This window comes from Parabacteroides sp. AM58-2XD (genome assembly GCF_003463685.1).
In the GTDB taxonomy this organism is placed as follows: Bacteria; Bacteroidota; Bacteroidia; order Bacteroidales; family Tannerellaceae; genus Parabacteroides; species Parabacteroides segnis.
In genome coordinates this window covers 1-57,671 of the sequence record NZ_QSDP01000032.1, presented here as the reverse complement: position 1 = coordinate 57,671, position 57,671 = coordinate 1, and the positions used below count along the sequence as shown (strand labels likewise).

Annotated in this window: 56 protein-coding genes and 2 pseudogenes (1 of these 58 running past the window's edge); 44 read left to right on the top strand and 14 right to left on the bottom strand. The window is 50.2% G+C overall.

What is annotated here, in order from left to right; genetic code table 11:
* The 4 genes in view from DXA15_RS27950 to DXA15_RS10000 are tightly spaced (at most 17 nt apart) and all read right to left on the bottom strand, a layout consistent with a single transcriptional unit that may run on beyond the window.
* Nucleotides 1-146, bottom strand: the beginning of a protein-coding gene (locus DXA15_RS27950) for a hypothetical protein (RefSeq protein ID WP_128133931.1). It extends 511 nt beyond the left edge of the window; only the first 146 of its 657 coding nucleotides appear in the window; it begins with the start codon at nucleotides 144-146; its stop codon lies beyond the left edge, outside the window.
* 4 nt (nucleotides 147-150) lie between these two features.
* Nucleotides 151-393, bottom strand: coding sequence for a hypothetical protein (locus tag DXA15_RS10010; RefSeq protein ID WP_122351051.1), 243 nt, complete (start codon nucleotides 391-393; stop codon nucleotides 151-153).
* 17 nt (nucleotides 394-410) lie between these two features.
* Nucleotides 411-860, bottom strand: coding sequence for a DUF3408 domain-containing protein (locus tag DXA15_RS10005; protein ID WP_122351053.1), 450 nt, complete (start codon nucleotides 858-860; stop codon nucleotides 411-413).
* A 10-nt stretch (nucleotides 861-870) separates the two neighbouring features.
* The gene (locus DXA15_RS10000; protein WP_122351050.1) at nucleotides 871-1,650 is read right to left on the bottom strand and encodes a ParA family protein; all 780 of its coding nucleotides are present in this window, start codon (nucleotides 1,648-1,650) and stop codon (nucleotides 871-873) included.
* A 123-nt stretch (nucleotides 1,651-1,773) separates the two neighbouring features.
* Here DXA15_RS10000 and DXA15_RS25515 point away from each other — a divergent pair, with 123 nt between their 5' ends.
* On the top strand, nucleotides 1,774-1,953 hold the full coding sequence (locus tag DXA15_RS25515; protein ID WP_199676278.1) for a hypothetical protein: 180 nt from the start codon (nucleotides 1,774-1,776) through the stop codon (nucleotides 1,951-1,953).
* On the opposite strand, the gene DXA15_RS25510 is transcribed toward DXA15_RS25515, so the two are convergent.
* Both DXA15_RS25510 and DXA15_RS09990 read right to left on the bottom strand, forming a co-directional pair.
* Nucleotides 1,938-2,171 (bottom strand): hypothetical protein, encoded by a 234-nt coding sequence (locus DXA15_RS25510; RefSeq protein ID WP_199676276.1) that lies wholly within the window; start codon nucleotides 2,169-2,171, stop codon nucleotides 1,938-1,940. The genes DXA15_RS25515 and DXA15_RS25510 overlap by 16 nt on opposite strands.
* Complete coding sequence (locus DXA15_RS09990) at nucleotides 2,168-3,097, bottom strand: amidoligase family protein (protein ID WP_128133930.1); 930 nt, start codon at nucleotides 3,095-3,097, stop codon at nucleotides 2,168-2,170. Before DXA15_RS09990 ends, DXA15_RS25510 begins: the two co-directional genes overlap by 4 nt.
* Nucleotides 3,098-4,358: 1,261 nt before the next feature.
* Between DXA15_RS09990 and DXA15_RS09985 the strand changes: the two genes are divergently transcribed.
* The 29 genes and pseudogenes from DXA15_RS09985 to DXA15_RS25500 all read left to right on the top strand — a co-directional run bounded on the left by DXA15_RS09985 (nucleotide 4,359) and on the right by DXA15_RS25500 (nucleotide 36,451).
* On the top strand, nucleotides 4,359-5,657 hold the full coding sequence (locus DXA15_RS09985) for an ATP/GTP-binding protein (RefSeq protein WP_118049844.1): 1,299 nt from the start codon (nucleotides 4,359-4,361) through the stop codon (nucleotides 5,655-5,657).
* A 4-nt stretch (nucleotides 5,658-5,661) separates the two neighbouring features.
* A complete protein-coding gene (locus tag DXA15_RS09980) occupies nucleotides 5,662-6,264 on the top strand; it encodes an RloB family protein (RefSeq protein WP_118049858.1) in 603 nt (200 codons plus the stop codon).
* A gap of 20 nt (nucleotides 6,265-6,284) precedes the next feature.
* Nucleotides 6,285-7,226, top strand: a complete 942-nt coding sequence (locus DXA15_RS09975; RefSeq protein WP_055170320.1) for a hypothetical protein — start codon at nucleotides 6,285-6,287, stop codon at nucleotides 7,224-7,226.
* A gap of 9 nt (nucleotides 7,227-7,235) precedes the next feature.
* Nucleotides 7,236-8,891, top strand: a complete 1,656-nt coding sequence (locus DXA15_RS09970; protein ID WP_182009271.1) for a ThiF family adenylyltransferase — start codon at nucleotides 7,236-7,238, stop codon at nucleotides 8,889-8,891.
* Nucleotides 8,888-10,147 (top strand): DUF6602 domain-containing protein, encoded by a 1,260-nt coding sequence (locus tag DXA15_RS09965; protein WP_055170324.1) that lies wholly within the window; start codon nucleotides 8,888-8,890, stop codon nucleotides 10,145-10,147. The genes DXA15_RS09970 and DXA15_RS09965 overlap by 4 nt, the downstream gene beginning before the upstream one ends.
* Nucleotides 10,148-10,484: 337 nt before the next feature.
* Entirely contained in the window at nucleotides 10,485-11,729 is a 1,245-nt protein-coding gene (locus tag DXA15_RS09960; RefSeq protein ID WP_128133929.1) for a tyrosine-type recombinase/integrase, read from the top strand.
* Nucleotides 11,730-12,020: 291 nt separating this feature from the next.
* A complete protein-coding gene (locus DXA15_RS27945) occupies nucleotides 12,021-12,455 on the top strand; it encodes an Rrf2 family transcriptional regulator (protein WP_369683058.1) in 435 nt (144 codons plus the stop codon).
* Nucleotides 12,456-12,516: 61 nt separating this feature from the next.
* Nucleotides 12,517-13,836, top strand: a complete 1,320-nt coding sequence (locus tag DXA15_RS09950; protein ID WP_128133927.1) for a DUF3575 domain-containing protein — start codon at nucleotides 12,517-12,519, stop codon at nucleotides 13,834-13,836.
* Nucleotides 13,833-14,549, top strand: coding sequence for a DUF5119 domain-containing protein (locus DXA15_RS09945; RefSeq protein WP_233567103.1), 717 nt, complete (start codon nucleotides 13,833-13,835; stop codon nucleotides 14,547-14,549). The genes DXA15_RS09950 and DXA15_RS09945 overlap by 4 nt, the downstream gene beginning before the upstream one ends.
* An 8-nt stretch (nucleotides 14,550-14,557) precedes the next feature.
* Complete coding sequence (locus DXA15_RS26235; RefSeq protein WP_233567101.1) at nucleotides 14,558-14,812, top strand: hypothetical protein; 255 nt, start codon at nucleotides 14,558-14,560, stop codon at nucleotides 14,810-14,812.
* 50 nt (nucleotides 14,813-14,862) lie between these two features.
* Nucleotides 14,863-16,041 carry a fimbrillin family protein gene (locus tag DXA15_RS09940; protein ID WP_128133926.1) on the top strand — a complete coding sequence of 393 codons (1,179 nt, stop codon included), beginning with the start codon at nucleotides 14,863-14,865 and terminating at the stop codon, nucleotides 16,039-16,041.
* Nucleotides 16,042-16,148: 107 nt separating this feature from the next.
* Nucleotides 16,149-17,240: a fimbrillin family protein gene (locus DXA15_RS09935; RefSeq protein ID WP_128133925.1), complete on the top strand. Its 1,092-nt coding sequence runs from the start codon at nucleotides 16,149-16,151 to the stop codon at nucleotides 17,238-17,240.
* A 197-nt stretch (nucleotides 17,241-17,437) separates the two neighbouring features.
* Nucleotides 17,438-18,505, top strand: coding sequence for a fimbrillin family protein (locus DXA15_RS09930; protein ID WP_128133924.1), 1,068 nt, complete (start codon nucleotides 17,438-17,440; stop codon nucleotides 18,503-18,505).
* Between the two features lie 40 nt (nucleotides 18,506-18,545).
* Complete coding sequence (locus DXA15_RS09925) at nucleotides 18,546-20,492, top strand: fimbrillin family protein (RefSeq protein WP_128133923.1); 1,947 nt, start codon at nucleotides 18,546-18,548, stop codon at nucleotides 20,490-20,492.
* A gap of 132 nt (nucleotides 20,493-20,624) precedes the next feature.
* Entirely contained in the window at nucleotides 20,625-23,243 is a 2,619-nt protein-coding gene (locus DXA15_RS09920; protein ID WP_128133922.1) for a fimbrillin family protein, read from the top strand.
* A 188-nt stretch (nucleotides 23,244-23,431) separates the two neighbouring features.
* The gene (locus tag DXA15_RS09915; RefSeq protein ID WP_233567099.1) at nucleotides 23,432-23,764 is read left to right on the top strand and encodes a hypothetical protein; all 333 of its coding nucleotides are present in this window, start codon (nucleotides 23,432-23,434) and stop codon (nucleotides 23,762-23,764) included.
* Between the two features lie 10 nt (nucleotides 23,765-23,774).
* Nucleotides 23,775-24,631: pseudogene (locus tag DXA15_RS09910) on the top strand (RteC domain-containing protein).
* 50 nt (nucleotides 24,632-24,681) lie between these two features.
* Complete coding sequence (locus DXA15_RS09905) at nucleotides 24,682-25,128, top strand: PepSY-like domain-containing protein (RefSeq protein ID WP_077153715.1); 447 nt, start codon at nucleotides 24,682-24,684, stop codon at nucleotides 25,126-25,128.
* Nucleotides 25,129-25,284: 156 nt separating this feature from the next.
* The gene (locus DXA15_RS09900) at nucleotides 25,285-25,575 is read left to right on the top strand and encodes a hypothetical protein (protein WP_233567097.1); all 291 of its coding nucleotides are present in this window, start codon (nucleotides 25,285-25,287) and stop codon (nucleotides 25,573-25,575) included.
* 681 nt (nucleotides 25,576-26,256) lie between these two features.
* Nucleotides 26,257-26,865: a hypothetical protein gene (locus DXA15_RS09895; protein ID WP_128133921.1), complete on the top strand. Its 609-nt coding sequence runs from the start codon at nucleotides 26,257-26,259 to the stop codon at nucleotides 26,863-26,865.
* 186 nt (nucleotides 26,866-27,051) lie between these two features.
* On the top strand, nucleotides 27,052-29,460 hold the full coding sequence (locus DXA15_RS09890) for a hybrid sensor histidine kinase/response regulator (RefSeq protein WP_128133933.1): 2,409 nt from the start codon (nucleotides 27,052-27,054) through the stop codon (nucleotides 29,458-29,460).
* Nucleotides 29,457-30,740, top strand: coding sequence for a sigma-54 dependent transcriptional regulator (locus DXA15_RS09885; protein ID WP_075964298.1), 1,284 nt, complete (start codon nucleotides 29,457-29,459; stop codon nucleotides 30,738-30,740). Before DXA15_RS09890 ends, DXA15_RS09885 begins: the two co-directional genes overlap by 4 nt.
* 292 nt (nucleotides 30,741-31,032) lie before the next feature.
* Nucleotides 31,033-31,662 carry an RteC domain-containing protein gene (locus DXA15_RS09880; protein ID WP_128133920.1) on the top strand — a complete coding sequence of 210 codons (630 nt, stop codon included), beginning with the start codon at nucleotides 31,033-31,035 and terminating at the stop codon, nucleotides 31,660-31,662.
* A gap of 234 nt (nucleotides 31,663-31,896) precedes the next feature.
* On the top strand, nucleotides 31,897-32,244 hold the full coding sequence (locus DXA15_RS25505) for a hypothetical protein (protein ID WP_233567107.1): 348 nt from the start codon (nucleotides 31,897-31,899) through the stop codon (nucleotides 32,242-32,244).
* An 89-nt stretch (nucleotides 32,245-32,333) separates the two neighbouring features.
* On the top strand, nucleotides 32,334-33,461 hold the full coding sequence (mobB, locus tag DXA15_RS09870) for a conjugal transfer protein MobB (RefSeq protein WP_128133918.1): 1,128 nt from the start codon (nucleotides 32,334-32,336) through the stop codon (nucleotides 33,459-33,461).
* A gap of 36 nt (nucleotides 33,462-33,497) precedes the next feature.
* Nucleotides 33,498-35,510 (top strand): annotated as a pseudogene (mobC, locus tag DXA15_RS09860) (conjugal transfer protein MobC).
* A 36-nt stretch (nucleotides 35,511-35,546) separates the two neighbouring features.
* Nucleotides 35,547-35,720, top strand: a complete 174-nt coding sequence (locus DXA15_RS09855; protein ID WP_233567093.1) for a DNA adenine methylase — start codon at nucleotides 35,547-35,549, stop codon at nucleotides 35,718-35,720.
* A gap of 26 nt (nucleotides 35,721-35,746) precedes the next feature.
* Nucleotides 35,747-36,289, top strand: coding sequence for a DNA adenine methylase (locus DXA15_RS09850; protein ID WP_128133915.1), 543 nt, complete (start codon nucleotides 35,747-35,749; stop codon nucleotides 36,287-36,289).
* Nucleotides 36,290-36,451, top strand: a complete 162-nt coding sequence (locus DXA15_RS25500) for a hypothetical protein (RefSeq protein WP_167369816.1) — start codon at nucleotides 36,290-36,292, stop codon at nucleotides 36,449-36,451.
* 158 nt (nucleotides 36,452-36,609) lie between these two features.
* Here DXA15_RS25500 and DXA15_RS09845 read toward each other — a convergent pair whose 3' ends face one another.
* The 3 genes from DXA15_RS09845 to DXA15_RS09840 are packed head-to-tail and all read right to left on the bottom strand — an operon-like array spanning nucleotide 36,610 to nucleotide 37,873.
* Nucleotides 36,610-37,293, bottom strand: coding sequence for a toprim domain-containing protein (locus tag DXA15_RS09845; protein ID WP_075964304.1), 684 nt, complete (start codon nucleotides 37,291-37,293; stop codon nucleotides 36,610-36,612).
* Nucleotides 37,294-37,353: 60 nt separating this feature from the next.
* The gene (locus tag DXA15_RS25495; RefSeq protein WP_167369817.1) at nucleotides 37,354-37,512 is read right to left on the bottom strand and encodes a hypothetical protein; all 159 of its coding nucleotides are present in this window, start codon (nucleotides 37,510-37,512) and stop codon (nucleotides 37,354-37,356) included.
* A gap of 19 nt (nucleotides 37,513-37,531) precedes the next feature.
* A complete protein-coding gene (locus DXA15_RS09840; RefSeq protein ID WP_233567091.1) occupies nucleotides 37,532-37,873 on the bottom strand; it encodes a M23 family metallopeptidase in 342 nt (113 codons plus the stop codon).
* Between the two features lie 315 nt (nucleotides 37,874-38,188).
* Here DXA15_RS09840 and DXA15_RS09835 point away from each other — a divergent pair, with 315 nt between their 5' ends.
* From DXA15_RS09835 to DXA15_RS09795, 9 genes are read left to right on the top strand one after another with little or no spacing between them, the layout of a single operon-like run.
* Nucleotides 38,189-39,277: a DUF4099 domain-containing protein gene (locus DXA15_RS09835; RefSeq protein WP_075964305.1), complete on the top strand. Its 1,089-nt coding sequence runs from the start codon at nucleotides 38,189-38,191 to the stop codon at nucleotides 39,275-39,277.
* Nucleotides 39,278-39,281: 4 nt separating this feature from the next.
* A complete protein-coding gene (locus DXA15_RS09830; protein ID WP_128133914.1) occupies nucleotides 39,282-40,718 on the top strand; it encodes a DUF6047 family protein in 1,437 nt (478 codons plus the stop codon).
* Nucleotides 40,719-40,723: 5 nt separating this feature from the next.
* The gene (locus tag DXA15_RS09825) at nucleotides 40,724-41,536 is read left to right on the top strand and encodes a DUF6047 family protein (protein ID WP_128133913.1); all 813 of its coding nucleotides are present in this window, start codon (nucleotides 40,724-40,726) and stop codon (nucleotides 41,534-41,536) included.
* Nucleotides 41,537-41,548: 12 nt separating this feature from the next.
* A complete protein-coding gene (locus tag DXA15_RS09820; RefSeq protein ID WP_128133912.1) occupies nucleotides 41,549-42,508 on the top strand; it encodes a DUF6047 family protein in 960 nt (319 codons plus the stop codon).
* A gap of 17 nt (nucleotides 42,509-42,525) precedes the next feature.
* A complete protein-coding gene (locus DXA15_RS09815; protein ID WP_121963116.1) occupies nucleotides 42,526-43,623 on the top strand; it encodes a DUF6047 family protein in 1,098 nt (365 codons plus the stop codon).
* A gap of 1 nt (nucleotide 43,624) precedes the next feature.
* Complete coding sequence (locus tag DXA15_RS09810) at nucleotides 43,625-44,836, top strand: DUF6047 family protein (RefSeq protein ID WP_128133911.1); 1,212 nt, start codon at nucleotides 43,625-43,627, stop codon at nucleotides 44,834-44,836.
* Nucleotides 44,837-44,849: 13 nt separating this feature from the next.
* Nucleotides 44,850-45,734 (top strand): hypothetical protein, encoded by an 885-nt coding sequence (locus DXA15_RS09805; RefSeq protein WP_117700417.1) that lies wholly within the window; start codon nucleotides 44,850-44,852, stop codon nucleotides 45,732-45,734.
* Nucleotides 45,735-45,764: 30 nt separating this feature from the next.
* Nucleotides 45,765-45,878, top strand: coding sequence for a DNA topoisomerase III (locus tag DXA15_RS09800; protein ID WP_121963114.1), 114 nt, complete (start codon nucleotides 45,765-45,767; stop codon nucleotides 45,876-45,878).
* 54 nt (nucleotides 45,879-45,932) lie between these two features.
* Nucleotides 45,933-47,840: a DNA topoisomerase gene (locus tag DXA15_RS09795; RefSeq protein ID WP_121963113.1), complete on the top strand. Its 1,908-nt coding sequence runs from the start codon at nucleotides 45,933-45,935 to the stop codon at nucleotides 47,838-47,840.
* A 250-nt stretch (nucleotides 47,841-48,090) separates the two neighbouring features.
* On the opposite strand, the gene DXA15_RS09790 is transcribed toward DXA15_RS09795, so the two are convergent.
* Nucleotides 48,091-48,498 (bottom strand): deaminase, encoded by a 408-nt coding sequence (locus tag DXA15_RS09790; RefSeq protein ID WP_121963112.1) that lies wholly within the window; start codon nucleotides 48,496-48,498, stop codon nucleotides 48,091-48,093.
* Nucleotides 48,499-49,080: 582 nt separating this feature from the next.
* Here DXA15_RS09790 and DXA15_RS25490 point away from each other — a divergent pair.
* Both DXA15_RS25490 and DXA15_RS09780 read left to right on the top strand, forming a co-directional pair.
* Complete coding sequence (locus DXA15_RS25490; RefSeq protein ID WP_048928529.1) at nucleotides 49,081-49,248, top strand: helix-turn-helix domain-containing protein; 168 nt, start codon at nucleotides 49,081-49,083, stop codon at nucleotides 49,246-49,248.
* 3 nt (nucleotides 49,249-49,251) lie between these two features.
* A complete protein-coding gene (locus DXA15_RS09780; protein ID WP_121963110.1) occupies nucleotides 49,252-49,563 on the top strand; it encodes a helix-turn-helix domain-containing protein in 312 nt (103 codons plus the stop codon).
* A gap of 81 nt (nucleotides 49,564-49,644) precedes the next feature.
* On the opposite strand, the gene DXA15_RS09775 is transcribed toward DXA15_RS09780, so the two are convergent.
* The 4 genes from DXA15_RS09775 to DXA15_RS26230 all read right to left on the bottom strand — a co-directional run bounded on the left by DXA15_RS09775 (nucleotide 49,645) and on the right by DXA15_RS26230 (nucleotide 53,714).
* Nucleotides 49,645-50,874, bottom strand: coding sequence for a site-specific integrase (locus DXA15_RS09775; RefSeq protein WP_121963109.1), 1,230 nt, complete (start codon nucleotides 50,872-50,874; stop codon nucleotides 49,645-49,647).
* A 317-nt stretch (nucleotides 50,875-51,191) separates the two neighbouring features.
* Nucleotides 51,192-51,878, bottom strand: coding sequence for a TrkA family potassium uptake protein (locus DXA15_RS09770; RefSeq protein ID WP_007653146.1), 687 nt, complete (start codon nucleotides 51,876-51,878; stop codon nucleotides 51,192-51,194).
* 13 nt (nucleotides 51,879-51,891) lie between these two features.
* Nucleotides 51,892-53,196, bottom strand: a complete 1,305-nt coding sequence (locus DXA15_RS09765) for a potassium transporter TrkG (RefSeq protein WP_233567087.1) — start codon at nucleotides 53,194-53,196, stop codon at nucleotides 51,892-51,894.
* A gap of 38 nt (nucleotides 53,197-53,234) precedes the next feature.
* Nucleotides 53,235-53,714 carry a hypothetical protein gene (locus tag DXA15_RS26230; protein ID WP_233567085.1) on the bottom strand — a complete coding sequence of 160 codons (480 nt, stop codon included), beginning with the start codon at nucleotides 53,712-53,714 and terminating at the stop codon, nucleotides 53,235-53,237.
* Between the two features lie 268 nt (nucleotides 53,715-53,982).
* On the opposite strand from DXA15_RS26230, the gene DXA15_RS09760 reads away from it, so the two are divergent.
* Genes DXA15_RS09760 through xylA form a run of 3 tightly spaced genes read left to right on the top strand, consistent with a single transcriptional unit; the run spans nucleotide 53,983 to nucleotide 57,594 of the window.
* Nucleotides 53,983-54,723 (top strand): NUDIX domain-containing protein, encoded by a 741-nt coding sequence (locus DXA15_RS09760; protein ID WP_128133910.1) that lies wholly within the window; start codon nucleotides 53,983-53,985, stop codon nucleotides 54,721-54,723.
* A gap of 11 nt (nucleotides 54,724-54,734) precedes the next feature.
* Nucleotides 54,735-56,240: a xylulokinase gene (locus DXA15_RS09755; RefSeq protein ID WP_128133909.1), complete on the top strand. Its 1,506-nt coding sequence runs from the start codon at nucleotides 54,735-54,737 to the stop codon at nucleotides 56,238-56,240.
* A 25-nt stretch (nucleotides 56,241-56,265) separates the two neighbouring features.
* The gene (gene xylA / locus DXA15_RS09750; RefSeq protein WP_010803714.1) at nucleotides 56,266-57,594 is read left to right on the top strand and encodes a xylose isomerase; all 1,329 of its coding nucleotides are present in this window, start codon (nucleotides 56,266-56,268) and stop codon (nucleotides 57,592-57,594) included.
* The last annotated feature ends 77 nt before the right edge of the window (nucleotides 57,595-57,671 follow it).

Here is a 57,671-nt window from a genome sequence, read left to right as displayed (position 1 = left end):
CGTGGCTCCGTCGGTTCTTCCTCCACTGGGAGACCGGAGGCAGGACGCTGGCCTCCCCTCCATTTAAGGACACTGCCCGTGTGGACATATTTCTCTATGCTCAGGTAGGAGGCATACAGGAACAGAAGAATGAATGCGTATTCCATATCTCTATTGTACCCCGTTTTTATATGTCGCAGCCACCCCGTCATAAATCCTACTGTCTATAGCAAGAGGGACAGTCATGGGACAGTCATCCTTGCGTCGGCAGGATTCAATGAAACGCTCCGCGTCTTCTTCCGACACAGACCTCAGATATTCCTCACAAACCGTATTTTTCATTGCCACACCGCAACTTGCATTCACCCTTTCAATATTCCCGTATAGGGAACGGATGTTCTTCTTTTTCTTCATTGTCTATTGTTTCTTTTTTAATCCAGTTGTTTCTTGTAGAATTCCTTTATCTTCTCTATCAGGCCACCTTTTTCCTTGAAATGGTCGATAATGATCCTGCTGGCCATGCCCGAGATTGAAAGATCCTTACGACGGACGATCCAGACAAAATCGGCCAGAAGCCTGTACGCTTCGCTGTCGATATGCAGGGGGTTGCGTCCGGAAGATAAGAAATTGTTCAGGTGTGCCCCTATGTATTCCTCAATATCCTGTTCAGTAAACGCTTTCCGGATATCCGGAGCGGAGGTTCTCTCTCTCAGAGGCGGAGGTTCTTCTTCCGGAGACGGGCTCTCCTTTGCCGGAGGTGATAATGCCCCGGAAGAGTCGCGGCTGTGTATTTTAACGGCGGGCATGGCACCCACGGCATCCAGAAAGCTTTTCTCATCAATCCGGAAATGTCCCGCCTTTTCCATTCCGGGCTTTTCCATACTATACATTTTATGGGATTGAATACTTTTCCAATCCGCAGATGCCGCAGATCTCGTCCACCAGTTCCATTAGCCCCGAACCTTTTACCTGCCGGTTATCCGGTGGGAACAGGGTGGAACGGAAAATGCTGTCCTGCATGCAACTCAGTTCCTTGTTGTAACGCTTCGTGTCCGGAACGCGCGTTGTCATCAGATGCTGGTCCGATGCCTGTATGACCTTGTTCCATGCCTCGTAGGCATCCTTGCGCTCCCGTTTGTCGATCATGTTCCAGAAGAGATGGACGCCTTTGAGAGGACAGTTCCCGCGGGCAATCAGTTCCTCCCGGGTTACAGTGGCGAACTGCAGGGAGCTCTGCATCACGACATTGTCCGCTTTGAGCGGAATGAAGATATGGTGCATGGAGGCCACAGTCTGGATCACGCCTATGCTGCGAAGCGTACCGGGAAGATCGAACAGCACGATGTCGAATACCATATCCCGTTCCCTCGCATAATGGTAAAAGTCCTCCACGGCGTGCTCCGGGTCGCTTTTGATGATAGGATAAGCCATTTTTTTGAACTGTTCGTGCTGGCGGTAAAGGGCTACTTTTAAGGAGTCGTTCTCCTTGACGCATTCCATGTCACGGTCTCTCATCAGGCCGATACTGTGTTGGGGTGAGTCGCAATCCACCACGGCGATGTTGTATCCCCGGCGGTAGTGCAGAATGCCAGCCGTGAGTACGGTGAAGGCGGTCTTGCCTACTCCTCCCTTCTGGCTGGCGAATGCGATAAATAAAGGTTCTTTTTCCATTGCATCTTTTTTAAATGGTTATACTTGCAGGGGATTCCTGCCGTTTCATGTCACAAAGGAAATAACAAGCGGAACATCCTCAAATACCCTGTCATGTATTGTCATGGATAGTCAGTTTTTGTCATGGCGGAAGGGGCGGTGAAAAGAAAAAAAGGCTTTCCCGAAGGGAGTCGTGAAGCCAGCCCTCCTCCGGAAAACAAGATACGGCGGACATCCGATGCCGTGAAAAAAGAAAAATCCCCACCGGTCAAAGCTGGTGGGGATCCGATAATAAAGGAGCAGGCTTCTCAGCCCTTGATGTAACCGTATTTTTTCAGGTCCTCCATGAAGTGTTCGGGCGTGTCGGTCCTCACCGTCACCCCGTGCAGTTCCCTGTACCGCCCGGAGAAATTCACCATGTACTCCCCGTCGGTGCACTCGCTGTCAAACCAGCTACCCTCACGCAGGACGCGTACAAATTCGGAAGGGTCGGAAGCGGCAATCCTGCCGCCATCCGCCAAAATATACATATGCTTGTTCATGCCGATAATTTTTTAGTCCTCAGTTTATAATATAGTTTCTGTTCATCGTCCAGAAAGGGGATGTCCCGGAGCGCGGTAGCCGCAGGCACTTGCCCCCTTGTGGCAAAGGTAACCAATTTGTGGAGAAACAGTACCCAATTTCGCATTTTTGTGAAATTGGTCGTTCCCGAATGCTGGCGGAACTCGACCGTCTTGTGCCGTGAATAGGCTTCGAGGTTCACCTTGTGGTAACGGTTGCCGATTCTGCTTTTCAGCTCGTCCACCGTCCGGGCGGAACGTATCATCTCATCAGATACATGACCCAATCCCTTGCAATAGTAGTTATCCCTGCGGGATGCCGGCATAAACTTGTCGATGACCGGTTCCAAATGTTTGTAACTCAGGGCCAGGTTACGCCAGGTCTCCATGCTGAAACCGGCGGCATCGATATGCACGTGAAGCCCGCAGCTCCCGTTCACCTTCACGTCACACAGGTCAAGCACCCAGCAGACCTTCTCCAATTCCCGCAGGCCGGCTTCACCGACCAAGATCGGACTGACCAACTCGAAGGTGTCGTTGCCGTTCAGACTACCGTCCGTCACGAGTTTCCAATGCGGACGGGTGGTATGGTTGTAGCCCTCCACCGTAACCTCGATACCGGCCTCCCTGAGCTCGCGTGCGAGCCGTTCACGGGAGCAGTTGTAAGCCTCGATCTCGATACCGAACTTGCGATTGAAAGTGTAATCCAATGCGGCTGTCGCCGGATGGATATTCAGACCGCCTTCCCGTTCCCTCATCCGGCGCAGGGCGTTCACTACAAAACCGTAATTGCCGTTGGTCACCATCCTCGCGATTTCCGCACGGGGAACTCCCAGAAGGAACAGCTGCCGGATCTTGCTTGTCTTCGTTGTCTCTTGTGCTAAAATGCTTCTAACTTGCTCGTTCATAACTTATTACCTCCTTTATTATTACACTACTAAGATAATGCTTTTATAGGAGAAGTCGTAATTGTAAGAACCTTATTATCATGCTATTAGCTTACTTTATCTTAGGCTAAAAGTCCTTATTTGAGGTCCCCGAATCTTGTCCGCCGCAAGTCCAGGATGACAAAAGGCGGCAATATATCGTAACAGCCGGATAGCAGTATATCATGATATGATAAGCCGCATAGGGCGTGATATAAGAATAGGGATAGACAGAGCTATGCAGATAGCGGTATAACGGGTTAACCGAATAACGATATATCATGATATGGCGAGCCGCATAGGACGTGATATCGGAATAGGGATAGACAAATCTATGCTGATGGCGGTATAACGGGTTAGCCGGATAGCGATATATCATGATATGGCGATCCGCATAGGACGTGATATCGGAATAGGATAAGCGAAGCTACGCCGATAGCGGTATAGCGAATTAAAGACTATGGGCAAGACATTCCCCAAAAAATCGGTGAATAATGCTGCCAATCAATGATATTTCAATCTCCGGTTCTTTTTTATATGGCTATATGTTTATAGCACTATCGCAAATAACCATATAGCTGGCATGAAAATATTTGCCTTCAAAAGACCGGAAATGCGGAAAAGCCGGCAGAAAACGTATGCGTTTTCCCTTTGACAAAAGGCTTTATAGCATTATATGGATATAGCGTGATATTCAAAACGTGGTCCGCCCCTGCGGACAGCAAGTTGTGTTTTCGTTAAACGAAAACCGGACGGTTTAACGGCAATTAAGCCGCTAAACCGTCCGCTTCCTAAGCTCCGAAGTCGCTTGATTTGTCATTACGGGTTATTCAAATAAATATATTAGTTTGTTCTTTTGCTGTCAGGATCGTGGCTAACAAGATACAAAATTTTATAATAAACTGATTTACTATATTTTATAGAGTGTATAAAAGAGTAGTTTTGCAATTTAGTATCATTTTAGCACCACTATTTAGCCATCATAAATAAATCAAGATATGACGCAAATGTCATTGGACAATTAACTTCTCGGGCTGCATAATCCACATTCGTTTACCCCCGTTCTCAAATCGGTCAACACCTTCCAGAGATAATCAGATGGTTAATTTACAGCTCCAACAAATAGTTATTCGTTGATTTTATATTTGTATTGCGTAATTTTCCTACAATAATCGCGTTTATAGTTTGTCGTATGAGATTTTATTTGTACCTTTGCACCGTACAATAGATAAAATCAACGATTATGATAGCAGAGTTCAGCATTGAGAATTTTTTTTCCATTAAATCGGTTCAGAAAATCAGTTTTGAGCCGTCGGTAGATACTTTTATGTCTGATGAATATTCGTATGAAGTTAAGGACGGTGTAAGATTGCTGAAAGTGGGCATCATCTATGGTGCCAACGCTTCCGGTAAAACGAATATATTAAATGCCATTGAATTTTTCAAGATGCTGGTTTTAAGAATGCCTAAAGACAGGACTGAGAAAACCGGGGTTGTTCCTTTCATGTTGGATGACACTTCAAGAAACGAAAAGACAAAGATGTCAATGGTGTTCTATATCAATCAGTCGAAGTACATTCTTAGTTTTGAATTGGATGCAAAGCATATCTATTCCGAGACATTGATTGTTTATGATTCCATTCGCCCGACCAAGCTGTATAACCGAAGTTATGATGCCGCGACAGATTCCTCGACTATCGACTTTGGCGTAAATCTGAAAATGACAAAGAAAAGCCAGGATGTGATTTCCGGCAACACTATCAATAATTGCAGTGTGCTTGCCGCATTTGGCAAAAGCAACGTGGAACGGACAAGGCTGAATGATGTGTACGATTATTTTGCCAAGCAGGTAAAAGATGTACTGGCTCCCGGTATGTTGCTTTCGGGATATGTCAAATCACGATTGGATAAAGACGAGGCAGGAGATTTGAAGAAATTCATTTTGAACTTCCTGAAAGCATCCGATTTCAATATAGAAGATGTGGTATTACATGAAGAGGAAGAGCTGATTACACCTGAATTGGAACAACTGATTCAGAATGCCCCTATTGATAAAGATGCAAAAGCTGAAATGCTTAGAAAGGGGAAAATTACAAATACGGAACTGACCTTTAAGCATAAGGCAGGCGATAAAGTATATGATTTGTCGGAAGAATACGAGTCCAATGGCACCATGAGGTTCTTGGGAATGGCGGTGATACTGAATTTCTTATTAAAGACCAATCGGTTTGTGCCCATTGATGAAGTGGAGACAAGTATTCATTATGAACTGTTGGCTTATTTCCTGAAAGTCTTTCTGGCAAACAGTAACGGAACATCCCAAATGCTCCTGACCACACACGACATCAATCTTCTCAACGAGGATTTCATTCGCCGTGATACGATATGGTTCACCGACAAAGACGAACTTGGCGAAACTAAAATAGTACGCCTGTCTTCTTTGGGACTGCATAAGAATCTTTCCCCATACAATGCTTACAAGCAGGGAAAATTGGTAAAGTTGCCGTTCTTGGGTAGTCAGTATATCAACTTGAATGACTAATGATATGGGACGGACAGTAACAAAAAGTATCGCCATCATAGGCGAAGGAGAAACGGAATGGTTCTATTTCGACTCTCTGAGGATTGCGTGTCGTTATCCTTTCAAGGTCGCTCCGGATTTTCCGCAGCACAGCGACATCAATCATATACTGAAACTGGTAGAATCTTATTTGAACAAGCAATACGACTTTATCGTATGCCTGTTTGATATGGACAGACTATTTCAGTTTCCATCTGAAATGCAGTTGTATCAGCGGGCAAAGAAAGAGTATAGCAAGAAGAAATATGCCGGAAAGGTAATGTTTGTAGAAACGAATCCGTGCACGGAGTTTTGGTTTCTACTCCATTTCTTGCCTAATGTAGTTTGTCGGCGATATGAGAGTTACGAACAACTGCTTCCCGAATTACAGAAATATATGCCGGGGTATGAAAAGACAAAGCGATATTTCATACGCACCAACCTCTATAAATACCTGACAGAGAATGGTGATTTGGAACGAGCTATATCAAACTCAGAAAAGTTATGCCAACTCTGCAAGGAATCGCCAGAGGATTTGAAGGCATATTCGGAGGTACATAAGGTGATAGAGTTATTAATTAATTTATAAAATATACATTGATAGAAAATATGAGTTTCGACAAAAACAAACATTTAGGAGAAGTGTTAGATACACACAAAATGTGCCACGTGCAGGATTTCGTGAATAAAGTAAAAAAGCGTAGAGAGGAGATTAAGGCCAAAATGCACGACCATTATGGTTGCGACAAGTATTCTTCGTTTGGTTCTGGCAGTTTTGCTAAGCATACTGCCACTAATGTGAAATTCGACCTTGATTTGGTGGAACCGTTCAAGTATAATGCTTTTGGAACATTACAAGAGATGTTTGACAGTGTGCACGATTTCCTTGCAGATGAATACAAGAATACTGGTGTGACCATTCGTAAGCAAAAGGTTTCCATTGGTGTTAGTTTTCCTATTGAAGAGGGGGATGAGAAACCGGTTGAGCTTGATGTTGTACCTGGTAGAGAATTAAATAATAACGACTATTCTGATTCGTATAACCTGAACTTGTGCTTTAATGAAGACCATTGGGGATTCAAAAAAGGATCGAGCCAGAAAACGAATATCCAGAAGCAGATTTCGCATATCGAAGGTAAGTCAAGTGAACGTCAAATTATTCGTCTGCTTAAAATATGGAAAAAGCAAAAAGATAAGAAATATAAGTCTTTCGTTATTGAACTGGCCGTAATTAGAGCCTTAGATGGTTATAATGGTGACATGGGTCTTTGGCCAAGATTAAAATACACGATGGAGTATCTACGTGACCACATCGCGGAAAGTAGTTTCCACCTTTTTGACCCAGGTAACACGAACAACGATGTCGTGGGGACTATGCAGGACTACGATAGACAATCGTTTAAATCTGATATGGAAAGCATGCTCAACAACATAGACAGTAATCCTGATTTATATTTGCCCTACTACTTCAAGGTAAACGAAAAATATTGCGGATATAAAGAGAAAGATACAGGTGCTGCTTATCCTACAAGTACAAAACGGTTCGGATAGTAAAATATGATGACTGTAGATAAAATAAAAGAATTGATAGGTCTCATTCACGGCGTTAGTCTTATTGAAGATTTTATCATTGATGAAGCAGGCTCCTTAAAAGGTCGTATTGCCGTGGTTACAGATCAAGAACATGCTGACTTGGAATGGTATGTAGAGATTAGTCCTACTTATCCGTTCAAAACTATGGGCATGGAACCTATCCATTTTCAAAATAAAAATCTGCTGGATTATCCACACATTATGCAGGGCGGCAATCTTTGCATGCACCCTGCGGAATATGATAATGCAGAGAGTCAGTTTGTAAACGACTTGAAACAGTTGAAGGAATGGGTTGAGGAATACTATGTAAGGGGAGAAAAGGATGCTCACTACGAGCATTTGGTAGTGAATCATCATACGATTCGCGGGCAGTATTATACTTTCTGTTTCGCAGAGACTCAAGAGGATTTTACTGAAGGAGACTACGGAATAGTACACTATACGCCATTACCAACAGGTCGTAAAAAAGACACGCCAGTTATCAACTATGTGGTACAAAAGTTTGTGTCGTGCGTACAGGTAAAGAAGACGGAAATGTTCTGTAGGATTAGTAAGTCCTACCAAGAATTAAGGTCGTTTAAGGGAGTATATTGTCTGCTGAACAACATTCCATCGGTATACAACAAGTTTATTGTTGAGAATTACAATTCTATCAGGGGACTATTCTCGCAGAGTCAGAAAAACTATATCCATAGTTTTGTGGTATCGCATAGAGACAAGTATGATTTCTTCCCGTTGTTTTGTGGATATAGAATTCCCGAAGGTGGCGTTCACTGGCAGGCAATGATTCTCTTCATGGATGATCTGCCGATAGAACCTGTGCGGATGGGCACTGGTAAGAATAGGCTTTGGCTAACTGATTTTAGACAAGGGCAAATCCAATGGGCAGAAACTGTGGATATTTCCTATAAGTATTTCTTTGGGCGTGGAGCTATGCCCAAAGAACTGGCTAATAAGAAAATGCTGATTATGGGTGTCGGGGCTATAGGAAGTATTTTGGCAGAAACTCTAACAAGATGTGGTGCGAAAAACCTGACTCTATATGACATAGACAATAAGGAACCTGGTAATGTTTGCCGGTCTGCATATCCTTTTTATACAGGTATAATTGAGAAAACCTTGGATATAACGAGTTTACTGACGCAGATTTCGCCTCATGTTGAATGTACCAGTTTGAAATCTATTGCTGACTTAGTGATAAAAACATATGCGGCAGGGCATGAGGACAAAAGTGCTCTAGCAGAATTCTTTGACGAGTTTGATGTGATATTTGATTGTACAACGGATAATCAACTGATGCGGGTAATGGATTCTATTGGGACGAAAGCCCAATTGGTTAATCTCTCAATAACCAATCACGCACAAGATTTGATATGTGCCTTTTCTCCTAATGTAACAGAGACTGTTTTGTTGGTTTATGGCTTATTTAAACACGATGTGGAAACCGACATGTACAATCCTACGGGTTGTTGGAATCCAACCTTTAAGGCTTCGTATAATGACATAGAATGCAAAGTGCAAGTCGCCGTGAAACATATTATCAAAATGTTGAGCAAGCAGGAACCATTAAGTGATTTTTATATAACAGAAGACGACTTGAATTTAAAGATAAACAAGTTATGAAGTATTATTTGTCAAGTAATGATTTGTATATAGAGATACCAACCTTAGTATTCAACCAAATAAAGTTGCAGGCTGAGGGCGAATACCCCAATGAGAACGGAGGGATGCTCGCTGGACGATATTCTAAAGATAAACATACAGTGTATATAGAAAAAGTTGTGGTGCCTGTGGAAAAATTGACTGGCAGGACAAAGTTTATGCGCATTACCAAGGGTTTGGAAAATGTATGGGAACAATTAGCCAAGGAGGGGTTGCAATATGTGGGCGAATGGCATAGTCATCCAAATGGTTCCACACAATATAGCAGTACAGATTTGGCGGCTATGATAGATATTGAGAAGGAAGTGGCCATTGAGAATCCGTTACTACTGATAGTCAGTGTTAGAAGTAATGGACTTAGTGCTCATAAGTTTTATTGTTATATGAATAATCAATTGTTGGAATACAATAAAATGATAGATTTAAAGGATTTATTTCATGGCTTGCAGAACCAAATGTTGGCTAGCCTGAATGTAAACAGGGAATTTATTGAACATCCCGGCAGCAAAGGTGATGCTACGGAGCAACATTGGATAGAGTTTCTACGCACATACCTTCCTGACAGGTATAAGGTGGATAAGGCTATTGTGATAGATTCGACGGGCAATGTTAGCGAACAGATGGACGTAGTCATTTATGACGCGATTTACACACCCTTCATATTCAAGCAGGATGGTTTTATGTATATACCGGCAGAAAGCGTGTATGCCGTGTTTGAGGTAAAACAGGATGTGGAAGGACATATAGAATATGCAGCCAAGAAAGTTGAGAGCGTGCGTAAACTGAAAAGAACAAGTATTAGTATGGTCTCCTCAGGAAAAACTACGCCTGCCAGAGCATTGACTAAGATAATAGGTGGTATTTTAACTACAACGAGTTCGTACCGTGGGAATGATACGGTAATAAAGCAGTTAGAAAAACTGAAGGGCTTACAGACTTTGGATTTGGGATGCTTCTGTGATGCTGGTAGTTTTTATATTGATTATAAAGAGACTGTACCTGAATATATAGACCCAATCAAGGATAATCGTAAGTATATAGAAAAAGTGTATGAGAGTCGCGAAGTAAACGAGATTGAGTTTAGCAATAAGAATGTGTCTCTCTTCACATTTTTCCTTCAGCTTGTGAGCTATTTGAAGTCCATTGGTACTGTACCCGCAATAGATATTAATGCATATCTAGAGGCTATTAATGCAAAAATTGATGAAGATATTTAAAAGTAAAGGTACGACAGATTTCGTGAGCTTCCACATAACTATATCTCATTTCAGAACATAGATAGAAAGGGTAGAAGATATGCCTACCAAAAGAAGCCCGTAAATACGGTTTGTTCTTATGTATTGCTACCCAAATGCCTCGTGATATACTATCCTGATAGGAAACCGTTAATTTCCTTTAAATGACTTGCCTCCTCCCAATTGCATCACATGAGTGTAAAATCATGGATGCGGCTATCAGCATGTCCATACTGTTAAATGTTAAATATCCCAATTATCCAAAATCCTTTTCCTTCTTTACCATTATAATACAGTAGTAAACTAAAAACAAGGAATAATGATGGATAGGAAAAAGAAAAGGTTGCTTTCTCCATTGTTGGAGCGGACACTGGATGCGTTGAAAGGACAACGTAGCATGCAAACATTAGAGAACTACCATAGTAGTATAAATAAGGTAAAGGAATTTGTGGGTGATGGATGGGAACATCTGACGGTAGAAGACATCACAAGAGGTTGGACGGACAGATTCACCACATGGCTGGAAAGCCACCATGGCGACAAGCCTCAGACCGTAGACTTTTATCTTCGCACGTTCCGGGCTGTGTACGGCCATGCGCTGGCACTTTCTTCCGAGGGCACGGACGGGAAACCTTTCAGCGGACATCACACCGGCGGCAGCTTTCCTGCCAAACGTGCGCTCCGGAAAGAAGAAGTACAGCGTCTGCTCTCGCCCAGCTTGCGGCAGACACTGCCGGAGAACCAGCGTGAGGCGTTGGATGTGTTATTGTTCATCTTCTACGCCCGTGGAATGGTATTCAAGGATGTGTACGGGTTGACCCACCGGATGGTGACGGACCGGCACATCCGTTACCTGCGCAGCAAGACAGGCGTGCCCATTGATGTGGAGGTAGTGCCGGAACTGGAAGAAATCATGAAACGGTACCATCGGGAAGATTCGCCTTTCGTTTTCCCTTTCCTGCACGAGGCAAGGAAAGGATGTCCCGGAAAGGAGCTGCCGGAAGAATCCGCTTTGCGGCGAATCAATCGTACAGCCCGTATGATAGGGCGGAAAGTGGGACTCTCCGTACCTCTTACAACCTACGTGCTGCGCCACACGTGGGCAACATTAATGTTGGAAGACAGCCAGCCTGTGGAACTGATCAGCCAGTGCATGGGGCACACCTCGATACGTACCACGCAGATCTACCTTTCCCGTATCAGTAGCCGGAAGGTTGATACTGCTGTGGACGGCATGTACGACCGTATGCTACGGAAGCCCAAACATAAAAGAAAGGAAAGGGACATCCCGTCCGGTTGCCATCGAAAATCCGAATCCCCTGTATCGCAACCGATGGAAAACGGGAACACACATCCCCATGTTTCCCAAACTCCCGAAAACGAAAAATGTCCCTTTCTTAGCAAGAAAGAGACATTCGTTTCGTGTCACGTGAACACCGTAATATTTTTCGCTGCAAAGGTATATATTTCATACATTTGCAGCAAATTTTCTTCCGCTTTTTTCTCTGTTTCACCTGATATTTCTTCCTGCCTTTCCGCCCTCTATTCTTTCCATGCGATGTGAAACACATTTTCAACCGCCTGTATCACAGAATTATATAAGTTTATTTCCCGTAATGTCTCTTTCTTGCTAAGAAAGGGACGCTCATTAAAGTGCCACCAAGATGTATGGAAAAGCGAAAAAAATAGACAGGAAAGCAAATCCTGTTTCTTTTTCCCATCCAAATACAGTGAACCGTTGTATTTGCCGTACTATTCGCAAATGTACGGCAAATAGGCAAGAAAACATAAGGAGACGATAAAATGAAACAAATGACGAAGGAAAGGGGCGGGTCATGCTGAGTAACCCCACACGATACGGCTAATCGCCTGCCGTTACCTTGTATGGGGCTGGCACAACAATGTTTGGCTCAATGCCCCCGAGATAGCGGCGCGTTACCACATGAACGTGCGTGCCCTCTCGCCGGCGTTGCGACGGTTGGTGATGGCAGGCATCCTGCGCTCACAATGCGGAGGAACAAGACCGGGCTTCATGCTCAGCCGTGCACCGGAGGAGGTGACGATGTTGGAGGTGGTGCGTGCGTTGGAAGGCAACTTCCGCATGGACTGCTGTCGCACGGTTCTCCCCTGCGTCCAGTGCTCGTGCGAGACAGACAGCTGTCGGGTTTGCGGAGTGTTCCGGGATATGCTCGACGAGCTTCGGTCGCGGCTGTCAAGCGTTTCGCTCGAAGACCACGCCGCCACGGAAGAATTTTCGGGGGGGGTAAAACCTTGCAAACCAATAAGATAATAAATCAGCCGAAAAATACCGGGCGATGACACATGAGAATTAATAAATTAAAAAATACGATATGAGAAAAAAAATCATTCCGTCCCTGCTGCTGGCGGCACTGCTCGCCGGAAAGGCGCAAGCGGGTATCGTGTCGGACAGCCTCCGCACCACGATCTACTACCGCACGGCAAACGCACGGCTGGAGCTTCCCTACATGGACAACGACCGGCACCTTGCGGCACTGGGCGACAGCATCCGTTCTCTGGGAGCCGACCCTGCTGTAGTGCTCAGGCGTATCCTCATTCAGGCGTCCGTCTCTCCCGACGGTAACACGAAGTACAACAAGGAACTCGCCCGGAAACGTGGCGAGAATTTGCGGGATTATTTAAAAGACAACCTCTCTCTGCCCGACAGCATCTTCACACTCCAGCCGCAAGGAGAGGGCTGGAGCGAATTGGCTGAAAAGCTTGGACGTACCGATGCCCCTTGGCGCGACAAGGCAATCGCCATCATCCGTGACACACCCGAGTGGGTGGTACGCGAGGGCAAGGTGGTGGACGGTCGCAAACGTCAGCTAATGAACCTTGCCGGCGGACGCGCATGGCAATACATGAAGGAGAACCTCTTTGATAGCTTACGCAGCGGAGCGTTGGTAGTATGCGAGGTGGAACGAATCAAGCGGGTGATGGACCCCGAGCCGGCACAGGCCGAATTGAAACCGGCATCCGACAACGTAATGAACCCCGATGACACGGCGGACACCACCGAGAAGGAGATCGATACGACAGCCACACTTTATAATAAGGAGGACGATACGATTCCGCAGGACAACGCGGACAAGGAAGAAACGGAAAAGAAACCGTTCTTCATGGCGGTAAAGACGAACCTGCTCTACGACGTGGCCCTCGTTCCGAACGTGGGATTGGAGTTCTACCTCGGCCAGGGGTGGAGTATCAGTGGGAACTGGATGTACGCCTGGTGGAAGAACGACACCCGTCACCGCTACTGGCGTATCTACGGCGGCGAGCTTGACATCCGCAAGTACTTCGGACGGAAGGCAGCCGAAAAGCCATTACAGGGACACCACCTCGGCGTGTACGCCCAAGGTTTGACCTTCGACTTCGAGACGGGCGGCAAAGGATATCTGAGCAACTTCAGTTACGGTTTCGGGTTGGAATACGGTTATTCGCTGCCTGTCGCCAAGCGTCTGAACATAGACTTCGGTCTCTGTATCGGCTACGGTGGCGGCAAGTACAAGGTATATGAGCCGGAGGACGATTGCTACGTGTACAAAGAGACAAAACAGCGCCACTGGTTCGGCCCGACCCGGGCTGAAATCTCACTTATTTGGTTGCTGGGAAACGGCAATCAGAATAGCAAGAAAGGAGGAACGAAATGACACATATACGGATATACAAGGAATTGCGCAAGGCAATCGCAGGATGTCTGGCGGTAATGCTGCTTCCCCTGCTCACGGCCTGTGAGCACAAGGACCTGTGCTACGACCATTCCCACACCACGCAATTGGAGGTGGTGTTCGACTGGACGGAAGCTCCCGACGCCGACCCTGCCACGATGAGCCTCTACCTCTACCCGGAGGACGGATCGGAGCCGATGCGCTACGAGTTCACTGACCGAACGGGAGGAACCATCACCGTCCCGATGGGTATGTATGATGCGATTTGTGTGAACAGCGACAAGGAGACGCACCGCCTCCAGAACAAGGAACGGACGGAGACGTTCGAGGTGACGACGGGCAACACCCGTTCGCTGCGTGGGGCGTTGGCCACCCGGTCTGAGACAGCACCGCTGGCACGCGGCGCGGAGGAGGAACGCAGCGTGATGGAACCGGAAGCCCTTTGGAGCGACCACTCCGAACGGCTTGACATCCACCCTGAGACAGGCGTCCAAAAGATAGTGCTGACCCCGAAGTCACGTGTGAACACCTGCACTGTTGAGATTCGCAACGTGGAGAACCTTCGGCACGTGAGTGCCCTCAGCGCGTCCGTGACGGGCATGGCAGGCGGCTGGCTGGCGGGCATTGACTGTTTGACGGACGAGAAGGTTACCATCCGTTCGAGGTACGCGCCAACGAGGATAAGACGACGCTGACTGGGCGTTTGAGCTTCTTCGGCCATTGCCCGAAGGAAGTCGGAGAGCACAAGCTGATGATCTATGCGCAGATGTCGGATGGCAGCAGCTACTACTTCGAGGAGGACGTGACCGACCAGCTGCATGACCCGGCACAAGACCCGACGCACATCGTGATTGAGATAGACAAGTTGCCGCTTCCGAAGCCCATTACAGGCGGTGGTGGTTTGCAGCCGACGGTGAAGGACTGGCAGGAAATCTATATTGATCTGCCAATGAACTGATGCTCGTAAAAAAGGAACGATAAAAAAGGACATAAGTAAAAGACAAGTATATGAACAAAGCGATTTATATATGTGCGGCAGCCGTGTTGGTACTGGCATCCTGCTCCAACGACGAGATCGTCGAACGTGCGAAGGAGAACGCCATCAGCTTCCGAAGCGTGGTGGGAATAAACACACGGGCTACGGAGGTGAACACCGGCTGGTTGCAACAGAACGACAAGCTGTACGTGACGACATTCAAGGAAAATGGAGACCGGCTGTATGATGAGACGGAATACTCATATAATGGTTCCGCATGGATAGCCAGTCCGCCCCAATCGTGGAACGGTAACAGCAAATTGAACTTTTTCCTTGCTTACCCGAAGTTGAGCGAGTGGCAGGCAGGCTTCGAACTGACGAAAGACAAGAAGACGGTACAAGTTTCTGTAGACGAGGATATACCCGACCAAAAGGATTACGTAGTGGCGAATGTGACGGGAAATAAAACCAATTTCAATGATCCCATAAGCGTGGATTTGATCCACGTACTTTCGTCTGTCGAAATCAAGGCGATGAATACCAACGAGGCTTTCAAGTACAAGGTGAAAGGCATCCGTCTTTGTGGTGTGAACAAAGATGTCACTATTGACCTTTCTACAATTAATTCGACACTCAATATCGGTCACAGCACCAACATGAGGAATTACGAGTTGATTTATGATACCCCCGTAGAGTTGGGAAGCAAGGCGGAATCCCTTATGGGAAATGCCAAGATCGCCATCCTGCCCCCGCAAACCGGTGGGGATGCTTTGAAATGGGACGGCTCTAAAACTTCAAATACAGCCGGTGACTATGTGGGGTATTATCTCTCCGTGAAGATTAATGTCACTTCCAAGTATGGATCTTCGGTTTATCCGGCAGGTTCTACTGCTGATGATGCGACTTACGGATGGGCAGCAATCTCGGTTCCGTTTGATTGGGAAAGCGGCAAGAAATACGTCTACACGCTTGACTTTTCCGAAGGTGCCGGACGCGTAGACCCCACAGATCCGGGAGCAGCTGTCACGCCGAATGGTGTGGTAGACCCCGCAAAGGGAATGCCCATTTTGGGCAAGCGGATCAAGTTCGGAATAGCGGTCAGCCCGTGGAAAGATGGCGGAGACCAAGACGCCACGCTGACCGACGGCATCAAGTTCACCGTAGGTGTTGACTCTTGGACGGACAAAGAGAAAGATGCAGAAATAAACTGACAATTAATATATTAATAACAGGTAAACTGACATTCATTTTTTTGATGATCTATCAATAGATAATTATTTAATTATTTATATTAACCAATTAAAAGTTTTAAGTAACAATGAACAAGAAAATTTATTTGTGTGCGGTGGCCGCATTGGCACTGGCATCATGTTCTAATGACGAGACCGTTGAAGTGGCTAAGCAGAGTGCCATCAGTTTCCGTTCAGTGGTAGGATTGAATACCCGTGCAGTAGAAACTACCACCGGAAACTTAGATGCCATCAACGTGACGGCTTACAAGGGCACGGAAGCGTATTTTGGTGTGGCAGATCCTATCAAGTATGAAAAGAACGGCAACTTTTTTGAATCTGCACAGAAATATTACTGGCCAGTCGACGATGCGGAATTGACTTTCATCGCTCTTTCCACAAACTGGACCGGTACACGTGCGTTCACAAGTTCTTCAGACATTAAAATGACGGATGTGACTATTGATAAAAATGTTAAGAACCAAGCAGACATGATTTATGTATCAGGAGCAACCGGCAAGAAAAGTGTTAATGAGGCAAGCGGCTTGGGCTTGGTAATGGATCATGCCCTTTCTCAAATTCAAATCAATGCAAAGAACGGTAATGACCTGTACAAGTATCAGGTAAAAGGTATCCGTATCGCAAAGGTGAACAAAAAGGCTACATTCGATGTCATTGACGGAACTTGGAATAATGCATCAGAAGTGGAGACTTACGATGTGAATTATGACACTCCGATTACTTTGCAGGCTGATGCCCAACCGCTCATGGAAAAGAATGCGACCAACAATAATCTGTATGAAAACGCTATGCTGATACCGCAAACTACAACAGCATGGGACGGAACAGCCATTGATGATGCCGTTATCGGTTCATACATCTCCGTATATCTGCAAATCACAACCAAAGACGGAGGCTTGGTTTATCCGAAAAAGGCAGATGGTTTCGCTTGGGCTTCCGTTCCCGTCTCATTCACTTGGGTAAGAGGTAACAAGTACATCTATACACTTGATTTCACTAACGGAGCAGGTAAGGTTGACCCTGTAGATCCGGGAAAGGACTGGAACAAGAACGAGCCTCAAAAAGACCCGGACAAAGGTCAGGACATTTTGGGTGAACCTATCAAGTTCACGGTTACTGTTAATCCTTGGACTCCGGAAGATAAAAATCAGGAAATGTAATCCGAACATCCATTTAATCAAAAATCAATAACCAAACCGCACTTCCGCCCGGTGGCTGTCCGCTGTATAGCACACAGTACAGCCAAGGTAGGGAGTGCGCCCATCAGGCCGGACGAGGTTGAATGCAAGGCCGCCCACATACGGGGCGGCTCCTTTTCCGGTCACACAGAGAAAAAACAATAAACTATCATAGAAGTATGGAATATAAAGCGATTCATGTATTGGCGGCAGCCGCCCTCGTCCTCGCCTCGTGCTCCAACGACAGCACGGTGGAGATGCGGCAAGGCGCAGAGATCCGTTTCCGAACGGCGGTAGGCATGAACACACGTGCCCTCCCAACCGACCTTCCTGCCTTGAGGCAAGCCGGAATCAGCGTTTCGGCCTTTGCCACTACGGGAAACGAGAAGTACGAGTTCAGTAAATTGGCTTTCAGCTACGAGGAAGGATCGGGATGGTATTCCGACCCTGTGCGTTACTGGCCGGAGGATGGCAGCGAGCTGCGCTTCGTGGCGGTCAGTCCCGAAGCCTCCGAATGGGGCGGCACCTACGAGGGCGACAACATCGGTGAGCTGAAAGTGACGGGGTTCAGTCCCGAAACCGACATATCCAAGCAGCGCGACCTATTGGCCGGCTATACCTCAGGTAGCAAGAACGATGCCGCCGGCGTGGGATTAGTGATGCACCACGCATTGACGCAAGTAGAGATACGTGCCAAGAGTTCCGACAAAGTCTATCGCTACGATGTAAAAGCGGTGCGCATCGGCTCTGTCCGCTCTACCGGTGACTATACGTTTCCCTCGGATGCTGATGCCGATGGCAGTTGGACGCTGAAAGACGACAGCTATGCTTCTTATACCACGGAGGACTTAAAAGAGCCTGTACGCCTCACGGCGGATGCCACATCGCTCATGGGTGATGGAGGCACGGCCATGCTCCTTCCGCAACAACTCACTGCGTGGAACACGACAAACGACAGGCAGAACGCCGCGAACGGATCTTACATCGCCCTGCTTCTGAAAATCACTACCGACACGGGCGCACAGGTTTATCCCACCACCGTGGGTGAATACGGATGGGCGGCAGTGGCCATCGGAAACAACTGGCAATCGGGCGACAAGATTATCTATACACTCGATTTGAGCAATGGTGCCGGGGTGACGCCACCGAATAGTGATAATCCCGGTGAGTCCATCTTGGGTTCCCCCATCCACTTCACGGTGATAGTAAACGGCTGGACGCTCCGCCAGCAGGAAGAAAACCTGTAAGACAGAAAATGAACTACGAATAAAAAACGAAAAATAAGATATGAACTACAAGAACAAACTGATGGGCTTGTCGCTCATCATAGTGGCGATGTTCTCCGCCTGTTCGGACGAGGTGGAGAACGCGGGCCGTGACTCGGGCACGGGCGACCACCGCATCACCTTTGCCGTGAGCACACAAAACCAGCCGAACGGCACCCGCTCGGCTTTCACTTCAGAGACGCACGAACTTGGCTCAGTCAAGATGGAGGGCAAACTGGACGGCAAGCCTGTCTACCTCACAGCCGAAATCTCCGACGGTTTCCCGGGTGACAACCAGCCATTGACACGTGGCACGCAGGTGAGTGATGCCAAGCAAGTGGATGAATTTGCGGTGTCGGCCACGACCCAAATGGGAGACTTCCCCGATGTGTTGGATTTGATGTATAACGTGAAGGTGACGAAAAATAATGCCTCTTCCGGCTGGAGCACTGAAACACCATACTACTGGCCTATCGGCAAGAAGCTGAACTTCTTCGCATGGTATCCCTACCAATCAAAGAACTTGACCGTACCGAAGGAAAACGTAGTTACCAAGACCCATCTGTTCTACGAAGTACCTGAACAGGTAGCCGACCAAGAAGACTTTATGATGGCCAACAGCTATCAGATAGAAGAAACGAATGCAGCCGTTTCTATTCGTTTCGAGCACATGCTCACAGCTGTGAAGTTCAAGACAAGTGATGATTTCCCTGCTTGTACCATCAAGTCCATTACGCTGAAAGGTTTAAAATATAAGGGATCGCATTGTGTTCCTGCATCTGGAACCATTCGTTATCCGTTTAATATGGATGATGATACACGAAACTTCACCTTGAATAATATAGATAAAAATATAACAGTGAATACCGAAACAGAGCTCACGGGTGATGGGGAGACATTCTTCATGATGCCACAAAGTTTTGATGAAAATACCGATGCTTGTTTGGAAGTGCTGTTGGTGATGAACGGGGTAGAACAGACATTGAGTGCAAAGTTGAAGGACATTACGGCTAATGGGTATGGTTATAGCTATTGGGCAGCAGGAACAACTGTGACATATAAGCTTTCAATCAGTAAATTATCAGCGGAAGTGACCTTCTTCAAAGGAACGAATGGTACGGACGGTAATCCTTACACATCGCATAACATCAGTGCCAATGGAGACCCGTTCACAGTGGATTTGAAAGCTCCCACTTCAGTGAATGCCATCACCGCCCGTTTGGCGTATGAGGTGACAGATGGAGATGGAAACAAGACTTATGAGGTTTTCCAAGACAACCTCGATCTGACCGGGAAAACAACAGCGGACTTTACCAGCCCTCGCATGAACAATGTGGGCGATGGTCCGGGCAAGGCAAAGAAAGACGCAACTCCTTTCGTGGTACAAATCAAGGTGAATAGCACGGCACCTATAACAATTCCGTCAGATCCTGATGATCTCAATACCAAGCGTACATACATTCCCGGTACGGACGAAAACACTTGGTACACCATTTGGCGAGGAACGATGTTCCCACCGAACTACATTCAAGATTACAAATCAGATCCGAAATACGTTATCGTGGCACGGAAAGACGGAACTTTTGGACCTTATGATGAAACGGAGAGCCATGAATATTGGGAAGTGGATAAGAACCATCCTGTATACGGACAAGGAAAGTGGCAAATCATAAATCCAACATGGGGCACTAAGTTGCGTTTGGTTTATTGGATATATGAGCTGACTCAAAATGGCCAATGTCCCGGTAATAACGAGGTATATGGGGAACCATTACAAAAGAAGGATGGGGATATTTGGTACTGGATCGCTGCGGCACCAACTAATGATTTGACTAAATGTTATCTAATAACTGGAGTTGGTAGAAATTTTGCGGAAATGGGTCAGTTTGTCTCAGGTTTCCAAGTCGGTATTGATTGGAAAACGACTTCTCACAATTTTCGTTATGCCATACTTAAGAGTAGCTTGTAAAAGTACATATCAAGATTCTATCACAATAAAGTGGAATTATCAATTAGTGAAACATATTGAATGAAAGTGCATAAGTTGGGAAACCATATTGTAGCACGACATTCTGACGTGTAAAAAGGTATAAAAATATATATGACAGCAAGAAAAAAACTGATGAGCCTTTCGCTCATCGCACTGACAGTGTTTTCCGCCTGTACGGACGAGGTGGAAAACGGAGGTCAACGCCCTGTCAAGGGCGACCACAGCTTGAGCTTCGCCGTGAGCACGCCCGGCTCGCAAGCGTGGACGAAGGCGGACGGCACCCGTGCGGTTTCCGCTCCTGCCACGCAAGAGCTTGAACCCGTCGAGATGGAAGGCAAGGTGAACGGAAAGACCGTCTACCTCTCCGCCGAAGTGACCGACGGATTTCCCGGTGACAACCGGATGATGACACGCGGTACACAGGTGACCGAAGACAACAAGACGAAAGACAGAATCATGGAGACTTTCGCCGTATCGGCCTATACGGATATTAAGGGTACGCCCGACTTCATGTATAATGTGCCGACAACGAAAGGAAGCCCTGAGAACGGTACTACCTATTGGTATCCCGAAGAGAAATTCTACTGGCCGGGCGTCAAGTCCCTGAACTTCTATGCCTGGTATCCGCACACCGCCAACGCGGAGGGCTTGACCGTATCGGGTGCGGACGAGAACGGTACTCCAAAGCTCCATTACACCGCTCCCGAAGACGTGAAGAAGCAGATGGACGTGATGACGGCTGTCGCTACCAACCAGGCAGAACAGGAAGCCATTCCATTGACATTCGATCATGCCTTATCGGCCGTAAAATTCGTGGCAGGAAGCGACCTCCCCAACTGTGTGGTAAAGTCCGTCAAACTGTACAACTTGCAGTATGAAGGCACGTATGATATTGCCTCTTCCACTTGGACGGAAGTAAAGTCCGATAAGAAAGATTTCACCGTCAGTTGGGTTTATAACGCAGTGGAAGGCACAGAAGGTTCGCCTGTTACTCGGGAAGACGAGACTTTCTTCTTGGTGCCGCAGGCCTTGGACGGTGCAAAGGTGGAGGTGACGTTTATGAATACCGACAACACCGAGTTCACTGTGGGTGCAGCCCTCACTGGGACGTGGGAAAAAGGGAAGACCTATATTTATAAAATCTCGCATAACTTTGTTTACTTGGGTGTATCGAACGAGAAGTTTATAGCCTACGTGGATAAGACGGATGAGATGAAAGATCAGGTAGCTTTCTATATAACTTTCAGCTCGTCTGACCCAAATGACACGCGAATGATCCTTCCTTCAGAAAATTCTGGTCTGACCGTTACCCCTAAGACAATAACACCCGGCTCAAACATCCCTATCAAAGTCTCTTGGGATGGAACAAAAGATTGGTTATATTCCAGTGTGGTGATAACTAAAAGTGTGGATGACTACCAAGCTGGAAAAGAAGATAAAAAGCTTTGGATAGTTCGCCCCAATGTCGAAGCAAATCGTGTAGATGGTGAAACAAATATCTTTGAAGAGGATGGCGGGTTCTGGGTTTATTCCGTGCCGGAAACAACCAGCCAACCGTTTAAAGATGAATACTCCGATGGTGACATTATTGAAGTTCAAAATATAACAGAATCGGACTGGTTGGCTATAACCCCATCACCCACTTACAACAAGAATACGAAATACCAAGCCATCTACAATAATGCATCGAAGGGTGACTTCTACTTGCAGACGCTAAGCATCCCGAGTGAGAATCGCTTTGCCTCGCTGCTTGCATGCAAGGAGGATATGAGCAAAAACATCATGTACTGCGTGGAGCAGAAAGCCTTTACCGCTGACTTCGGTTTCAAGGATTGCGAACGAAATATTTCTCGTGAGGCGGAGAAGTGGAATATCTCCTTGACAGGCGGACGCTTCAAGGATGGAGCACAGATAAAGGCCCGTATAGTGATGGATGCCGGACAAGACGGAGTAATGGATGATGGTTCTCTTACGTATGGGGACGATGCACTCATAACCTGTACTTCTACGGGCGGTACGGCATCATACGTGAAGAAACGGTGGGACACACAAGAGAACACGGCTACAAACAATGGCAAACGTACCGTTCATTTACAAATACAGAATGCAAACGTGGATGATGATTGGATAGATCTGAATGTCACCGGGACAATGCATGATTGGATGACTTGGGGTAGAGAATCACATATAAATGAAGATTTTGTCATTGCACATGCTTCTTCTGGAGTTCGTCTGGGAGATGCTACATACGGATCGTTAAACAAGTACAATTATTGTATCGTTCCCCTTTATACCACTTGTTGGAATGTTCATAAAGACCATCCTTTCTTCGGAACGACCCAATGGCAATGTACAGGAAATACGTGTGGCGATCCTGCATATATGTGGTGGAGTGCTGCTATGAGCAAAAATAATGTATATGTAAAAGATGTGTCTGGAAGTTCACTATACAACGTGAAAGCAACTGTAAGAGCCCTTTCTATTACCAATTCTTATACTTACAAAGACTATATAGAAGGTCGATTAAGTACTCCGGGCCAATATATGTATGTTCCTGTACAAAATACAAGGTGGTATACTGATAGTGAGGGTGTGAGATACTTTACTACAAGTGAAACCGCAACATCTTTTGCTGTCAAGTATATCCAAAATCGTCCTACAAACGATACACCCATAGAACAAGAAACCATTTATAATAATTACAGAGCTTATTCCGATAAGTATAAGTAATACGCTCAACCTATTATTTACAATTTAAACTTTAGAATCATGAAAGTAAATTGCAATTCAGAAAGACGCATCGGATGGTGTAATTTACTTTCATAACCAACAAGAGATATATACACTTTAAATACATCAAGACCCTCCCCAGCACAGCGGGAGGAATATGTATAATAACCCTATAGCTTGCCGCCCTTGTGAAAGACCGGCAAGTTCCCCTTTATTTCAATAAAAACAGAAGACAAATGAAAACAACGAAAATACTTGAAACGGAAAAAGGCAACACGGATGCCGTCCACCTCCATTGGAGCGGAACGGACGAGACTTGGAACGCCTACGGCAAATCGGCGGAGAACGCCCTGCGTATGAACCCGGAACTCCGCACGCTGACGGACGAAGTGAATTTGGACGGCACAGAGGTGACACACCTGAAAGTGACCACCGAGCAGTTCGAAGGGTACGGCCTTGCCGACTACTGCGTGGCGGTGGACGACGAGAGATTGGAACTGAAGATACCCGTGCATGGCTGAACGGACGGACATGAAGGACTTCGCAGCAAGGCTTGAGGAAGAGGCGGAAAAGAAGGTGGAGAAGATAGAGGCCGGAGACCTGAACATGATCAAGAAGTCATTCGAAGCCTCGTTAGTGCTCGCTGACGCTTTCCTGCAACTGAAAGCCTTCATCGCGGACTATACTTTCCGTGACGAAGTGGAGGAAATCGAGTTCTTCAAGACGGTCAAACCCCGAATCTGTCACCGGCTCATCTACTACCGCAAGATATACAACATCGAGATGAACCGTCCGGTAGGCAGCGAGTCGCAGCGAAGCTACCTGATAGACGAGATACGGGGCATCAACCGCTACAACGAGAAACGTTCGGACTTCGTGCGTTACTACCGCTCCGGGCTGACCCACTTGGACGCGCTCTATTACCTGCGTGGCAACCTTGACACGGCACTCTACTTGGAGTCGTTCCATCACGAGCGTGATCCGTCTTTCTCGACCAACTGTAACTTCATGGCGGCACGGCTTCTTGCCAACGAGCGGCTGATCCGCTACCTGACGAAGGAATTGGAGGCGTTCGAGCTGCGGCAAGCCGAAGAATCGTTGCCGAAGGTGCGCCTGACGTGGAAAGCGACGAAGACGGAACTGACCGAACTGCTATTTGCTTTGGACAGCCGCAAGGTATTCGGGGATGTCCCGTTGACAAGGCTGTCGGAGTACGTGCAGCGGGCATTCAACATCGAGTTGGACAAGAACCTGTCCCGGACATTCGGCGACCTGCGCATCCGCAACCGGCAGACGCCTTTCCTTGACAGCCTGAGGCCGCACTGCTCAGGCGGATGAACCGCCCGCTGAACAACCGCCCCGGAGGTCGGAACAAAAAAACGCTTTGAGAAGGATAAGAATTGAATAATAACAAACAGAAACCTAAATAGAAAAGGACATGAAACAGGTATTTGTCAAACCTCTGTTGCTGCTGCTCGTGATACTGGCAGCGGCATCCTGCGACAAGGACGAGAAGGAAATCGGCTACGACGCGCTGCCCCAAAAGGCGCGGCAGTTCATCGCACAGTACTTCCCCGGTGTGAAATGCACCCGTGCGGTGCGTGACAAGGATGACGGAACAACCGAATACGAGGCATGGCTCTCGGATGGGACGGAATTGGACTTTGACGGACAGGGCGACTGGACAAGCGTGGACTGCAAGTTCTCCGCGCTGCCGAACGGCATCCTGCCGGAAGCCATCGCGACGGACATCGCTACCCGTTACCCCGATGCTGTACCCTACAAGGTAGAGAAACAACCGGGCGGTTACGAGATAGACATCCCCGGCTGGGAACTGTACTACAACAATCAAGGCACGTTCATCCGCGCCGAGAGAGACCTGTAAAACTGCATGAAACACCAATAACTAAAGAGCTATGATCATCTATGACAGCAAAATCGCCCGTCTGCTGCAAGGCCGGCTGAATCCCTACGATTACGTGACCCTGCCTCTGGTTACCCTGACTGCCCTCCTTATGGCGAGAAAGGCATTTGGGAAGAGATGGAGATGAGCATCCACCGCCGGCAATACACGGAATGTTTTTGTGTGTCCCTGCTGCCGTCCCTGCTTTTGGGCTGGCAGGTATGCTGGGGATTTGCCGCCCTGCCGCTGTTCGCTTACTACCTCCTTTACTGGGCTGAACGCTTGGCTGTCGGCCATTCAGCGTTTGATTACGAGGCAGAAAAAGAGAGCGAGGAAGTAAGCTACTTCGTGGTGCGCAAACATTTCGCTTGGCGCAAGTGGTATTGGAAAAAGGAGCTGCCGGCCATCGACCGAAGCTGGTTCTGCTAAAGGAACAGGACTGACTCCTATACAGCCACTACAAGCGTGGGCTGCTGTCTGTTTAAGTTGTGTTCGGGCATCCTAGGGCCTTCTTTATGATTAAACGAGATGCAGCCCACCGCTTCCTTTTATCACATTCCTCTGGGCGGAAAAGGAAAGCGTGGAAGTAAAAAAGGAAAAAGTGCAATTTAGACATATATACGAAGAGTTACGATGAAGAAAACGGAATGCGTCCTTGTGAAAGGTCGCCAGATGTCCGCCGAAGGGTAGCAATGCCCGTAGGACACAGTTTTTTTGAATTTTTAGGAAAGTTCAATCCCCAAAAGGGATTGGATTTATTAAGTGGGAAACCACTTTTTTATTACATAAAACAAGGCCCGCACTTGTGAAAGCCCGGAGCTTGTACTTTAGCATGGCAGCCTGCCAGCTTTACCCCGGCAGGCATGCATGGAGATATTTTTTCGAAGTTAGTTCACTTCGCATCGGCGGATGCGGTACAAGTGAATGAAATTAAAATGTTTGGAAGCTTCCACCTGTGACAGTCCGAAGCTTCCGTTTTTTGTATATGGAACAGAGTAAATTCAAAAACAAGAATAATATGGCAACATTAAAATTGAACAAATTCATACTTTTGCCGGGTAGAGCGCTGGTCGCCTCATGCGTTGTGGCTTCCCGGTAAGTGCGGGGATCATGATGAAAACGTTTTCCCCCGATACGGGCCGCATATTTTATGAGAATGAAGTGAGTGACTATTTGCTGCACAAATTCTCTGAAATCGTGAGGTGGTACAAGGACTGTCCCTGCCCGACAGGATTCCTCACGGCAGGCTCGCCGGTATGGGTGTTCCTTTCCGGCAAGGAACCCGAAAAGGACGATGCCCTCCTAAAGTCGGTACGCAAGGAGATAGACAACCGCCCCGTACGCGTGATCACCCGTGAAGATTTCCGGAGACGCATGTGCCTTCCCGGTCAACTCATCAGCCGGCTCGACCGCGTGGATGACGACATGCTCTCCGAGTTCCTGTGTCACACCCTGCTTTCCAAGCAGGACGGCACGTATGTGGACTCTTGCAGATGGGAAAGCGCCCAAAAGGGCGATCCCGTGCATGGCTTCATATCCGACATGCTGGCGGCGTGCCTCTCTGCCCGCCTGCCCATCGTGGACGGTGACCTGCCCGGTATCCTCACGCGGATGGCAAGACACCATATCCCGAGTGTCAGGGCGAAGCTGAGAGAACAGGACAGGATGATCCTGCAAGCCTGTCCCTCGCTGAATGAATATCAGCATGCAATGAAGTAGAAAATGCGTAGCTTATAAATGCAGACGAAATATAAAAACAAGCTGCGAACGTTATTCTTCTTAACTTAAAATGTTGGAACGCCAATATCAAATATTTTATGCTTTTGCTGGTTATTTTATCTGTGTAATTTGTGGATATTATATAGAAGTATGTATTTATAAATAAAAATCATGAACAATGGTATAATATGGTTGAAGTTAAAAATATCGTTCGGTTATGCCATCTTGGTTCTGTTGTCCGCATTTATTGTCTATCAGTTCCGTCAGGAACAAATGCAAAGACACATGCTACGTAAGAAGGAGAAAGAGCTGGTGGCGATACACCGTCTGGCTGAAAGAATCTACATCGACCTGCTGGACCTTTCCACCCATGCCGAGATTGCCGTCACATGGGATGATGACGACCTCGGGGAATACAGCCGCAAACGCCACGGGGTCTGCGACAGCCTGCAACTTCTGAAAGAATATGTCCATACCCCGTTACAAAAAAGCCATATCGACTCGTTGTGCCTTCTTCTTTGGAACAAGGAACTCCTTTTATCCAAGGCGGTACATACCTTCAAGGAACTGCAGGACATAGGTGGCATTGTACAAGAAAGCATTCCTGCCATTGTCTTGACAGCCCGGAAACAGGCTGCACGGCAAAAGGAAAATACGGCTTCTCCGGAAGCCGGTGCGGGAGATGTACCCAAAAAGAAAAGGAGTTTCCGGGATATCTTCCGTAGAAAAGAAAACAAATCCGCTTACCTGCAACAGAGGGAAGAGGCTGAACGTAAACGGCAATTCCTGTCCGTTCCCTCTTCAACCGGGACGACAACACGCATGCTCCGCTCCCTGAATGAAAGGGTCACCCGGGAACAGGCTGAAAGGCGGGCCAGGCTGCTGGCACAGATGGACAGCCTGTATGCCGGCAGTATGGAGTTGAACGGGAGGATGAACAATATGATCTCCGAATTTGAGCGGAAAAACAACGAACGTTTTACCGCACGCTACAGGGCCTTTGTCCTTGAACGGGACAATTCCTACCATATGGTGGCCGGCCTTGCCCTGTCCGTCTCCCTTCTGGCGATCATGCTGTATACCGTCATACACCGGGACCTGAACCGCCGTCTCCAATACGAGAGGGAGCTTGAACAGTCCGACAGGCGGAACAGGGAACTGCTCCGCTCACGCAAGGAGCTGATGGCCTCGGTTGCTCACGACCTGCGCGCCCCGCTGGCGGCCGTCAAAGGCTGCGCGGAACTGTTACCCTCGGAAAGCGACGTCAGCCGCAGGAGTGGCTATCTGGACAACATCCTGCACTCGGCCGATTACATGCTCGGCCTGGTAAACACGCTGATGGAATACCACCGGATGGATGAAGGCGAAGTTCGCTCCAATGACACGCTCTTTAGCCTAAAAGCCCTGTTCGAGGAAATAGCGGACAGTCATCGACTTATCGCCAGACAGAAGGACCTGGCGTTCACCGTATCCCTCTCAGGCTTGGACGTCGTCGTCTGCTGTGACAGCTCGCATATCCGGCAGATAGCCGGCAACCTGCTGTCCAATGCCCTGAAGTTCACACCCCACGGGGAGGTGCGCCTTGAGGCGGAATACTTGTATGGGGAACTTAGCATCTCTGTCCGGGATACCGGCGTGGGAATGAGCGCTGAGGAGAAAGAACGGATATTCGGGGCGTTTGAAAGGCTGGACAACGCGCGTAATATTCCAGGGTTCGGACTGGGGCTGGCGATCACGGCTCGGCTCGTGTCTGAAATGCGGGGCCGTGTAGAGGTAAAGAGCGCTCCCGGTGAAGGCAGCCGCTTCTCCGTTTTCCTTCCCGTACCACCGGCCGGACAGTCCGCCCCTCTGGAAGAGAAGGTGTTTCCGGCCTGTGAATTGCTCGGTGGCACCCGTGTGCTGGTCATGGATGACGACCGTATCCAGCAGGGGATCACCCGGGAGATGCTCTCCCGCAGCCGGATTCACTGTGACTGCTGCACGGATGTCCGGGAACTGATGGACTGCCTGAAAAGTCAGGAGTACGACCTTCTGCTGACCGACATACAGATGCCCGGTGCGGACGGCTTCTCGATCCTTGAACTGCTGAGGGGCTCAAACATCCCCCGGGCAAGGGAGATTCCGGCCATAGCCGTCACGGCACATTCCGACAGGGAAGAGGAATACCTCTCCGCAGGTTTCGCCGGATGTATCCATAAGCCTTTCTCCGCGGAAGGGCTGGTGACCGCCATCATGCGGGTCATAAAAGGGAACGGGAAAGAGTGGAGGCCGGACTTCTCCCTCCTGCTTGCCGGAGAGGACAACCGGCAGGAAATGCTGGGGCTGTTTGTCAGTGAAAGCCGCAAGGACATCGAAAGGCTGTCGGCCGCCGTGAAAGAAAAGGACAGCCGGGAAATCATTTCCATCCTCCACAGGAGCCTGCCACTGTGGGAGACGGTGCGTCTGAACTATCCGGTAGCGGACCTGTGGGTGCTGGTCAAATCCGACGCGGGCCAATGGGAGGAAGAGGAATATGTGAAAATAGAAAAAATAATCGGTGCCGTCAGGGAACTGATATCCTATGCGGAACTGATGCAGAAAGAGGGAAAGGAATGAAAACGATACTGATTTTGGAAGATGACGTGATTTTCAGCCGCAGCATCGGCAACTGGCTGAAGAAGAAAGGGATGGCGACCGAACATGCCGCGACGCTGTCGGCTGCCCGCAAGGCCCTTTCCGCAAGGGAGTTCGACCTTGTCCTTGCAGACCTCCGCCTGCCGGACGGGAACAGCACCTCCCTGCTGGAATGGATGAACGAGAGGTTCTACGCCACCCCGTTCCTTATCATGACCAACTACGGGCAGGTGGAGAACGCGGTGGAAGCCATGCAGCTGGGGGCGGTCAATTACCTGTGCAAGCCTGTCCAGCCGGACAGGCTGCTGGAAGCCATCGGGAAGATATTCAGCCGTCCCCGACATGACGGGAACGAATTCTATCGCGGGGAGAGTGCCAAAGCGCGGGAAATGTACCAGCTAGTGGGGCTGGTGGCACGTTCCGACATTTCCGTGCTCATTCGGGGAGCCTCCGGTACGGGGAAGGAGCATATCGCCCGCGAGCTGCATGAACAAAGCCACCGTAGGGACAAGCCCTTCGTCCCGGTGGACTGCGGGACCATCACGGGTGACCTTGCCAAATCCGAATTTTTCGGACACCGCAAGGGGACGTTCACCGGTGCCTACGGTGACAGGTACGGGCTGTTTCAAGTGGCTGACGGGGGCACGCTGTTCCTTGACGAGATCGGCAACCTTTCCCCCGAGACACAGATGCTCCTGCTACGTGCCCTGCAGGAAAGACGCTACAAGCCCGTCGGCTCCACCCAGGAATACACCTTTGACGTCCGTCTGGTGGCCGCCACGAACGAGAACCTGGAGAGGGCGATATCCGAAGGACGTTTCCGGGAGGACCTGTTCCACCGCCTGAACGAGTTCACCATCAATGTCCCCCCTCTCTCGGAATGCGGGGAGGACATCCTTCCGCTGGCGGAGTTCTTCGTGAAGCATTTTTCAGAAAAGCACCGTAAGCCCGTACGCGGGTTCAACAGCCTGGCCGCGGCCTCATTGCAGAAATATCCCTGGCCCGGTAATATACGCGAGCTGAGAAACTGCATCCAACGTGCCGTCCTGCTCTCTGCCGACGGATGGATCTCACCGGAGGAACTGAATCTGGACCTCGCCGTCGGACGGGAGGAAACCGCCCCCATTCCGGAGGAAAAGGAAAAACAGCTGCTTCTCAGGACCCTTGAAGAGGCGGAGGGCAACCGTGCCCGTGCAGCCAGGATACTCGGCATCAGCCGGACTTCCCTGTACGAGAAACTGAGAAAATATCGGATTATATGAGCGGGCCGTTGTACAATACGGGCCAGCTCCGTGAGTCTCCTTCCGGAACCACAGCGAAATGAGAGTGTCATACAAGCGGCCGGACATGGTTTACATAAAATGTACATCCGCCTTACAGTTATTGTAAAGCGGTGTACATTTCTTTTTTTGAGCCTGTTTTCAACTGATATTTTTATCATGCTGAATATCTGACTATTAACAAGAAAATGCAATAGGCATCCACCGGATGGCATCATATTCGCCTTTAATATTCTGTCGTAAGGCATGAATTGTTAAACTAAAGTTTGAGCATATGAAAACATCAACAACACACCGCCTGCTGAACCATCTCCAAGAAGCCGTCCTGGAAGGAAAAAATGCTATGGAAAACGTATTGTCATCCGCCTACGATGAATTTTCAGACCATCTGGCCTCCCTGGCGGAAAGCGGGCTTCCCATCCCCAAGAGGCTGCGCCGCCTACGCCACATGGAGACGGAACTGGACGCCTATATGAATATGGCCGGAAGCGGGGTTGACAGCCGGACACATATCTATCTGATGAAGGCATCCGGCCTTGTCAGGACGGAGATAGAACTGTTGCATTTCGCGCTTCGGTATCCCGAATGCCGCGATACCGTTCCCGATACCGACAAGGGACGGACAGGCCTGTTCTCCCTTCGTTGGAAAGGTTCCTTGGTGAACCTGATGGAACTGATCGCCTCACTGCACTACCTGGGAGTGATAACAGACGGCAACGGCAACCGCCAGTCATTCGCCTCCCTGGTGGCGGCATTCGAGGAGTTCCTGCATATCCGAATCCCCAAGCCCTACGATTTGCGTGCGGACCTTGCCAGACGTAAGAAAACCCTCTCGGTACTGCTCCCAAAACTCCGGGAAGCCTTTGAAAAGAACATCATAAACTGCGGGATCGGGAACGGATGACAGGGAGGAAAATCCCCTGTCATGAATAGTCATCTCCTGTCACGAATAGTCACCTTCCGAAATTAGGCCGGTATACGAATTATCATTTACTTTGCCTCCGGTAAAAACATCAATAATATGGCTAAGATCAAACAGGCGTACAAGAAAGAGAAAACGGCCGTCTCCCGGACATGAAGAGGGGGCCGCAGTCCGAAGGAATCCTCCGAGCTTCATTCCTTTTACTACGGATTCCGTCTGAACGAGCTCCAGAACATCGAGTTCGAGCGGCTCTATGAGAATTCCGGTGCCGTAACCAAGTCGCAGTTCATCCTGTCGGCCATTTTCGACAAGCCGATGAAAGTGGTGAAAATCGACAAGGTTGCCACGGACTATTACATCAAGCTCACCAACCTGCAGAGCGAGTACCGCCGCGTCGGGGTGAACTACAACCAGGTTGTCAAGGCGGTCCACAGCGGGGAACTGACCGAAAAGAAAGCCCTCGCCCTGCTTTACAAGTTGGAACAGCTGACCGTGGAGCTCGTATCGTTGAACAAGGAAATCATCCGTCTTACCAAAGAGTTCGAACAATGGTTGCAAAGATAACATCCGGTGCCGCCATCTACGGGGCGCTGTATTACAATCAGGAAAAAGTGGAGAAAGGGAAAGCGCGGACACTGGCATGAAACCGCGTGATGGAGACACCGGATGGAAAGGTCGGCATCGCCGAATGCATGCGCAGCTTCGAACCTTACCTTGCCGTGAACCGCCGGACGGAAAAGCCGGTGATCCATCTCTCGCTCAATCCCCATCCCGATGACGAGCTTTCCGACGAACAGATGGAAGCCATCGGGCGGGAATACATGGACAGGCTCGGATATGGCGACCAGCCTTACGTTATCTTCCGCCATGACGACAACGCGCGTCCCCACATCCACATCGTCTCCCTGCGTATTGATGAACAGGGAAGAAAACTGAGGGATTACAAGGAATGGGAACGTTCGGCGGACATCTGCCGGGAGCTGGAAAGGAAATACGGCCTGCTGCAGTCACGCGGGGAGGAATACAGGATTTCCCGGCCGATGACCGCGGTGGACCATACGAAAGGCGATCTGAAACACCAGATCGCGGGTGTGGTAAAACCGGCCGTGCAGAATTACCGCTTCCAGTCGTTCAAGGAGTTCAGGGCACTGCTCGGACTTTTCAACGTGACCGTGGAGGAAGTGCATAAGGTCGTGGACGGGAAACGCTGCGACGGCCTGGTCTATGCGGCGACCGACGAGAATGGAAAACGTACCGGGGTCGGAATCAAATCCAGTGATATCGGTAAAAGCGTGGGATACCGTGCCCTCCAAAAGAGGTTCTCACAAAGCAGGGCATGGATGAAAAAGCATCCCCTGCCGGAAAAGACAAGGGAACACATCCGCACGGCACTCTGCCGGGATACCCGTGAAGGGTTCCTGCACGAGCTGGCAGGCAAAGGCATCGTGCCCGTACTCTGGGAGAACGGGGCGGGCGTAATCTACGGCGTGACCTATATAGACCATAATACCAAGGCGGTCTTCAAGGGATCGGCACTCGGCAAGGAGTTCTCCGCTTCGGTTATCAACCGGAAATACGGCACGCTCCCGTCCGTCTCCGACAAGCCGGCTTCAGGACAGGAACCGCCCGTGAATACGGACACAAGGGAGGCAGGGCTTGCGGAAGGCCTGCTGGATCTCTTCTCCATGGAATCCTGTCCCTACCCGTCTGAGGACATCCCCCGGAATGTTTATGGAAAGAAGAAAAAGAGGAAAGGGCGGAAAGGTCCGCGGATCAACTAACGAAGTATTCACATATAACAACCCATCATACCCTATATGGCACAAGAAGATTCCAGAGGGCTCGGCAAGACCATCGACTTCATGCGGGCGGTCAGCATCCTGCTTCTCGTGATGAACATCTATTATTTCTGCTATCCGTTCTTCCATACCGCCGGTTGTACCAACGGCATGGTGGACAATATACTGCTGAACTTCCAACGTGACACAGGGCTGTTCACCAGCTCCCCCGTGACCAAATGCTTCAGCCTGATGTTCCTTTTCTTCTCCTCGATGGGCGCCAAAGGGCGGAGGGTCCCGGAGATGACATGAAGGCGTATCGGCTGCTACCTGGCAGCCGGGCTGCTCCTCTATTGGGGAAGCGAGCTTTTCCTCACCGCCGGCTGGAGTGTCCCGCTCACCACCCTTGCGTATGTGTCCGCCCTTACCTCCGGATACATCAGCCTGCTCACCGCAGGCATGTGGACCGGGCGTCTTTTAAAGGAACACCTGATGGATGACGTCTTCAATGAGGAGAACGAGTCCTTCATGCAGGAGACCCGCCTAATCACCAACGAGTACTCGGTGAACCTGCCCACACGGTTCTATTATAAGAAGAAATGGCATGATGGGTGGATCAACGTCGTATTGCCCCAGAGGGGCTGCATAGTGGTCGGATCACCGGGCAGCGGGAAGAGCTACTGTGTCATCAACCAGTTCATCAAGCAGCAGATAGAGAAAGGCTATGCGCTTTACTGCTATGATTTCAAATTTCCCGACCTGAGCCTTATCGTCTATAACCATCTGCTCAAGAACAAGGACAAGTACAAGGCGAACGTTCAGTTCTACGTGATCAACTTCGACGATCCGCGGCACAGCCACCGCTGCAACCCTATCAACCCAGCATTCATGTCCGACATCGCCGACGCCTATGAGTCAGCCTATGTAATAATGTTAAATTTAAATAAAACCTGGATACAGAAACAGGGTGACTTCTTCGTGGAGAGTCCGATCGTATTGTTCGCCGCCATCATATGGTATCTTAAAATCTACGAGAACGGGAAGTACTGTACCTTTCCCCATGCCATCGAGCTGCTGAACAAGCCCTACTCGGACATCTTCACCATCTTGACCTCGTACAGGGAGCTGGAGAACTACCTCTCGCCTTTCATGGACGCCTGGAAAGGCGGGGCGATGGAGCAGCTCCAGGGCCAGATCGCAAGTGCCAAGATCCCGCTCTCACGCATGATCAGCCCCTCGCTCTACTGGATTATGAGCGGGGACGACTTCACACTGGACATCAATAACCCGGACGCCCCCAAGGTCTTGTGCGTGGGCAACAACCCGGACCGGCAGAACATCTATTCGGCGGCCCTTGGGCTGTACAACGCCCGTATCGTCAAGATGGTGAACCGTAAGGGAAAGCTCAAGTGCTCCATCCTGGTGGACGAGGTCCCGACGATCTATTTCAAAGGGCTCGACACCCTGATAGCCACGGCCCGCAGCAACAAGGTGGCCGTCTGCCTGGGCGCGCAGGATTTCAGCCAGCTGGTACGCGACTACGGTGAAAAGGAGGCGCGCGTCATCCAGAACACCGTCGGCAATGTCTTTGCCGGGCAAGTGTTGGGGGAAACGGCCAAGAACCTTTCGGAACGGTTCGGGAAGGTGCTCCAGCAGCGCAAGTCCGTCAACATGACCCGTGAGGACACATCGACCAGCATCAGCACCCAGCTGGACTCGCTGATACCGGCCTCGAAAATATCCAACCTCTCCCAAGGCATGTTCGTGGGAAGCGTCTGCGACAGCTTCCAAGAGAAGATGGAGCAGAAAATCTTCCACTGCGAGATCGTTGTGGACAACGCGAGGGTGGCGGCAGAGACGAAAGCCTACAAACCGATCCCCGTGATTACGGACTTTACCGGCAGGGACGGCAAGGACCATATGCGGGAAGAGATAGAGCGTAACTACTACCGCATCAAGGAGGAGGTGGGCGGGATCATCCAAAAGGAGCTCCGCCGCATAGGGAACGACCCGGACCTGAAACATCTGCTGGAAACGGAAGATGACGGGTAACAATAGTTTTAACCATTCATTTTAATTTATCGAATCATGGAAAAGAAGAAAAACAGCGCGGGCTGTCTGCCCGGCAAACCCTGCTTCCCTTGGGTGGGAGGCAAGAGAAGACTGCTTCCGGTACTGATCCAGTCACTGCCGGAAAATATCACGGAAATGGAAACCTATGTGGAACCTTTGTCGGGGGAGGAGCCCTGTTCTTCTGACTGAGACAGACCTATCCGCATATCCGTTGCGTGATCAACGACTCGAACGAGAGCCTGGTGAATGTCTACCGTGTCATACGCGACACGCCGGAAGAACTGGTCGGACTGCTTGCCGGCATCCAGGGTGAATACCACGCCCTTCAGGGACGTACAGAGAGAAGGGACTATTTCATGGAAAAGCGCAGGGTCTTCAACGAAGAGCACCCGGATGGTATCACACGTGCCGCCCTTTTCATTTTCTTCATGCGCACCTGCTATAACGGCATCTATTCGGTCAACCGCAAGGGCAGGCTCTCGGTAACCTTCGGTACGGGCAGCCGCGCCAGGATACTGGAGGAGGAACTGATCCGCTTCAACCACAAGCTGCTGCAGGGCGTCGTCATCCTGGACGGGGACTACCGCCAGACGGAAAAATACGCGGGAGAGAAATCGTTCTTTTATTTCGACCCGCCCTACAAACCCGTCAATGAGGCCGGTGCCTGTACCTCCTACATGCCGGACGACTTCGATGACGACTCCCAGATAGAACTGGCCGGATTCTGCAAGGACTTGGGAGAGAAAGGAAGCAAATGAATGCTCTCCAACTCCGATCCCCGTCAGAAGAACCCGGAGAACACCTTCTTCGACGACCTGTACGCCGGCTTCCATATCCAGCGGCTGAGCATCTTCCGCTCGGTTTGTTCCATAGCCGAGAAGAGGGAGACGGTCAACGAACTGCTGATCCGTAACTATTAAAGCCGGATATTCTTGATTGTATAAAGGAGCTGTCCAAAACGTCAGCTCCTTATTCATTTACTTACAGTCTGTAAGTATCCCCGAAAATATCATTCAATAAATTTGAGATTATTACTTTTTCTATCAGGGACAACAGCTTACAGCTGCCTTCCTCTTTTTCAACCCTCCCGGGTCTTTGCCTTCTGTCGCACCGACATCCACCCCGACCGGACTCTTTCCTGCAGGAACTCGTTCAAATCCTTGTGTGGCAGATAGTGTACGGCCTTGTCAGTTACTTTTTCGCACAGCCTTCCGATCTCCTCCACCGCCTTTCTGCCGGTTTCATCATTATCCAGGAAGCAACAGACCTGTCCGTAACTTTTAAGGATATCCACGGCTTTGGGCAGGTTGGCCACAGAATTGAGCACCACGCAGTCCGGCACGGCTTGCCCTTCCTTCAAGGCCAGGTACGAGAGATAGTCCATGAACCCCTCGAAAACCAGCACCGATGACTGCCGTCTATCCACTGCATTATGGCTGACATGCGTGATATCCTTGGGAGAGACCGCTCCTTTGAAGTACGGGTTACGTATCTCAATCCCCCCTTTCCTGTTTTTGAAACCGACCGCGAAATACCATTTGCCGCGCATGCGGTAATGTACCTCCACGCATTCCCTTGAGGCGATATCGGATGGAATCCCCCTTGTCCCGAGATAATCCAGCAGGACGGTGTTCTTAAGAGGTGAGACGCGCAGTTCCTCAAAGGCCGATGCCACAGTCCGTCCTTTCGCAGGAGAAGGAACCGGCCTGAACGCCGGAAAATCGCTCCCGATCCTCTGCAATACGGTCGGGATATCCGTCACCCCGTACAGCTTTTGTGCCAGGTCGATGATACTGCCTCCGGTCCCCTCCCCGAAATCATGTCACAGGTTCAAGGAAAGGCTGACCTTGAATGACGGGGTACGCTCCTGCCTGAAAGGCGAAAGGTACCATACACTGTCCCCCTGTCTTCTGACAGGCGAGAATCCCGCCCGCCCGAGGAAATCCTCCAGCGGAATCTTCTTTACTTCCTCGATGTTCATCGCTCGCTTGTTTTACAGGTTATTTAAAAGACGGCCATGAGAGCGGGTCCAGCGAGATGCCGTCCTTCCTTAATTCAAAATGCAGGTGGTTGCCGGTCGCCACTCCCGTATGCCCGACATTCCCGATATGCTGCCCGATACGGACATGAGTGCCCGTCCTTACATGCAGCCTGTCCATATGCGCGTACAGTGTCGAGTATCCTCCCGCATGCCGGACATGTACGAACCAGCCGTAACTCCGGCTGTAGCGTGCTTCGGCAACCCTGCCGTTACCCGCACTGTACACCGGAGTGCCATAAGGCGCGACCAGGTCCACCCCCTGGTGGAACAGTCTCCTTCCCTTTACCGGATGCATCCTCATACCGACGTGGACGAGACCCTGAAACGGGTGTATCTTCTGTCAAGGGGGAAAAGCACGGGATAATCCGTCAGGAGAATGAGGCTACGTCGGGACCTTCAAGGAACCGTTCACTTTACATCAGTACCGGTGAAATGTCCCTTTAACAATTCACCCTTGTTTCCGCCAGCCGTACCGTCCCCCCTCACACAGGAGGAGACTGACAAAAGGTGACAATACATGACTATCAATGACAACTTTCTCATAATCAGAATATTTTAAGACGAAGATAGTAATTTTATCTCCCGAAACGATTTATCCACTTTAAAATTAACAGTTATGGAAGAAGTAAAACCGACTGCCACAGGCAGCGAAAACGCCACCCAGGAACAGGGTTACCTGATGGCTTACGACAAGAAGGAACAGAAGGCGAAAGGTGTCAAGGGCATCGCGGCAAACGGAGAGCTGGAGACGCTCGAGGCCAATGAAACGAACAAGGACCAGTTTATCCGCGTGGACCGACATGGGAATTTCTTCACCAACTTCGGAAAGAACTTCATGTACCAGTACAACCATCCGACACGCTATGCGCTGTACCGGATGGAAGAGAAGACCCCGGTGGAGGAAGCCAAGCGTAGGATCGAGCAGGCACAGCTCCCCGAAAACGAGTCCTTAAGACGCGAGCTCTCCCGGGATAACCGGATCTACAACAACCACCTTTTCAACGAGCGCGAGATCAACTGGCAGCAGGCCGAGCGTTACGGGCTCACCCCGGACGTGCTCAGACAGACGGGCGACATGGAAAGGCTGTTGCAGGGCAGACAGTCCGGCATAGCCTATGACATCTCCATGAACACCGAGCTGGGACGCCAGAAGGGGGATGCCAAGCTCTCGCTCTTCCGCGACGAGAATGGCCTGGCCAAATTCGACCTGCACTTTATCCGCCAGGCTCCCAAGGTGGGACAGGAATACCGGGGATACAAGCTGGAGGAGGACGTGCTGGACGCCTTGAACCGGACGGGCAATGCCGGAAGGCTGGTAGACCTGGTCGTCGACTTCCGCAGTAAGGAGACGAAACCGTGCTACCTTTCAAAAGACCCGGTTACCAACGAGATGTTCTTCCTCCCGGCGGACCAGGCCCGCTGCCCCAAGAAAATCAAGGATTATACGCTCTCGCAGCAGGAGTACGCCGACTACACGGCCGGCAAGGAGGTCCCCATCGAGTTCAAGTCCTCAAACGGGAAAATCCTGCGGACCTCCATCCAGATGAGCGCCGCCGAACGCGGGACCGAGTTCCTGTGGGAAAGAAGCACGAAGAAGCCGGAGAACAGACAGGGGCAGGAACAGAAGGGCGGCTCACCGGAGAAAACGCAGAAGCCTGAAAAGAGGACCTATGCGCGCAAATCAAAGATAACCCCGAAAATGTAACGGCATGGCATCCATAAAAGACAACATGGAACAACTGGAGGAGCTGTTCAGGCAGGACGGCGGAGGGTACCTGCTCATCGGGTACGAAACCGGCATGGACAAGCCCCATGCCGCGATTTCCTACCAGCTTTACCCTGTCAATCCGGATCAGGACGGCATGACCTACCAGTTCCTCAGCCTGCTGCATGTCGGGATGGAGACCGCCCGAATATCGGCTTTCGTCCCCGATACCCGCCTGGAGATCTACCGCTTCCCCTGTATGTCCGATGTCCCTTCCATATCCCGGGACATCCCCGTGAAGGAATACATCACAGGCAAACTGCTGCCCCATATCCAAAGGTGCGGCCTGGAACCGGTGGTGAGCGTCAACCTGCGTGACGCGGTGTTCATGAGGTCTGTCCTGAAACGGTCCATGGAACCGGGCGGACGGCTGCGGCTGACAGCCGCAGAGCTCGACCGCCTGGTGAATTTCCGCCGGCAGCAGGACGAGAAGGCGCGGCTATACGGCTATGAGCCCGCCTACAGGCTGCCCCTGCATATCGTGGAAACATCAAGGGGCATACTTGTTTTCAGTGACGGGCCGACGGGTCGGAAAGGGCTGAAGGAGTTCTACCAACACCTGGCGGACAACTACTGGTGGATACACAGCGAACCGGGACCGGTCAAACAATATGACATGCATTCCGTTCCGGCAAGCCTGGCCCCGCTGATTGACGCCTCCTGCAGAAAAGATCCCGATACCGGAAGACACGTGTACGAGTTCACGGACTCCCCGGTACGGGCGGACCTGCCCGATGAAAGAAAACTGGAGCCGGTCTTCTTTACCGACATGACACCCTCCGCTGAAGGATACCGCAACCTCACGGAGTTTTCCGGATGCGGGATGAGCGGGTGCAACGCGGATATCTACCGGTTGCTCTCCCTTACCCGCCACTTCGACCGGCAGCTCATCCTTGACCCCGCCTTTTCCTACCGGCACCAGTTCCGGGAGTTCGTGGAACGCATGGACAGCTTTCTCCGGGGAAATCCCGGCGGCGATGACATGGGAAAGATACTGGACGACATGCACGGCAAGGCGGAGCGTATCCTGAAAACGGATTTCGACGTAAGGGGGCACCGCACCCTGGAACGGCTCCTGAATGACCGCAGCGTGCCGTTCCTCATCGGGGAACACGAGGCCGATGACACTTTGAGAAGGGCGCTGCTCGAAGGGAGATGGATTTACTTCCCCGGACTGTCGGCAAAAATGCCCGGACTCCGTTACATCCATGCCGATAAGACCTGCGACCGGGTCATGGCCTATAAGAATCCTCCAGGGCTCAAACCTGTATACCAGGTCAAGGACGGCAAGATCGTCCCTTATGAGGCGGGGGCAGTAAAAACGGATAAAACGCGGGCAAAGAGAAACGGGAAGAGGAACGGAAACTATTTAAAGTTATAGACATCATGGAGCAGACCTACACAGCGATAGAGACCTTGGGCGGCTTCCTTGCCTTTACCGACACGGCCGAAGGCAGGAGAAAGCTGCGGCAGTTCCTGCAACAGACGGCCGACGCCTATTTCAATCCGGCATTCAATTCCGGAGCGTTAAGTGTCTACAGGGCCGAAGGGGAACTTGGCAACCGCCCCTGGGTCAACCCGGGGAGGATGTGGTCGGACGAGTACCCCTATGGCCCGAAGCCTCATGGCGACCAGATGGAACTCCTCTACAGAGGTGAGATGAGACCCACTGCGGAGGACTTCCGCAGTTTCTGCCATAATGCGGGCTGTGAGATAAGTGCCCGCAACGTCAATATCACGGACACCCTGGATGCCCTGGAGCGTTATGACCGCCGGGTGGAGGAGTTACAACGGATACCCGCAAAATCTGCCCGCGACAGGGAGGAATTACTGCAGACCCTCGAGACCAGGAGGCAGCTGCAGAAACTGATGGACTCCGCCTATGATGTCCGAGGACACCGGACGGCCGGGAGAATACTGGACGACCCGGCGGAGCGCGTCATCCTGGAAGGAGTCCCGCTCTACGGACCTCACAGGAGCGTACTGAAAGAGGGCCTCGGGCTGTATCTGCCGCACGAAAGCGGGAACAACCCCTCGCATGCCTACGCGTGGGTGGACCAAGCTACGGACCGGATCATCTTCGGCGGCAACCCGCCTGTGGACCGGAAAACCGTCAGGATCAGACCGGAGGTCGAGAAGAGGCTGTACAGCCCGCCAGGAAAAACACGTAAAAGGACCGGGACACGTCCCAAAATGTAAAATAAGAAACATATGACAATGGAAAAAAGCAACAGGACCGCACCCTTGAAAGTGGTGCTCCGAAATCACGGTTACCTGCTGTTCTCCGGCAACAAGGCCGGTGAGGAGGCCCTCAGGGGATATCTCCAGCGTGCCGCTGACAGGTACTTCGAACCGCATGCCCATGACGGGGCGCTGGAGATCTACGAGTACTCCGGGCGGCGCAGGGAGCTGATGCACCATATCAACGGCGGCGGACATGGCATGTCCTGCCGGGAAGGGACGGGAAAGGCGGAATACATTCCACTGAAGGCCCTCCCCGCCTGGTTTGTCGACAGCCTCGAGCCAAGGCTCTACCATGCGATGAACCCGACAGCCGACGAATACCGGGGGCTGTTCTCCAAAGTGAAGGGATATACGGGTTTTGAACTCTCCTCCAGAGCGGAGAACGAGGACATATACCGCCTGCTATCGATCAGGGAGCGTGGCTACATGAATATCCATGACCGGCCGTTCACCTATTACAGGGAGCTGCTTCCCCTGGCCGAACGGTTCGAAGAGGTGACGCAGGTGAAAGCCGCCGAGCTGTTTGACCCGCAGGCTTTCAGGAAACTTTCATCCGAGATAAGGAAAAAGGCGGACGATATCCTCCGCCGGGACTTTGACGTAAGGGGGCACCGGTCACTGGAGAAATACCTCAGTAATCCCGACACCGCCCTGCTCGTGGGAAACGTGAAGCTGGAGAACGAGCAGTTCAGGGTGCTCTCCGAAGGCCACGCCCTGTACCTTCCGGAGAATGACCGCCCCGCCTCACGGCACCTGCTCTACTGCATGGCGGATTTCATACAGCACAAATTACTGGTATCCGGTGAACCGTTCCCTGTCAGGACCTACCGGGTAAAGGACGGCATCCGTCATCCGGCAGGGCAGTGTGAGGAGTTACCAGAGAAAAGGAAAAGGACCGGACGGAAGCCTTCCGGCAGAAAATTATAAATTAAAACAGTACCACCATGTATATCGGATTCATATTGAACGGCAGGAACAACCTGGAATACTGCCGGATGCTGTCTTCTGACGCAAATGACCTGGACCGCCGGTTCGGGGAGTTCTGCTTCAGCCAGGTCAGGAAACAGCTGAAAGGGGCCTACCTGCCCGAGGAAAGTATCTACTGCATCGAGGCCGCCGATGGGGATAAGAACCGGGTGGAATCCCTTGTGCGGGATATAATCGACAGAGGCGCGTGGCCCTCCGACGACCACCAGAGGCTGCGGGATATCGGATTTGTCCATGAGACGGCCGACCCTTACAGGAGGACCGACAGCCGGGACTTTATCGTCGGCGAGCTTGAACGGACGCTCCACAACGGGAGGGCGGGCAGGCTGCTGGAAGCCTACCACGACTTCCACCAAAGCCGCGAGAAGGATACCGGCAACCGTGTGCTTACGGCCATACAGACCGGACAGGGCGTGCTGCTCTTCGACGACACAGGCCGGGGACTGGAACGGGCGGAGAGCTATCTCCAGTATAATGCGGACAACTTCTTCAGCCCGATACACCGAAATACCGACAAACTGGGCGTCTATTATTTCAGCACGGACAACGCAAGGCTGGTGGAAAAGGCGCGGGAGTGCGGCAGGATGTTTGCCCCCGACGACAGGTGCAGTTTCATCCCCGCCAGGGCGGAATTCCTCCGGGCGGATATCCTGCGGGGATGCAAGCCCGCCGTGGAGTGCGACATGTCCCCAGACCTCGCCCGATACCGGGAGATGCTGAAGACATTCAAGCTCATGGAAAATGAGACACCCTTCAACATCGGCATACTGGACAGGCTGTGCAGGACGGGGGATCTTGACGAGATACCGGAAAACAGGAACTTCAGGCATTCCTGCAGCTTTTCCTCCCTGCGCTCGCAGATGAGCCATTCCTTCCTCTCCTCACAGGCGGACACGCTGCTGGGGAATTCCATGAGACAAGCCGTCAGCGATACGGCACGGCGCATCCTGCAGAACGAATACGACGTGCGAGGATATTCGCCCACCCCGGATACGAGGCGCAGGCGGGAAAAGAAACCGGAAAAGACAGGTAAAAGAACTAACATAGGAAGATAATATGGCCTCGTGGTTGGAAAAGCTGGGACTGCAAAGAACGCGTCCCCAAAAAGAAGGGCTGAAGGACTTCTGTCTGGAACTGTGTCCGGACAACCGGATAGCCTCCTTCATGATAACGGACCATACGCCCCGGAGCGGGAACCCCTTCATCCGGTTCGTCAAGGAAGCGGCACGTAAAGCCGTACTCGAGGAAGCCCGAGGCATCCCCGACAACCTGTTGCTCTTCTATGCCGGCATCCGGAAAGAGGAGCTGCCCCCTGCCAGCGGACTGCAGGAGAAGGAACCCAGGCAGGCATGGCGTTTCATCATCGAAAACGGCGGGATCACGGACGGCAACTCCGTCCCGCTGAGACGGGCCGCCTACTTGGAGGCACACGGTGTGGAAACGGACCGCAGGAACCTGGAAGGGCTGGAACACTCGCCAGGCTACAAAGACTTCGTGGCATACGAGACCGCACGGGAACGTATCCTTCAAGGAAGGAGCGCCCGGTTCCTCGTGACCGCCGTAAAGACGGACCAAGGCGTCAGGGTGTTCAACAGGGGGCTGCACGGCCCGCGCCACCTGCACGAGTACCTGCAGGAAATAGCCGACAATTTCTACTCCCCCTGTGGAAAGGGACCGGGGACATTGTCCATATTCCGCATCGAGACCTCGTCAAAACGGCTGATGGAGATGTCCCGGCAGCCCGGACGGAGCTTCCCCGCCTCCCAGCCCGGACTGGAAGTGTTCGGAAGTTACCGTCCGGTAGCCTCCTTCGACCTCTCGCCCACGGCGGCCAACCTCGACAGGTTCGTTACGGCCGGCTCCCTGGAACTTTCCAGACGCAACCTGGATATCATGACATTGCAGGACATCGCGGAAAAGGGATACGCCCACCTGGCGCTGGAGGAGCCGTTCCGTTACAGGAGGGAGTTCGCCTCCGTGGAAAAAGAACTCGGAAGGCTATCCAGGGAAAAGGAGCTCCATCCGGACTTTCCCCTCGGGGAGAGGATGGCGGAGCTCCGGGAGACTTCCAGGAAGATCGCCGCCGCCCTGTTGGCAAGGGAGGGAGTCCGGACAGGAATGCCACGGTCGGAAACAAGGTATGCCGACAGGATATCACGCATGCTGGAGAGTCCGGCGGATATCCCGGGGGCGGCCGATACCGGCAAAAAGAGAAAACAACCCTCTTCCAAACGGAAACATGCCGAAGGAAGACAAGTAAAACTGTAAACTGCAAGCATATATGGCAACCAACAAACCACTTACCTCGGAAGAGGCCGTCGACATGGGCCGCCGCGCTGTCGGCCGACGGGCATTGATGCGGACACTGAGGGACATCTTCTCGTACCGTAACCCGCTGCGGCAGTTCATGGACGCCTACCGCTTCAACGTCATCCGCTGGAGCGCGTCCAACCTCAGGGAACCGACCCTCGGAAAACGTGTCAGGCTGTTCCTCGGCACCAGAAACCCGCTGCGGATTCTCCGCGACAACTTCCGGCAGAACCGCGCGGACCTGACAGCGGACTGGGAAAGGGCGGTCATCGGCCGTATCAACCTCTCGCTGGAAGAGCTGGGGAGCATCCCGCTGCATTCCAGGCCCCGTGACCTTGCCAAAAGGCTGGACCGTGTCGGGAGGATGATAAACCGGATGACCGGCTATGAGCATTGTCCCAGCCTGCTCACGGAGAGGCTGCTGCTCTCCACCTACAGGTATATATTCATGGCTCCCCATGACAGGCGGTTCGGCGCCCTCTGCCCGGACGGGATCTGCGGGATGCTGCGGCAGAACGGCGTGCCGCCGGAGAGCCTGTATTACCAGAACTACGAAAGCCTGCTGCAAGGAAGGGAGACGGTCATCTACGAGTTCACCTCTGGCGGGAAAGGGCTACAATATCTGCGTCCCTTGGAACACGTGAGGCTGGATGCCGGCCCGGGCGGGTATGACATGCTTCCCGCCCGCCGGCCCGACAGCCCGAAGGCCCCTTCCGTTCCCCATGGGACGGAAGATGCCGTACCGCTCTCCGAAAAGGCGGAAAAAAACGGAAGGGGTACCGTAAAGGAGAAAAGAACGGTCCGGAACGCAAAAGTCAAAAAGACAAAGGCCAAAAACAAAGGCATGAGCATGTAACCAATTATTCACCTGATAAAGACAAAAATTATGAGAATCGTACTTACAGACAAACCAGCCATGGCAAGGAGCATCGCCTCCGTACTGGGCGCCCGTGAAAAGGCGGAAGGATATCTTTACGGCAACGGGTATGCCGTCACATGAACTTACGGCCACCTGCTGGCACAGGCACCGCCGTCCGCTTACGGACCCGCCCGTGTGGAACGGCAGGCGCTTCCCCTCATTCCGGTCCCGTTCCGCCTCGTTGTCAGACAAGTCAGGACGGAGGAGGGGTATGTCACCGACCCGGTAGCCACCCGGCAACTGGAAGTGCTCCGTAGGTTGCTTGAAAACGCCGACGGGCTTGTCATAGCCACAGATGCGGGGCGTGGAGGAGAACTGGTCAGCCGGGATCTTCTGGACTATCTCGGTTACCGTAAACCGGCCCTGCGCCTGTGGATATCCTCCCTGACGGAAAAGGCCATCCTGGACGGTTTCAAAAATCTGAGAGAGGACGGTGACTTCGACAACCTCGCCCTGGCGGCGAGGGCACGCAGGGAAGCGGACTGGATACTGGGCGTGAACGCAAGCATCGCCCTGGGGATAGCTGCCGGCATGGGCAACCACTCGCTCGGACGGGTACAGACTCCCACGCTGGCATTGGTCTGCCGCCGTTATCTTGAAAACAGGGATTTTGTGCCCGTGAGCTGTTTCCATCTGCAGACCGGTGTCTGCAAGGACGGGCAGAAAGTGCTTTTCACGTGTCCCCTCCGGTATGAAAGGAAAGAGGATGCGGAAAAAGCCCGGGCCAGCCTGAAGGGTAAAGGCCGCTGTACGGTCCTTGCCGTGGAAAAGAAAGAGATCATGGAGGAGCCGCCTCTGCCACATGACCTGACCGGCCTGCAGCGGGAAGCCAATACACGCCTGGGCATGACAGCCGGACAGACACTCGCCGTCGTCCAAAGGCTCTACGAAAGAGGGTGCGTCTCATATCCGAGAACCGGATGCCGCCACATTCCGGAAGACATATTCAAGCAGGCACCCACGCTCGTCGCCTCCCTTAAAGGGCATCCCCGCTTCGGAAGGCACGTGGAAAGGCTGCTCGGGAAAGGACTGAACCCTCATGCGGTGGACGGGGACAGCGTAGCAGGACACCATGCCCTTCTCATCACGGGAGAGATGCCCGAAGGACTCTCCCCGGACGAGCAGAACATCTATTCCCTGATCGCCGGAAGGATGCTGGAAGCATTTTCCGAAGGATGCGTCAAGGAGGCCATACGTGTCAGGGCCGATTACGGCGGAATGGTATTCGAGGCCGAAACCTCACGGGTGAAGTATCCGGGATGGCGGGACATTTACAACGGACCGGACATGGCGGAAGAAGGCGAATCCCTGCTGCAGTTCCATCGGGGAGAGACGCTGGCGGTATTGGAAACAGAGATACTGGAAGACAGTACAAAGCCGCAGCCACCATTCACGGAAGCCGGACTGCTGGCTGCCATGGAAAACGCCGGCGGCACGGCGGACGGTGAAAGCAAAAAGAAAATGACGGAGAGGTGCGGGCTCGGGACACCGGGCACCCGTGCAGGAATCATTGACTTGCTGGTGGCACGACGGTACGTAGAGCGTATCGGAAACCGTCTCATCCCGACCAAGAAGGGGCTGGAGATATACGGCATCGTAGGAGACAAGCTGATCGCCGATGCGGCTATGACGGCAGCCTGGGAAGAGGCGCTGCGTGAAATCGAGGAAGGAAGGCTCAGTGCCGGAAAGTTCATGAAGGGTGTCCATGAGTATGCACGGAAGATCGTGTCGGAACTGCTCGCCCTGCAGGTCGGGAACCCGGGTGTGACAAGGTGCGCCTGCCCGAAATGTGGGACAGGCAAAGTGACACTCTACGACAGGGTGGCCAAATGCGAAGATCCCGACTGCGCGTTCCATCTTCCGCGTATGTTCAACGGACGGGAGATGACAGACGAAGAGATGACACGGCTGATGGCATGGGAAGCTACCCCCTTCCTGAAATTCACCACCAAGGCGGGAAAACCCTATGAGGCGTCGCTCAGAATGGACGAGAATTACAAGGTGGAGCTTACATTCAAGGGCGACAGCAAGCGGGAGCTGTAACAGGACCGATACTGTAAGGGAAATCCATATGTCATTCGAGGCGTCTCGGACGTTACCACCTGATGCGTACCGACGGTAGTTTCCACTGAGTGAACGTTGGATTTCCTTTCCCAAAGTGACGGAGCGGAAAAAGCCAACGGCCCGCTCACGGGAAAGTTCCTTGCCGATGGCAAGGAGTTATTGTCCGTAAGGGAATGAACAGGCTGGGCCTTGGGGTACGCTATGAGGAAGATCCTACCGCAATCGCCATTCAATATCCTGTATGTAAATAATCCAGACGGCAGACACCCGTATCGAAATGTCTGTTTCCAGTCAATTTCCAAACGGAAGGCGCAAGGGCGTCTCCGAACAGCCTGATACCTCCCTGCAGTCTCGGGATAAGATAGATCACCATCTCGTCCACCATCCAGAACCTGAGCAGGCTGTCAACAAGCGGAAGTGTATCAGGGCAGGCCTCGACAAGAGCGATACCGTCCCCTTCCTCTTTCCATCGGGAGAGCGAGACGAAAGATACCGGTTCCTCAAGGTGCCGTACCGCCTTCTTCCTGATTCTGGTAATACCGTATTTGTCCCGGGAATCCTGCAACGCGGAGAGGAACTGCCGCTCCAACAGGCAGCCGTCAAGGGAGAGAAAGGCCATAAGCTGAATCTTTGCCATAAGCTGATTTTTTTATGTCGCAGGCAGGAGCAAAAAAAGCGCGGCCTTGCCCAGCCTAAAAGTGGAGCTCTGGTAAAGCTAAGAATAAAGGCTGTGCAAGCCACGCTATGACAATGCATAGCATAGCCTTACACAGAAGTCCCTTATTCTTTTGAAATTTACCAGATCCCACTTTTAGGACGTTCTGCGAACGTTATGTCTATATATCTCAAGAAAGAAGGAAAAATACTCCTTCTTTTCCCAAACTCATATTTTCGTTCCAAATATAGGAATTATTCTAAAAATCACGAAATATCGTCCGGATAATCTTCCCGTCAAGGATTGGAAAGGGTATAGTGTTTCACGACGGGCTTCCAGAAAAGCATATGACTATTAGTGACTATACATGACAATGCATGACACAGGAAAGTAACATCCCTCTTTCTTCACTATCTTGCACCCGAAATCACTAAAAAAATAAATATGGAACTGACAATTATCGAAACAAGCGCTTATCTGGAATTAAAGCGGCAGCTCAGCACGTTGTCCGTACAAGTGGAGGATCTCGCCCGGAAAATGGCTCCACCTGTCCCGGATAAATGGGTGGACGCGCAGGAGGTATGCCTGGCATTGGGAATCTCGAAGAGGTGTCTCCAGGCTTACCGTGACAGGGGACTGGTCCCCTGCTCACATATCGGCGGAAAATATTTTTACCGTGAGACGGACATACAGCAAATCCTGGAAGAAGGACTAATCAAAAACAGAAAGTAACAGATGGCGGAAATCATTACCAGGGATTCGGAGGAGTTCAAGGAACTCACCGGATGGATCAAGAGATGTGGAAGGGCACTGGAAAACGCGACAGCTCGAATCCGTCCGGGCATAGCCGACGAGCATTATCTAACGGGAGAGGAAGTCTGCGAGAAACTGCATGTATCCAGAAGGACGCTTCAGGCACTCAGGGACGAGAAGGCAATCCCGTACACTTCCATTACCGCCGCAGGAGGCAAGCTGCTATACCCGGAAAGCGGACTGTACGAGGTACTGAAAAAAAACTACAAGGACTTCAGGCGATATGCCAGATAAACAAACGGCGCGTATTCTGAACAAAAAAACTCCTTCGGCCGGATTCGAGGCTGAAGGAGTTTTTTATATAAGTTTCGGAGCTTAGTTGGCCAGCCGGTATGTGTCACCGATCTTCATGCACAGCTTGTCCGTATCTTCCCCGACTTTCGGATTGATCAGCTCGGCATAAATCTGGGTGGAAAGAATGGACTTGTGTCCCAATACCTTCTGCAAGGTTTCCAACGGCATTCCCTTTAAAATGGCCAGAACGGCAAAGGTGTGGCGTCCGATGTGCGGGGTTATCCCGGTCGAACAGCCGCATATTCTGGTCAGGACCCTCAGGCTGGATACCATGGCCTGGTATTCGCCTACGGGAAACACCTTGTCAGGCGAACTTTTCTTTTCATTGTCCCCCCTGTACTTCTCGACCAGTTCGATGGCGATAGGAAGCAACTTCACCACATAGGCCACGCCCGTTTTTATACGGTTACCCATCAGCCATGTACCACCATCGGAATCCGTATGGATATTCTTGTACGTGATCTCCTTCAGATCCGCATACGCCAAACCTGTAAAACACATGAACAGGAACATGTCACGGATGGCCCGCTGGCGCTTGTATTTCAACTTGACATGGATGATGCTTTGCAAGTCCTCCTCGGTGAGGAAAGAGCGCCGCCTGTATTCGGGCAGGCAGTTGAAACCAATGAACGGGTGAAGCCTTATCCAGCCTCTTTCCTGGGCGGTATACATCAGCCATTTCAGGGTGTTGACCCGGCAGAAAGCCGTCGAGTTCGCCAGGGCGCATGTCCCGAGCATCCAGTTATAATAGTCCTCGATGAACTTCTTGTCAAGGTCGGCGATGGCTATATCCTCGATGCGCCTCTTCTCTTTGAGGAAAAGCAGCAGATTCTTGTAGTCGGCCACCAACCCGCGATAGGTGCTTGCCGCCTTTTCCTTGCCTATCTTTTCCTTGTAGGAGGCAAGCTGTTCCCTGAACAGTCCCATAAGGGTGTGATAATCGTCTCCGAAACCAAGATAGCGGTTGTAGACACTTTTAGCCGTCACCAGGCTGTCATGGTCACAGACATACTGGTAATGCCTTGTGATCTGGGCCTTGATATTGTCAAGTTCCTGGTTCAGCCGTCTGGCCTCATCGGATTTTCCCTTCGCCCTCTTGGCCTTGGCATCCCATAATGCCAGTGAAACTTCCCGCTTGCAACTGAAGCAGGCGGTGGTCTTGTTGATGGTTATACGTCCCATAATGGGCACCTTACCGTCTTTCAATGATTGGTTCTTGGTGTAAAACAACACGGAAAATGTACTTCTCATAAACTCACTTCTTTTAGTTACAAAATTAATAAATATCGAGCTTTTTGAAGTTATGAAAAGTAACGCAATGCATTGAAAAATAATTGTTTATATCCCTTGAAATATCCGTATTTGCAAGGTAACGGATAAGTAACGGAAGTCGCAGCAAAACATGCCCTATAATGCTCGCTTTCTCTACCAACAACCAAAAACAGAAATCAATAACTATTTGATTGTTAATTGGTTTTCGCTACCTCTGCAAACTGTGGAAAAACACTTAGTTTCTAATGACGAAACATATATGCTTTGAAAAAGCCTTCAGTATAGTTTTTCTCTCCTCACAATTCTTTGATCTTATGAAGTACCTCCATTTTTCCGAAGAGGATCAGCTTGTCGTTGGCTTCCAGCACCAGATCATCGGTCAGTGGGTCGACCACATAGTATTCTGTTTGTTTCAATCCGATCAGGTTTCGTACTTCTTTGGCTCGTTCTACTCCGACCAGGCGGATGCCGAAGTTCGTTTGGAAGTCGATCGTCTTTAGCGTCTGTCCGACTAAAGCTCCCGGTGTCTTTATTTTATACAAATGATGTGTTTCCGTTACCTGATACCAACGCTGGAACAGGTCGCCCAGCAAACTCTGGGAGGCATAGGTTGCCGCATAATCCTGTTCCGGACGAATGATTTCCGATACACCGATCGAGCGGATCACCGTCTCATGAATGGGAGAGATCGAACGGACGATCAACCTGCTTGCATCCAGGCTCTTCAATAAGGCGACAGTCTGTACCGATGTTCCGAAATTCTTGCCGTAAGTAACGAAGATGGCATCCATTTCGCTCAACGGCAGTGTATTTAGTGCATCCCTGTCAGTCGTATCGAGGCTGACAGAACCGGAGATCGTTTGTTTTACGGCCTCCACTTTATGCAGGTTCAGATCGACACCTATCACTTCATCGCCGATACGGGTGAGATTTTCCGCGATAGCGCGTCCCAGATTTCCTAATCCTATAACCAGAAATTTCATAAGGCATTACATATTACATTAATATATTTTCCTGGGGATATGTGTAATCCCTCTTTTTGTACTCTCTCATAAAGCTGACTATGAATGTCAGTACCCCGATACGTCCGATTAACATCGTACAGATGATAATCAACTTTCCGGCCATGGAAAGCATAGGGGTGAAGTTCAGACTCGATCCCACCGTACTCAAAGCCGAAACAACTTCGAATGTAAGTGTAAACACCGGTGTCCCTTCTTCCGTATAAGACAATATCCAGACAGCCAGCGAGGCAAAGATGAAATAGAAGACAATCGTTGCGAAAGCCCGGCGGATAGTGGCGGGAGATATCTCACGTTTGCGAACTTCAACCTTTTCCTTTTCACGGGATACATTCAATGCCGTGGCAATAGCTACAAAAACGGTCGTTACTTTTAAGCCGCCACCGGTCGACATCGGAGCAGCCCCGATAACCATCAGGATAAGGGTCAGCATCAGCGTTACCGGACGAAGCGCATCCATATTTGCCACGGTGAAACCGGCCGTTCGGGGTGTCACGGCACCGAGCAGCGAATCAGCCAGCTTCCCTTTCAGAGGCAGGTCGGCCAACGTATTATTCATCTCAAAGAGGAAATAAAAGAACATACCTCCGACGATCAGGACCAGCGTACTTATTACTACTATATATGTATGGATATTGATGATACGGGGTGTGTGGATATAATGTTTCTGTTGCCCGATAGCTATCATAAAAGTGTTAACGATGAAATGCCTTAGCAGTTTCAGATAATTGAAAACGATCGGGAATCCCAGGCCTCCGAAGATGATTAACAGGGAAATCCATACGTGCAGATTGTAGTTATGGGCCACTATCGGATCACACATATTGCCGCTCAGTGTGGAAATACCGGCATTACAGAAGGCAGAAACCGCATGAAAGATAGCAAAGAAGATGTTATCCTGCGTAGTGGCTCCCGGCAACACGCCTCTGATATCCATATATATAAAGTAGGCCCCGATCCCTTCGATAAAGAAAGTAACGAACAGAATATTCAGGATAACGCGGAACAACCCACCGATACGGTCTTCGTTCAGCATATCTTTCAGAACCAGTTTGCTGGTGAAAGAAGAATGCCCCATGAAAGAAAGGGCAAAGAAACTGGTAAAAGTCATTACTCCGATTCCGCCGATTTGTATCAGGAGCATAATGATAACGTGCCCGATATGTGTAAAAGTAGTCGCTACGTCAACCGTAGTCAGTCCCGTTACACAGACAGAAGTCGTTGCCGTAAACAGCGCATCGACAAAATGGATCGGGCGGGTTGTTGCGTTCGGCAGCATCAGCAATCCGGCTCCGATCAGGATTACGAATATGAAACTCAGCAGGAACAGCAGTGACGGTTGATACGTGTTTGCATAAGTGTGAAAGTCTGCCGTGACAGATGGATCATACTGAGCAATAACATCAGCGTATAGACAAACAACGGCTTCGACAGGAAATCGAGGTATGGCAGTGACTGCTGAATCACCTCTCTGAAAAATACCTTTGCCGACAATACGGCAAACAGCAGAAAGTAGATGCCGATATCCAGATATAAGAGCTTTTCCTGTATGATCTCACCGAACCGGACGATGTAGCGGAGCGTGATACCGATAAAAAATGCCAGTAAAATATAAATGCGGCTCAGATATAAATGATGTATGGTTTCGCTTGTCTGCTGGAACCCGAACTGGTAGATCAGTACGAATAAGGAAGCGATAGATGCCAGAAGAATGAGGCCTTCCGCGAATATATTCAGGATGCCTTTCATGTTCGCCCAGTACATCCGGCATGTGAACTGTATATGTTTTATATCCATTTTCAAGTATAATCTGCAGCAAAAGTATTAATAAAAGTAGTTGGAGGACAGAATAGTTCAGAAAGTTTAGATAAAGCATGTTAAAAAGAGAAAGATCAACGGTTTATCACAATATTGTTTTGTTTACATTATGGGCGATAAATGTTATTGTATGAGGTAAGATAGTAAATTGTCAGATAAATAAGCTGTTATAAATATTGAAAAAATGATTCTGTGTGTTTTGTATATTGGATAAATGTTTATATTTGCAACTGTTTAACGTAATATTATGGAAACACATATGGAAAATAACAAGATGCTTTACTCGCATGTGTCTGTTGATTGCGTGCTGCTGGGCGTAAACGAAGATAAATTATGCGTACTGCTCGTAGAGCGGAAAATAGACAAGAGTGACGAAAAACATTATAAGCTACCCGGTAGCCTGATTTTTGAGAACGAAGATCTGGACACGGCTGCTTACCGTGTATTTAATGAAGCTACAGGTTTGAAACGCGTACCTTTGAAACAGTTCCGCAGTTTTGGCTCTCCTTCACGTACGAAAAATAAAGATGATATGCAGTGGCTGGAAAACGCTATGAAGCTGAAGATCGAACGGATCGTAACCGTAGCTTATCTGGCATTGAGTAAGATCGGACGGAAGTCGAACCCGACCAATAAATATAATTCACTGGCCTGGTTCTCTGTCGACGCACTGCCTTCTTTGCCATTCGACCATAAAGAAATCATCGAGGCCGCTGTGGAGGAAATACGTGAATGGGTTGAAAAGGAGCCATCCATCATTTTCGATTACCTGCCTTTGAAATTTACAGCCTATCAGCTGCGTCGTACGTACGAGATCATATATAATAAGGAAATGGATGTCCGTAACTTCCATAAGAAAATGGGGTCGCTGGAATATATCGTACAGACTGACGAGATCGAAACAGGAGTTGCTCACCGTGCCGCCCGTTATTATCGTTTCGACAAAGTGAAGTATAATAAGTTGCATTCGAAATTTAATAAGAATTAATCAGTGAATATATGTATTTGTTAGGTTGTGACATAGGTAGTTCTTCTGTGAAGGCCTCGATTGTAGATGCCAATTCGGGATTAACTATCGGGGCGGATTTCTATCCGAAAGAGGAAGCGCCTATTAAAGCTGTAAAACCCGGTTGGGCGGAACAGGAGCCGGATGATTGGTGGAAGTATCTGAAGGAAGCCATTAAAGGAGCGATTGCGAAAGCCGGTATTCAGGGAACCGATATCAAAGCGATCGGTATCTCTTACCAGATGCACGGACTTGTGCTGGTCGATAAGAAGATGGAGGTGCTGCGTCCTTCTATCATCTGGTGCGACAGCCGTGCCGTACCTTATGGAGACCGTGCGTTTAAAAATATAGGGGAGAAGCAATGCTTGTCCCACCTGTTGAATTCGCCGGGTAATTTTACCGCATCCAAACTTGCCTGGGTAAAAGAGTTTGAACCGGAGTTATTCCGTTCCGTTCATAAGTTCATGCTGCCGGGTGACTTTATCGCCATGCGGATGACAGGGGATATCGTAACGACCGTGTCCGGTTTGTCGGAAGGTATCTTCTGGGACTTTAAGAACGAACAGGTTTCTGAAGACCTGATGAACTATTTCGGATTCAGCAACGACCTGATACCTGAGATACGTCCGACATTCGGTTTGCAGGGGGAACTGCTCGGTTCCGTTGCAACAGAACTGGGGTTGAAGAAAGGGACACCTGTGACTTACCGTGCCGGCGACCAGCCAAACAATGCTTTGTCGCTGAACGTATTGAATCCGGGTGAGATTGCTGCAACTGGTGGTACTTCCGGTGTGGTGTACGGTGTAAACGGAAAAGTGAATTTCGATACCTTGTCGCGGGTAAATACCTTTGCCCATGTAAATCATTCTGCGGATCAGACAAGGTTGGGCGTATTACTTTGTATCAACGGGGTGGGCATTCTGAATTCCTGGGTGAAGAAGAATGTGGCGCCCGAAGGAATCGGTTATCCGGAGTTGAACGAACTGGCTGCCGGTATCCCTGTCGGATCGGAAGGACTGTCCATTCTGCCGTTTGGTAATGGAGCCGAACGTATGTTGCAGAATAAGCAGATCGATTGTTCGATACACGGGCTGAATTTTAATATTCATAGCAAAGCCCATATTGCCCGTGCCGCTCAGGAGGGCATCGTGTTTTCTTTCAAATACGGAATGGATATCATGAACGAGATGGGAATCGATATAGATGTAATCCGTGCCGGTAGTGCCAATATGTTCCTGAGTCCGGTCTTCCGTGATACTTTGTCGGGTGTGACCGGAACGGTGATCGAGCTGTTCGATACGAACGGTGCCGTAGGTGCTGCTAAGGGAGCCGGTATCGGTGCCGGTATTTATCAGTCGGCCGAAGAAGCATTTGCCTCCCTCAAGAAAATCGATGTGATTGAACCCGACGGACTGAAGGCGGACAAATATTGTGCAGCTTACAGCATATGGAAAGAACGGCTGGACAAGCTGATGTGTGAGAATAACATACCAATGTAATATAAATCATTAAACAATTAATTTCATGGACTTTTATAAAGGTGAAAAAGAATTCTTCCCGGGAATAGGAAAGATTCAGTTTGAAGGACGCGATTCAAAGAATCCGATGGCATTTCATTATTATGATGAAAACAAGGTGGTAATGGGTAAAACATTGAAAGACCATCTTCGTTTTGCGATGGCTTACTGGCATACATTATGTGCCGAAGGCGGTGACCAGTTTGGCGGAGGAACAAAATCATTCCCCTGGAATGCAGCTTCCGACCCGATCAGCCGTGCCAAATATAAGATGGATGCAGCTTTCGAATTCATGACTAAATGTAGCATTCCTTATTACTGTTTCCACGATGTGGATGTGGTGGACGAAGCTCCTACACTGGTTCAGTTTGAGAAAGACTTGCAGACAATGGTGGAACATGCCAAAGGCTTGCAACAGGCAACCGGAAAGAAACTGTTATGGTCTACCGCCAACGTATTCAGTAACAAACGTTATATGAACGGTGCTGCAACCAATCCTTACTTCCCTGCACTGGCTTGTGCCGGAACACAGATTAAGAATGCTATCGACGCTTGTATCGCCTTAGGTGGCGAGAACTATGTATTCTGGGGTGGTCGTGAAGGTTATATGACCTTGCTGAATACAGATATGAAACGTGAAAAAGACCATCTGGCTATGATGCTTACCATGGCACGTGACTATGGCCGCAAGAATGGTTTCAAAGGCACGTTCCTGATCGAACCGAAACCGATGGAACCGACAAAACATCAGTACGACGTAGACTCGGAAACGGTTATCGGCTTCCTGCGCCACTATGGCCTGGATAAAGATTTCGCTTTGAATATCGAGGTGAACCACGCTACGCTGGCCGGACATACATTCGAACACGAATTGCAGGCTGCTGTGGATGCCGGCATGTTGTGCAGTATCGATGCAAACCGCGGCGACTATCAGAATGGCTGGGATACCGACCAGTTCCCGATGGATATCTACGAACTGACTCAGGCATGGCTGGTCATCCTTCAGGGTGGCGGTCTGACAACCGGAGGAACAAACTTCGACGCAAAGACCCGTCGTAACTCGACAGACCTGGATGATATCTTCCTGGCTCATATCGGTGGTATGGATGCGTTTGCCCGTGCTCTGATGTGTGCAGCCGCTATTATAGAACAGTCTGATTACACCAAGATGCGTGCCGAACGTTATGCCAGCTTCGATGGTGGCGACGGTAAAGCCTTTGAAGACGGTAAACTTACCCTGGAAGACCTGCGTACGATCGCTCTCCGCGACGGAGAACCGAAACAGATCAGCGGTAAGCAGGAGTTATATGAGATGATTCTCAATTTATATATATAATTAGTTACAAGGAGTAACTCTTTCCCCTCTGGAGAGGGGATTAAGGGGTTGTGTTAAATTTAGTCTTATAACTGGCA

Coding starts and splice junctions, on each gene's coding strand:
- DXA15_RS10010 (WP_122351051.1), bottom strand. CDS start 393: ATGAAGAAAAAGAAGAACATCCGTTCCCTATACGGGAATATTGAAAGG.
- DXA15_RS10005 (WP_122351053.1), bottom strand. CDS start 860: ATGGAAAAGCCCGGAATGGAAAAGGCGGGACATTTCCGGATTGATGAG.
- DXA15_RS10000 (WP_122351050.1), bottom strand. CDS start 1,650: ATGGAAAAAGAACCTTTATTTATCGCATTCGCCAGCCAGAAGGGAGGA.
- DXA15_RS25515 (WP_199676278.1), top strand. CDS start 1,774: ATGGCGGAAGGGGCGGTGAAAAGAAAAAAAGGCTTTCCCGAAGGGAGT.
- DXA15_RS25510 (WP_199676276.1), bottom strand. CDS start 2,171: ATGAACAAGCATATGTATATTTTGGCGGATGGCGGCAGGATTGCCGCT.
- DXA15_RS09990 (WP_128133930.1), bottom strand. CDS start 3,097: ATGAACGAGCAAGTTAGAAGCATTTTAGCACAAGAGACAACGAAGACA.
- DXA15_RS09985 (WP_118049844.1), top strand. CDS start 4,359: ATGATAGCAGAGTTCAGCATTGAGAATTTTTTTTCCATTAAATCGGTT.
- DXA15_RS09980 (WP_118049858.1), top strand. CDS start 5,662: ATGGGACGGACAGTAACAAAAAGTATCGCCATCATAGGCGAAGGAGAA.
- DXA15_RS09975 (WP_055170320.1), top strand. CDS start 6,285: ATGAGTTTCGACAAAAACAAACATTTAGGAGAAGTGTTAGATACACAC.
- DXA15_RS09970 (WP_182009271.1), top strand. CDS start 7,236: ATGACTGTAGATAAAATAAAAGAATTGATAGGTCTCATTCACGGCGTT.
- DXA15_RS09965 (WP_055170324.1), top strand. CDS start 8,888: ATGAAGTATTATTTGTCAAGTAATGATTTGTATATAGAGATACCAACC.
- DXA15_RS09960 (WP_128133929.1), top strand. CDS start 10,485: ATGATGGATAGGAAAAAGAAAAGGTTGCTTTCTCCATTGTTGGAGCGG.
- DXA15_RS09950 (WP_128133927.1), top strand. CDS start 12,517: ATGAGAAAAAAAATCATTCCGTCCCTGCTGCTGGCGGCACTGCTCGCC.
- DXA15_RS09945 (WP_233567103.1), top strand. CDS start 13,833: ATGACACATATACGGATATACAAGGAATTGCGCAAGGCAATCGCAGGA.
- DXA15_RS09940 (WP_128133926.1), top strand. CDS start 14,863: ATGAACAAAGCGATTTATATATGTGCGGCAGCCGTGTTGGTACTGGCA.
- DXA15_RS09935 (WP_128133925.1), top strand. CDS start 16,149: ATGAACAAGAAAATTTATTTGTGTGCGGTGGCCGCATTGGCACTGGCA.
- DXA15_RS09930 (WP_128133924.1), top strand. CDS start 17,438: ATGGAATATAAAGCGATTCATGTATTGGCGGCAGCCGCCCTCGTCCTC.
- DXA15_RS09925 (WP_128133923.1), top strand. CDS start 18,546: ATGAACTACAAGAACAAACTGATGGGCTTGTCGCTCATCATAGTGGCG.
- DXA15_RS09920 (WP_128133922.1), top strand. CDS start 20,625: ATGACAGCAAGAAAAAAACTGATGAGCCTTTCGCTCATCGCACTGACA.
- DXA15_RS09905 (WP_077153715.1), top strand. CDS start 24,682: ATGAAACAGGTATTTGTCAAACCTCTGTTGCTGCTGCTCGTGATACTG.
- DXA15_RS09900 (WP_233567097.1), top strand. CDS start 25,285: ATGGAGATGAGCATCCACCGCCGGCAATACACGGAATGTTTTTGTGTG.
- DXA15_RS09895 (WP_128133921.1), top strand. CDS start 26,257: ATGATGAAAACGTTTTCCCCCGATACGGGCCGCATATTTTATGAGAAT.
- DXA15_RS09885 (WP_075964298.1), top strand. CDS start 29,457: ATGAAAACGATACTGATTTTGGAAGATGACGTGATTTTCAGCCGCAGC.
- DXA15_RS09880 (WP_128133920.1), top strand. CDS start 31,033: ATGAAAACATCAACAACACACCGCCTGCTGAACCATCTCCAAGAAGCC.
- mobB (WP_128133918.1), top strand. CDS start 32,334: ATGGAGACACCGGATGGAAAGGTCGGCATCGCCGAATGCATGCGCAGC.
- DXA15_RS09855 (WP_233567093.1), top strand. CDS start 35,547: ATGGAAAAGAAGAAAAACAGCGCGGGCTGTCTGCCCGGCAAACCCTGC.
- DXA15_RS25500 (WP_167369816.1), top strand. CDS start 36,290: ATGCTCTCCAACTCCGATCCCCGTCAGAAGAACCCGGAGAACACCTTC.
- DXA15_RS25495 (WP_167369817.1), bottom strand. CDS start 37,512: ATGAACATCGAGGAAGTAAAGAAGATTCCGCTGGAGGATTTCCTCGGG.
- DXA15_RS09840 (WP_233567091.1), bottom strand. CDS start 37,873: ATGAGGATGCATCCGGTAAAGGGAAGGAGACTGTTCCACCAGGGGGTG.
- DXA15_RS09835 (WP_075964305.1), top strand. CDS start 38,189: ATGGAAGAAGTAAAACCGACTGCCACAGGCAGCGAAAACGCCACCCAG.
- DXA15_RS09830 (WP_128133914.1), top strand. CDS start 39,282: ATGGCATCCATAAAAGACAACATGGAACAACTGGAGGAGCTGTTCAGG.
- DXA15_RS09825 (WP_128133913.1), top strand. CDS start 40,724: ATGGAGCAGACCTACACAGCGATAGAGACCTTGGGCGGCTTCCTTGCC.
- DXA15_RS09820 (WP_128133912.1), top strand. CDS start 41,549: ATGACAATGGAAAAAAGCAACAGGACCGCACCCTTGAAAGTGGTGCTC.
- DXA15_RS09815 (WP_121963116.1), top strand. CDS start 42,526: ATGTATATCGGATTCATATTGAACGGCAGGAACAACCTGGAATACTGC.
- DXA15_RS09810 (WP_128133911.1), top strand. CDS start 43,625: ATGGCCTCGTGGTTGGAAAAGCTGGGACTGCAAAGAACGCGTCCCCAA.
- DXA15_RS09805 (WP_117700417.1), top strand. CDS start 44,850: ATGGCAACCAACAAACCACTTACCTCGGAAGAGGCCGTCGACATGGGC.
- DXA15_RS09800 (WP_121963114.1), top strand. CDS start 45,765: ATGAGAATCGTACTTACAGACAAACCAGCCATGGCAAGGAGCATCGCC.
- DXA15_RS09790 (WP_121963112.1), bottom strand. CDS start 48,498: ATGGCAAAGATTCAGCTTATGGCCTTTCTCTCCCTTGACGGCTGCCTG.
- DXA15_RS09780 (WP_121963110.1), top strand. CDS start 49,252: ATGGCGGAAATCATTACCAGGGATTCGGAGGAGTTCAAGGAACTCACC.
- DXA15_RS09775 (WP_121963109.1), bottom strand. CDS start 50,874: ATGAGAAGTACATTTTCCGTGTTGTTTTACACCAAGAACCAATCATTG.
- DXA15_RS09770 (WP_007653146.1), bottom strand. CDS start 51,878: ATGAAATTTCTGGTTATAGGATTAGGAAATCTGGGACGCGCTATCGCG.
- DXA15_RS09765 (WP_233567087.1), bottom strand. CDS start 53,196: ATGCTGCCGAACGCAACAACCCGCCCGATCCATTTTGTCGATGCGCTG.
- DXA15_RS26230 (WP_233567085.1), bottom strand. CDS start 53,714: ATGGATATAAAACATATACAGTTCACATGCCGGATGTACTGGGCGAAC.
- DXA15_RS09760 (WP_128133910.1), top strand. CDS start 53,983: ATGGAAACACATATGGAAAATAACAAGATGCTTTACTCGCATGTGTCT.
- DXA15_RS09755 (WP_128133909.1), top strand. CDS start 54,735: ATGTATTTGTTAGGTTGTGACATAGGTAGTTCTTCTGTGAAGGCCTCG.
- xylA (WP_010803714.1), top strand. CDS start 56,266: ATGGACTTTTATAAAGGTGAAAAAGAATTCTTCCCGGGAATAGGAAAG.